Origin of the sequence: Helicobacter sp. 12S02634-8, from assembly GCF_002272865.1 — a bacterium.
In the GTDB taxonomy this organism is placed as follows: Bacteria; Campylobacterota; Campylobacteria; order Campylobacterales; family Helicobacteraceae; genus Helicobacter_J.
The window spans coordinates 115,344-173,014 of the sequence record NZ_MLAP01000002.1 but is presented as its reverse complement, the minus strand read 5'-3'; the positions used below and the strand labels follow the sequence as shown (position 1 = coordinate 173,014).

Below are 57,671 nucleotides of genomic sequence, written 5' to 3'. Positions count from 1 at the left end.
GGACTTGTGGGCTATACCTATAAAGAGCCTGATTTGATGAGTGTGAGTGGACCCATGGGGGTTCTCTCTGGCATGGGGGGCTTGCGTTTCAATCGTTGGCTTAAGAGCGATTTGGAGCTCTATTATGCTACAGATATGGGTAGAAATATCTATGATGGTGCGATACAAACGATCTATAACACTGGCAGGGTTGAAACGATCCCTGTCAAATCCCGTTCTAGCGATTATTATTGGGGCGTGGCATATCGCGTGGGGCTGAATATTTTAGCCAATGAAAGGGACGATATTTTGGGCTTATATACAGGCTTGGGGTATCGGTATTTGCATAATCAAATACACGGCATTGGTGCATACCTAAGAGAGCAGAGCTATTTGTATTGGCTCATTGGCCCTAGGTTGCGGATTCGTATCAATGAACACATCAGGCTCAAAGCCGATGGGGAGCTGCGTGTGCTGCTTACAGGACGTAATACAAGCCATATGACAGATATTGGGTATGATAACAATCTGCATTTCACGCAATCAGGTGGTATGGGCGCTAGAGTCGCCTTGGGGGCAGAGTTTTTTGTGAGTAAAAAGCTTGCTTTGTTTGTGCAAGGCACTTTTGATTATTGGGGTGTTGATGCTTCAGATAAACGCCGTGCGTGCAAGGTTAATGATTGCTCGCTTTTTGTTGAACCTGCGAATTCAACGATTGCCTATGGGGTTGAGGTCGGGCTTAGTTATTGAAATTTGATATGTCTTTTAATGCCCTGCGTTGCATAGGGCGATACCAAAGCACACATTTGCCCCTGCTTTTTCTAATGTATCGATAGCTTCAGCCATCGTTGTGCCTGTAGTGATGATATCATCGACCAAAAAGAAATCTTTAGAGCTATCACCTTTGAAGGTCAAATTTCTTGGGTTTTGCTGTCTGTATCGGAGGGATTTGCCCGCATAATGCACGATATTTTTTGCCTGCAATGCCCCATAAGTGGCTTTAAGGCCATAGCGGCAAAATGCTTTGAGTATGATGGCAGTATGTGAATAATAGCTTCTGGGGCAATCATCAATCCCTATGCCATAGAGCTTAGATTGCTTCCAGAGCGATGGGTTTGTGGGGCTGAAAAAATAATCGCTAGCTTTTTGAGAGAGCATTGCAAATATCCGACTCCCAAAGACATAATATTTGCTTTTGAGTAACATATCAATATCGCTATAGCGATAAAAGCTATAGATACTCACCCCTTTGATGACGCGTATTGAGGGCGTGATATTGATTTGAGAAAGACATTGGGGGCAGATGGGCTTGAGATAAAATCTCGCACAAAGGACACATTTCATTGATGGGTGGTGATGATTTGCTTGATTTGTGTATGGATTGCTGCTTTGTCTTGGCTAGCTGGGATTATATAGAGCTGGCAGCCTAAGTCTTTGGCTGTGGCCTTGAGTGCTTCTTGGACTTCTAGGAGATAGCTAATGCCTCTGGATTCAATGGTGTCGTGAGATTTTTGTGCAAGCCGAGAGGTGAGCGTGCTGAGGTCTGTTTGGAGCAAGATAACGACATCAGGGATTATGTGGTCTGTGGCAAATAAATTGAGTTCTTTGGCTTGCGGGATAGATGCTCCATAGGCAATGCCTGAGATGATACTTCGGTCTGAGATGATGAGCTTGTCTTGATGGGGGGCGATGACTTTTGCTGTGTGCTCAGCCCTATCGGCTAAAAATAGCAAAAACTCTGTTTTAGGGGCGAGGGTGTCTGTTTGATTGGTTTGGTGCAAGATGATTTGACGGATCTGTGCTCCTAAGGTGCTTCCACCTGGTTCTTTGGTAAAAATCGCTTCTGGATAGCTGTCTTTGAGTAATGCAATTTGCGTGGTTTTGCCTGAGGTGTCCACTCCCTCTAGTGCGATATACATACTTGTCCTTTGAGCTGGAGGATATAGTGATAGACTTTTTCTGGGATTAAATGCGTGACTTTGCCGTGGTGCTCTAAAATACTCCTTACAATAGAAGAGCTGATAAAGGCGTTTTTTAAAGTGGGCATAAAATAAATTGTATCGAGTTCATCATTGAGCGAGGCGTTGGCATAGCCCATTTGGAGTTCGTATTCAAAATCACTCACCACACGCAAACCTCTGATGATAAGCTTGGCTTGGTTTTCTCTGGCAAAATCAGCTAAAAGTGTCTGAAAGCACACACACCGAATATTGCCAATCCCCTCTGTGGCTAGCTCCATCATCTTTTGGCGGTCTTGGTGCGCAAACATCGGGCTTTTGGAGCTTGATTTGGCGATGGCTATGATCACTTGGTCAAAAAGCTCCACACTGCGTTTGATGATATCTAAATGTCCGTTGGTTACAGGGTCAAAGGTGCCAGGATAGATAGCAATTTTTTTCATCTCTTTTCTCCCCATCTAGTATAAAGATGATTAGGAATACCCAGTGCGTCCAGCCATTTGCCGATGAGAAAATCCTCCATAGAATCTAGCTCTTTAGTCTTGGCATAATACCCCAAAACAGGGGGTGCAATGATTGTATGCAGGCGAGAGAGCTTGAGCATATTTTCTAAAGCGATACTTGAAAATGGCAGTTCTCTTGGGGCGAGCAGAAGCTTTTTTTGCTCTTTGATCATCACGCTAGCACATCTTGATATCAGCTCATCACTGATCCCACAAGCAATTTTAGCTAGCATATTCATACTTGTTGGTATCACAGCCATCATATCGACCCCAAAGCTCCCTGAAGCGATATTTGCTCCAATCTCATCTTCATCAAACAAAGTGAATTTACGCCCTTGCGTGCTTGTATCTAGCAAAAAATCCATCTCTTCACCCATTTCTTTTTGGCTCACAAGCTTAGCGCTTTCTGAAATGATGACAAAAAGTTCAATTTCTTTGGGGATAGCTTGGATAAATTTAATGGCTAAACGCACGCCGCTTGCACCACTGATACCTACGATCATTTTCATAAAACTTCTCCTTTGCCTTTGTCGATGACTTTGACACGAATCATTTTTTTGCTCTCTGGGTTGATGGCGTGGATCGTTTGATTTTTAGAGCCATTTTCTTTGGCAATCAATGTGGTTTCTAGGTTGATATGCCCATCTTTGATGATACCTTTGAATAAATCGTTTTTATAGATGAGGATTTTAGCTTGGATTTTATCTGCGGTGATGATGGTGTTTGCAGGTATGTAGGATTTGGCACTGATTTGGTCGATTTGTGTGTCTTTGATGGGGAGTTGTGTGATTTTATCTAGGGGGATTTGGTCTTTGGTGGTGTTGGTGGTATCGATATTTTGGGATTTTTTGATTGCAGTTGTAGCGCGATAGACATCAATGGAAGCTTCGATTTGGTATTCTAGGGGGATTTTGAGCGCACTATTGTGGTAGATGGTGTTTAAAAGCAAGATACCAGTTTTTTTATTCAGATATTTGCTATCTAGGCTGTATGAAGAGATTTGATAGTCCTTGATAGCGATATTAGGGGGTGGGGTGAGTGTGATAGCTTTGATTTTGATGTGATAGGGTTGGTAGTGTTTTTGGTAGGCTTGCGCGAGGTAGTCTTTGATGGATTGGGTGTTTTCTGCTCCCCAAAGCCCATAGACAAGGAAAAAAGATAGGAAAAATCTTAGGAGCATTTCAGACCTTTTGGACAAAGGAGGCTAAAATATCTCTTTGTAGCCCCCCGAAGTTGATTTTGAGTTTGGCGTTTTTGCCCTTGCCCTCAATACTGATGATTCTACCTGAACCAAAGATTTTATGTGATATCAAATCTCCACTTTTGAACTCTCCCTCGCTCAAAGTTGCTGTTTTATTCCCCAAAAGCCCTGCTTCTTGGAGGAAACGCGATTTTTCTAGTTCTGTGCGCTTGCCTTTATAAAATCTCGAATCTACATAGGAAATATACAGCTCATCTTTAGCGCGCGTGAAGGCGACATAGCCAAGGCGACGTTCTTCTTCGATATCGCTCTCTTCACGGATCAAAGGAAAAAATCCTTCTTCAAAGCCTGTGATAAAGACATATTTGAACTCAAGCCCTTTAGCAGAATGCACGCTCATACACGATATGCTCCCTTGTATGGGGGTATCAGCATCAGAGCTCAAAGAGAGGTCATTGAGAAAGTCTTGCAGAGAGTTTGATGGGGATTGGATATAGTAATCTCGAAACATACCATAAAATTCTTCGATATTAGAGATTCTATCAATGGATTCATTGGAGTGATCCAAGCTTGTGGCTAAGTCAATTTCAGTGATAAAAATATCGATAAATTGCAGCATAGAAACATCTAAATATTCTCTAAGGGTAGAGATAGTGGAGAAGAAATCATTGAGTGCTTGATGGGTTTTATCTGTGAGCACTCCTGTGTATTTGCCAGATTGATGGGCTTGATATACTGAGAGGTTAGCACTTTGGGCGATTTGATAGATTTTTTCTTGCGTGGTTTTTCCAATCCCTCGCTTGGGTTTGTTGATGATACGAGATAGAGAAAAGTCATCGTTGGGATTGAGGATAAACCGCAGATAGCTCAAGATGTCTTTGATTTCAGCGCGTTCATAAAAACGCATTGCCCCGATGAGTTTATAGGGGATTTTAGCACGATTGAGGCCTTCTTCGATACTGCGTGAGAGGGCATTGAGCCTAAAGAGAATAGCGATTTCATCAGGACTCCCGCCATTTGCAAGTATTTTTTTGATTTCTGCAGAGATTTGATTGCTCTCTGTAGTTTCATCATATGCGTGCAGCAAAGTGATTTCTTTGCCCTCTCCTTTTGTGCTGACTAGCTCTTTACCCAGTCGGGAATAGTTGTGTGCGATGAGGGTATTAGCGATGGTGAGGATTTGCGTGCTTGAGCGATAGTTTTGCTCGAGTTTGATGATTTTTGTATTTTCAAAATTATCTTTGAATTCTAAAATATTGCTGATATCAGCCCCGCGCCAGCCGTAGATACTTTGGTCATCATCGCCCACGACACAGAGATTTTGATGGGCGCTGCAGAGCTTTTTGAGTAGTTGGTATTGCAGATAGTTGGTATCTTGATATTCATCGACCATAATATAGCAGTAGCGTTGGCTGATTTCTTGGGCTAGGCTTGGGTGCGTATCTAAGATCTCATAGCTGAGGGCTAAGAGGTCATCAAAATCAAGCATATTTTTTGATACTAAAAAATCTGTGTAGTCTTGATAGATTTGCGCTAAGAGCTTTTGGTGTCTGTCTGAGGCTGTGCTTAGGGCTTGGGCAGGGGAGATGATGGAGTTTTTCATCTGTGAGATTTGGGATTCGATATAGCCGATTGGGAGGCTTGTGGAGAGGGTTTTGAGGATTTTTTTCTTATCATCACTATCAATCAAGACAAAATCAACCCCACGCTCGAGATAATGGATATGGAATTTCAAAAATAGCAGTCCAAACTTATGGAAAGTGCATAATAATGGCGGGTGGGTGGTGTCGTTGCTGATGAGCTTTAATGCCCGCTCACGCATTTCAGACGCGGCTTTATTGGTAAAAGTGAGGGTCAAGGTCGCACTTGCAGGGATACCCACTACATCAATGAGATAAGCCAAACGCGTGGTGAGCGTCTTGGTCTTCCCACTCCCTGCCCCTGCAAGGATAAGCATAGGACCATCGATATGTTGTATGGCTTCTTGTTGGGCGGGATTGAGTTGTGATAGGATTTGTGTATTCACTGCTTGGGTGCTGCCTTTATCTTTTGGGTATCGATATCAAAGTCAAAATACTCTGACTTGAAATTGCTCGCAGCAATGGAATTATAATGGTTGGCTGCTGCTCTGAAATTGCCCACTTCTTGATAGAGCAAGCCCAGTGCATAGCGGCTTTCATAATTAGTCGGCGTATCCATTTTAGAGAGCTGCAAGAGGAGCACAGCATTTTCTGGATGCCCAGCACCCACCGCAGCAACAGCGCCCATAAATCTCGTATGTGCGTCATCTTCTTTGAGATTTTCAATCAAGGTATTATAGAGTGTGTAGGCTTTTTCAAATTTGTGCTGATAGATATTGATGAGTGCGATGGCTTGGATAATGCCATTGGGTATGTCTGTCTGGGAGATGAGCTTTTTGTCTAAAAGGCTCTCTTGGGTCTGCAGAGAGCCCGTGATAAAGCCGATATAGACATATAATTCTCTAGCAAATGCCGGACCATAATAGACGCTATTGAGGTCAAATCTATCAGATAAAAATAGATTATAGAGCTTGAGGGCTACTTGTTTGAGGTTGGTATCATAGTTGTGTGCGAGCTCAAGGAGAATATTGGATACGATATCTTTAGGATAGAGGGCTTTGAGCTCACTGAAGGCTTGGATAATCTGTGTTTTATCTTTGTTGTGGATACCATAGGCAGCTTTGAGGGCGTAATGGATAGGGTATTTTTGGGGAGATTGGTTGATCCAATCCATATCATCACTGATATTGTTGGTCAAATATCCGATAAAAGAGGATAAAAATTTCTTTTCTGTGGGCGAATCAAAAGGGATACTTTCAAAATCTTGGGATATTTGGTGCAGAATACGGCTAGTGTCTTGATGGATAAAATTAGCTGCCATAATGGCAAATAAACCCGAAGTGATGTCATAGGTATTGAGATGATAAGCACGCAAAAAATGCTCATAAGCCTTTTGAAAATCGCCCATTTGTGCATAGATTAGCCCGAGATTGTAGTGCAACACAGCGTGGTTGGGGTTGGACTTGGCTGAGTGGAGCAAGTCAGTGAGTGCGCCACGGATATTGTTTTTGCTGAGTTTGATGAGGGCTTTGGCAATGTTTTCATTGATAGCAGAGATCGTCCCCCCTTGGATTAAGATATTTTTGGCTTCTTGGATATTTCTGATATCTGAGAAAATCCCTCCCTCTCGAATGATACTGAGTGCCTTTTTAGCGTCAAAGACACGGAAAGGCGCATAATAAAAGATGATTTTATAAGGGATTTTTTCTTGCGTTTCAAAGTTTCTATTCCAAAACTCCTCTTGGGCGAGATTCACATCAAAGAGCGAACGATTCAGAGTGATTTTGATGGGATAGATTGTTAGGGCTTTTTGGAACTGGGTTTTGTCATTTGCGATAGCATCTAGCGTGTTGGCTGCTGCACTGAAGTTACCCATTTTTAGGTCGATGATTTGGAGAGCTAGGAGAGTTGGGAGATCCCTTGGGTGCGTGCTGAGGTATTGATAGAGATAGCTTTTGGCCTTGCTGTATTCGCCTATGCGTGCGTGCAAAAGTCCTAATGACTTGTAATCTTGGGGCGTGGCGGCTTCTTGGAGTTGGAGCAGGGCGTTGTAATTGTCATTGAAGATAAGAAAAATCTTTGAGGCAAGGCGATGGCTTGGTGCGCTAAAGCTATCTGAATTGGGGTTTAGCAGCGGGGAGAGTGCTTCAAAATAGTAGCCGTTGTAGTATTGGATCAGGGCATAAAGATATGAATAAAAAGGCTCGTGGGCAGAATCAGAGAGATGGGAGTTAGCGAGTTTGAGATAATGTGTATAGAGATCAGGGCGTTGGAGATAATACGCACTCACCATTGCATCGATAGCACTCAAGCTAGCATTTTCCCCTGAGGCGATTGAGCGTTCAAATGAAGTGATCGCATCGGCATAATTTTGTTCTTTGAATTTGATTACACCTAAGTTGAGATTGGCAATCGACTGGGAAAAAGAAGCGATATTGCGAAAGATATTGAGTGCTTCAGATCTATCCCCGCTGTGATAGAGCAAGTTGGCTTTTTTGATGAGATTATCAAGGCTTTTGTCATTGATAGAGGGGACTTTTGGCTCTAGCTTGGGTAAGGAGGGGAGTGTCCATTTGGGCGTGTCTGTATTGATAGGCTCTTTGGGTGTGGGCGGGGTTTGTGTGGGGGTTGGCGAAAAGATTGCGACTAGTAGCCAGATCAATAGCGCTAAAAGCACGATAGAAATAGCAGCAATCAGGGGAAAAAATATCTTTTTGTCTTGCTTGAGCTTATGGTAATAGGCAATGATGGTGCTTTGTAGAGATAAAAATATTTGATGTTCTAAAAGAGGTCGGAGCTTGGCATTGATTTTGTCTTTGAAGGAACTAGACTCTTGTTTGCTCGATGGGGTATCCGTGATGGAGCTGATAGTATTTGGGGTGTTTGGCTTTTGATTTGGCATAAAATCTCAATCAAAGATATTTCTGCAAGACCTGCGGAATGATAATATCGCCATCTTTTGTCTGATAATTTTCCATGATTGCTACAAGCGTGCGACCCACTGCTAAAGATGAGCCATTGAGTGTATGGACTAGTGAATTTTTTTTGCCATCTTTGAAACGAATCTTTGCGCGTCTGGCTTGGAAATCGCAAGTATTGGAGATAGAGCTGATTTCTCGATAGCAGTTTTGACCAGGAAGCCATACTTCTATATCCACGGTGTTGCTAGCAGAAAAGCCCATATCCCCACTGCATAACTGCATCAAGCGATGGGGCAAGCCCAACGCACTCAAAATCCCACTAGCAGTTTCAATCATTTTTTGCTGCATTTTTTGGCTTTCATCAGGGTGCGTGAGGGCTACAAGCTCGACTTTATCGAATTGGTGCTGCCGGATCATACCCCGCGTATCCCGCCCTGCGCTCCCTGCTTCTTTACGGAAGCAAGGGGTGTGTGCTGTGAGCAAGATAGGCAGGTCTTCAATGGGTATGATTGTGTCATTATAGAGATTAGTCAGAGTGATTTCTGAAGTAGAGATCAAATACAGCTCATGCCCCTTTGGCTTTTGCCCCAATGGGCTATCGATGTCTTCAAGATCCCCGCTTACCTTAAACATATCGTCTTCAAATTTAGGCAACTGACCTGTCCCTAAAAGCATATCTTTATTGACAATCACAGGCGTAGCGACCATCTCAAAGCCTGCTTGTTGGTTGTAATCAAGCATAAAATTGATGAGTGCAAAATTCAGCTTTGCGCCCATACCTCTGAGGACAGAAAATCGGCTTTTAGCAAGCTTGACGCCTGCTTCAAAGTCAATCCAGCCGTTTTTTTGCGCGAGTTCCCAGTGTTCTTTGGGCGTGAAGTCAAATGTTTTGGGTGTGAGGATTTTTTTGATCTCGACATTTTCTTTTTCATCTGCACCGATGGGGGTTGCGCTATCAGGGAGATTGGGGATAAGGAGCAAGATGGCATTGAGCTTTTCTTGGAGTGCGTCTGTTTCTTCTTTGAGCACAGAAGCTTTTTGTTTGTTGGCTTCGAGTGCGTCTTTGAGCTCTTGTGTAGGCTTGCCTTGGTTTTTATAATCTGCAAAGATCTTGGAAGTTTTGTTCTGATAGGCTTGGGAGGCCTCTAGCTCTTGTTTTTTTTCTTTATAGCACATGGCTATGTCTTTGAGGTTTGCCAACAAGGCTGGATCGAGGTTTCTGCTTTGGAGTTTTTGGCTTACGGAGCTAAAATCATTGAGCAAAATTTTTATATCTATCATGGGTCTGCCTTATTTTTCAAGAGAACTTCTTGGAATTTTATCAGAATTTATCTGAAGTGCAAGCATAATCTATTCCCCAAAAATTCTCCATTTCAAGCACTGGATAGTCCTTGTATGGGGGATTTTTTTATAAATTACTATGCAAATTATAAAAAGGCCTAGATGGCTGTATTTGCTTTTATGCTTTGTTTTTAGCCTTTAGACGTGGTGGAAAAAAGGGGGGGGCTTGATGAGAGAGTGGGGTTGATGATGGGGGGTTTTTTGAGAGGGGAGCTTTTTGAGAGAGGGAATCAATCCCCTCCCTTTCTTTTTTTAGATGAGAATTAGATGAGAAAATAAAAAAGCTTTTTTGATTTCAAAGTAAAAGTTTAGAATTTTTGTTATACAATGGAGTCCAAAAGATTCTATATAAAATCGGCTTATATTTAGGGTATTCAATGTTTGGTATGGGTATTTTTGAGATTTTAGTTATTTTGATTGTTGCAGTGATATTTTTAGGTCCTGAGAAGCTCCCCCAAGCGATGGTAGATGTTGTGAAGTTTTTCAAAGCAGTCAAAAAGACACTCAATGACGCCAAAGAAACCTTTGATAAAGAGCTCCAAATCAGTGAAATCAAAAAAGAAGCCCTAGAATACAAAAACCATTTTCAATCCCAAGTCGATGGTATCACCAAGGATATTCAGCTCAAAGAAATCGATGAAATGTTTGGAGAATACAAGCAAGAAGACTCACCCCAAGCACTCCTAGCCCCTGAACCTACTGCGACTCTAGCGACTGCCCCCACGCCCCCAGAGCCCAAAAAGCGAGGCCGCAAGCCCAAAGATCCCAACGCCCCTAAAGACCCTAACACACCTTTAAAAGCCAAAACTCAATCTAAAACCCCATCTCAAAAACCCAAAGTAGTTTCTAGCCCCAACAAAACTTCCCAAGATACCCCCTCTTACAAGCCTAAAGGCACGGGCTTTAAAAGAACATCAAAACCCCTTAAGGACGGCTAAGTATGTTTGAAGATTTGAAGCCCCATATTCAAGACTTGCGTAAAAGGCTGATGATTTCTGTCGCAACGCTTTTGGTGGCGTTTTTGGTGTGTTTTAGTTTTTGGACACATATTTTTGAGTGGATCAAAGCCCCCTTAAATGCGGCATTTAGCTCCCAGCAAGTCAAGGGAATGCTCGTGCAAATATCCCCAGCTGAGGGCGTTATTGTCGCTATGAAGGTGAGTTTTTTTGCTGCTTTGGCGATTTCTGTGCCGGTTATTTTTTGGCAGTTATGGCTTTTTGTCGCGCCGGGTTTGTATAAAAATGAAAAAAAAGTAGTTTTGCCTTTTGTGTTTTTTGGGACTTTTATGTTTGTCATTGGGGCGGGATTTGCCTATTATGTGGTGTTTCCTTTCACAATCAAGTATATTTTGATGTTTGGTAATGAGATGTTTGAGGCCAATATTTCAGCTTCAAGCTATGTGACTTTTTTCACGCGTTTGGTTATTGGTTTTGGTATCGCCTTTGAGCTGCCTGTGTTGGCGTATTTTTTAGCCAAAATAGGCTTGATTACAGATGCGACTTTGAAGCATTATTTCAAATATGCTATTGTGATTATTTTTATCCTAGCAGCCATCATCACCCCACCAGATGTGATTTCACAAGTTTTTATGGCCCTGCCTTTGATAGGGCTTTATCTCCTTTCTATTTTGATTGCTAAAATCGTCAATCCCGCACCCAAGCCATCAAAAGAATCATCACCAAAATCATCAGAAGAAAAGACGCAAGAATAAATGATTGCACAGGATTTTTTGCTCCAAAGCTATGATTATGCCTTGCCTAAAGCCCTCATTGCCTCTTATCCTGCGAGCCCCAAAGAGAGTGCGAAGCTTTTAGTGTATGATCGAACAAAAGACAGCCTTATTCATAGTGATTTTTATCATATTTTTGATTTTATTCCTCCCAAAGCCCTCATTGTCCTCAACGACACTAAAGTCATCAAAGCTAGGATTCATAGCAAAAAAGAGAGTGGCGGGAGTGTGGAGATTTTATTCCACCATCAAATTTCTGATGGCTTGTATCTTGTCCAGATGAAAGGCAAGGTGCAAGCTGGAATGGTTTTATCTCTCAAAAATGGCTATATGTGCCAGATCAAAGCCCTCCAAGAGGGGGGGTATCGCCATGTGATATTTCTCAAAGACAATAGGGCTTTAGGGCTTTCTGAGGTCTTAGAGATGTTAGAGCGATATGGGCAAATGCCTATCCCTCCTTATATCAAGCGCCCCTCTAGTGAGCTAGATAGCAGTGAATACCAAAGTGTGTTTGCCAAAAACTATGGCGCTATCGCTGCTCCCACGGCTTCTTTGCATTTTTCTACTACGGGCTTGGAGCGCTTGAAAAAGGAATTTCAGCATTGTTTTTTGACATTACATGTCGGGGCAGGGACTTTTGCAGGCGTGGAGGTAGCAGATATCAGAGAACATCAGATACACACAGAAACGCTTTGTATCCCGACCCAGACAATGCAAGCGCTTGATGGGGCTAGAGAGATTTTGTGTGTAGGGACTACAGCGCTTAGGAGCGTGGAATATTATAAGAGATTGCCCCCAAGGACAAAACAAGAAGATTTATTTGCCTTGTGCGATATTTTTCTCCATCTTGGTAATCCTGTCCTCCATACACAGCACCTTTTGACTAATTTTCATCTGCCAAAATCAACGTTGATTATGCTGGTAGCTTCGATGGTGGGTTTAGAAAAATGCAAAGAACTCTATGGGATTGCTATCAAAAATTCTTATCGATTTTATTCTTATGGCGATGGAATGCTGATTTTATGAATTTAGAGAAGTTGTCGCTAGAGTTTGGGCTTGATAGAGTCGCTCAAGAGAGATTGGTGCTGTATGGAGAGATGTTGCTTTTGTGGAACAAAACACATAATTTGAGTGGTATCAAAGATCTAGCAGGCTTTTATGAAAATATTTTAGACGCTATCTATCCTCTTAAATTTATCTGTGATTTTGATTCTTGCTTGGATATTGGCAGTGGGGCGGGTTTCCCTGCTTTGGCACTAGCGATTTGCAGACCTTTGAGTGCGTTTATCTTAGTCGAGCCGCGTTTAAAGCGAGCGGGGTTTTTACATCAAGTGGTTTTGAGTTTGGGGCTAGAGCATATCGTGGTTAAAAAGAGCCTGATTGAGCACTTAGAGCTTGCCCAAGACCAAAAAGTCGCATTGATCACTTCTAGGGCTGTGATGGGCTGTGGGGAGCTGATAGCAGAGGGCAGGAAGTTTTTAAAGAAAAATGGCTATTATTTATTTTATAAAGGCAGTCATCTGGACCAAGAGATTGCATTTGCCCCAGATGAGTGCGTTTATCGAGGGAATCGAGCTTATTTTTATAGGAAGGATAGATAATGCGATTGTTGATACCATTGGTGATTGTTGGTGTGGTGGTGTGGTATTTTTTCTTGAGAAAATCGCCCAAAAAGCCCAAGGGCAAGCAAGATGTGGAGATAATGGTGGAGTGCTGTGAATGCGGGACTTATATTTCTTCTCAAGAAGCTGTTTTGAGCGGGGGGAGGTATTTTTGTTCAAAAAAATGTTTATATCATGAGGGGCAGCAATGATTATTATCGGTCATTATGGGATCGCTTATCCGAAGTTTAGAAAAGTTTCTGATTTTACAGAGATTGCCAAGGTGGAAAATCATGCCATCGTATGGTTTGATGTGTGCGATGATAAGGGGTATGTCCTCTCCCATCATTGCCTCCAAAATCGCGTCAAATATGCCCTGAGAGTGGATAATGTTACAGATTTTGTCATCTATGCAGCCCTAAAGCCTGTGTATATTATCCTTGAGAAATCCCCAGAGCTCTATCAAAAGATTGCTGAGTGCTATTTGATGGATACTAAAATCCTCTATGTGATCCAAGAACAAGGCGAGATTGAGGAATTAGCAAAAATGGGTATTGATGGCGTGATTTTTAGACAGGTTTTAGAATAAACAAGCTACAATAACGCCTTTAAAAGTATTTTAAAATTTTGTTGATGGGGAGATGTCCGAGTGGTTGAAGGAGCACGCCTGGAACGCGTGTAAGGTGCAAGCCTTCGAGGGTTCGAATCCCTCTCTCTCCGCCAGTTTAAGCCAGTTTCACACTAGCTTTTGTTTTGCTCGCACACCATAGGTTTAGAGGAGTATGACTCTAGTATACCCTTAATTTTACCCACAAATAGCCGATTTTCAGACATTTCTATACAATGCCCCTTTTTCAAAAGTCACTGCTTAGGTCTTTTAGGCTCGGAGTGTTGTCTCTACAGTCAAAAGCTGTTTAACTAATTGATAATCAAGAGGCACATTTCTTGTTATATCGATGACTAAAACTTCATCCTTGTTGAACTGCTTTCTATGAATCCATAAAATGTTTGTTATGACTGTCTTTGGTATTAACAATAATCACAACTTCATAACCAAGGAATCTGAACGTATAACTCATTTTACCCAAATACTTATGCTCGCCTAAGACAGTCATTTGGTCTATATAGCCACCAGTATCTCTTCGATAGATTAGCGGCAAGAATAGATTGCAATCATCAGCAATATCTTCTTTTAGTATACCAAGAGCGATATCTTTATACTTGCCAAGAGGAATTGGATTTGATGCTACAGATGCTCGCTACCATAATGAGATAAAAAATTTATGCAGCATATCTATATTGCAATTTGCTGAAGCTAGCACTCGGCACTGGCTACCTTCAAGTTCTTTTGTGAAACCTTGTTTAGGCAGAATATGGTTTAAAATTTTATTTATGTAGCCATCTAATTTGCCAATTTTATTATCACATTTAGCACACATTAAAGGTTCTTTCACTCCATTTTGTTGACTAGTATCTCTATCCATACACCTGTTTTTAGTATCAATACCAATAAAAGTAGCTAACTAATTATTATTTTTCAACCACAAAAAACTTTTTCCTGTTCTTTAAATGTTGTGTAGGAAGATGTGATACAGAAGAGGTCTTGGAGGCCGAGGTAGATTTCTTCTTTGCCATCCATAATGTGATTGATGATGGTCGGCGATATTGATAAAATAAGTCAGGCGATTTTGGACGATTTGCTCCGCTTTGAGTCAGGAAGTGCTATTGGCACACCTATAGATGATGTTGCCAAGGTTTCAAGCTATGTTGCTGTGCTTAATCAGGGGCTCGAAAGAATCGAAGGAGGATTTCCACTCTCGCTTCGTCTTATTCGTGAAATTCACAAAACTTTGCTCAAAAATGCTTGTGGTAAAAACAAAACTCTAGGAGAATTCCGAATCAGCCAAAACTGGATTGGCGGGACTAGACCATCAAATGCACGGTTTGTTCCTACTCCCCCTGACAAAGTTATAGAGGTAATGGGTGATTTGGAAAAGTTCATGCATGAAGAGGATAAAATCCCCTTGCTGGTTAAAGCAGCCCTCATACATCAGCAATTTGAGACTATCCACCTTTTTTTGATGGCAATGGTCGTACTGGGCGTGTCCTTATAACGTTTTATCTATGTGATCGTGGATTTTTGAAATCGCTGTTTTTATATTTATCGCTATTTTTTAAGCAACATCGCGATTTATATTATAAAAAACTAAATGAAATCCGCAAAACTGGTGATTGGGAAGATTGGCTGAACTTCTTCCTTGAATGTGTGGCAGTAACAGCAACAGATGCTAAGAACACTTTGCTTAAAATTAAAAAGATATTTGAAGCTGACGATGACCGGGTTGCTAGCATTGGTCGTGCCCATGAATCTGCTGAAGCTGTTTTGGCAGAGTTTAAGCAAAAACCGCTTTTGACTATCACAGAAATAACCAAACAAATAGGTTTTGCTAAAACAACGGCAATCGGGGCTGTTAATTGCTTGATAAACCTTGGCATTATCAAAAATATCAGCGAAAAGAAATGGGGGCAAATTTACTCCTATGCAAAATACATAAACCCATCAATCCCCAATGAAGAATAAAGAGGAAGGTAAAATGGCACAAAATAATACGGCAGATTTGGGGTTTGAAAAGAAAATATGGGATATGGCTTGTATCTTACGCGGCAATATGGACGCGACGGAGTATAAGCACATTATTTTGGGGCTTATCTTCCTTAAATATATCTCTGATAAATTCGAAATCAGATACAAAGAGCTTGAAGCCGAGGGGGAGGGCTTTGAAGAAGATGTTGATGAATACAGAGCTGAAAATATATTTTTCGTGCCCCCTGAGGCCAGATGGGGTGTGATTGCAGAAAATGCCCACACACCAGAAGTTGGAAAAATCATTGATGGTGCGATGGAGGCTATTGAGCGAGAAAACAAAAAGTTAAAAGGTATTTTGCCCAAAACCTATGCGCGCCCTGAGGTGGATAAACGCCGTTTGGGCGAAGTTGTAGACTTATTTACCAATATCGCTATGGCAGAACATGGCGATACTAAGGATATTTTGGGTCGAGCTTATGAATATTGCCTAGCTAAATTTGCCGAACAAGAAGGAAAACTAGCAGGGGAGTTTTATACCCCAGCTTGCGTGGTGAAGACTCTTGTTGCAGTGTTGCAACCATATGCTGGTCGTATTTATGACCCAGCGTGTGGCAGTGGTGGTATGTTTGTTCAGTCTGCAAAGTTTGTGGAAGCACACCAAGGCAATATCAGCAACCTTTCTGTTTATGGGCAGGATTCTAATCCAACAACTTGGAAGCTATGCCAGATGAACCTTGCTATTCGGGGGATTGAGGCAGACCTTGGTAAAGCTGCAGCAGACACTTTTTTTAATGATCTCCACCCGATAATGAAGGCTGATTTTATTTTGGCAAATCCACCTTTTAACCTTTCAAACTGGGGTGTGGATAAGTTGAGTGGAGATGTGCGTTGGAAATATGGGCTACCACCAAGTGGGAATGCAAACTTTGCTTGGTTGCAGCACATGATCCACCATTTAAGCACCAATGGGCGATTGGGTATGGTGCTCACGAACGGGTCGCTGTCATCACAAAGTGGTGGTGAAGGAGATATTCGTAAAAAAATTATTGAAGATGATTTGGTCGAAGGTATTGTTGCCATGCCACCACAGCTTTTTTACACAACACAAATCTCTGTTTCTTTGTGGTTTTTGAATAAAAATAAAAAGCAAAAAGGCAAAACCTTGTTTATTGATGCACGCAATATGGGCACGATGATCAGCCGTCGCCTACGCGAAATGACAGATACTGATATTAAAAAGATTTCTGATACTTTTATGACTTTTCAAGAAGGCAAACTTGAGGATAAAAAGGGCTTTTGTGCAGTTGTCGATATGACTGAAATTGCAAAACAAGATTTTATTTTGATCCCATGGCGCTATGTTGGGCTGGCCCAACAAGAAGAGGACGCTGAACCATTTGCAGAAAAAATGGCAAGACTAACCAGCGAACTATCTGAAATGTTCAAACAAGGCCATATTTTTGAGGAAGAGATTAAAAAGCAGTTAGGAGCGATCGGGTATGAGATGACTACTGGGAAACTAAATAAATAAATTAAAATAGAGATATGTAATAGTGTTGTAGAAGATGAATAGCAAAAATAATGGAGTGATGGGTATGACTTCTTGCGGAAAATATATAGGAATTTGTTATGTGGAAAAATTGTTTCATTAGTGACTTAGGTGATGTTGTAGGTGGAGCAACTCCACCTACTAGCAATCCAAATAATTATGATGGTGATATTTCTTGGATAACCCCTAAAGATCTTTCTAATTATAATGAAAGATATATCACTAGGGGAGAAAGAAACATTACAGAACAAGGGTATAAAAACTGTTCAGCACAGATTTTGCCAAAAGGATCTGTTTTATTTTCATCGCGTGCACCTATTGGATATGTTGCAATCGCAGCAAATGAGATGTGCACTAATCAGGGCTTTAAAAGCATTATCCCTAATGAAAATACAGATACTTTGTTTTTGTATTATCTATTGATCTATAATCGCCCTCGAATCGAAAGTATGGGAAGTGGCACAACATTTAAAGAGGTTTCAGGTCTTGTGTGATGAAGAAAATACCTATTTCTATACCAGTAAAAATAGAAAAACAACGAGCGATTGCAAGGGTTTTAGGGAGTTTAGATGATAAGATTGAGTTGAATAATCGGATAAATGATAATTTAGCAGCTCAGGCTCAAGCGATTTTCAAAAGCTGGTTTATTGACTTTGAACCCTTTGGGGGCATTATGCCTGATGATTGGAAAGAGGGTGTTTTTAATGATGTTATATCTACGACACTAAGTGGAGATTGGGGAAAAGATACAATCATAGGAAATAACACCCAAGAGGTATATTGTATCCGTGGTGCAGACATTCCAGACATAAATATAGGCAATAAGGGTAAAATGCCTATTAGATATATTCTCCCTAAAAATTATATTTCTAAGCGATTGACTGCAGGAGATATTGTCGTTGAAATATCAGGAGGCAGTCCAACTCAATCAACTGGACGCTGTGCTATTATCACTCCATCGCTTCTTAAACGTTATGATTTGGGTATGGTTTGTACGAATTTCTGTAGGGCTGTTAAACCTTTGAATGGATATGGATCGTTTGTGTATTTTTATTGGAAATATCTGTATAATAAAAAGGTTATGTTTGTCTATGAAAACGGGACGACAGGTATAAAGAATTTTGATATTTCAGGTTTTCTTGAAACAGAACTGATTGTTATTCCTGCTAAAAAGATAATCGATCAATTTGAAAAAATTATAGAAACATACACATCTAAGATATTCTCAAATGGTTTAGAGAACGAAAAACTTGCCACCCTCCGCGATTCACTTCTTCCTAAGCTTATGAGTGGGGAGATTGAGGTGCCAGTAGCAGAAGAAATGATAAAGAAAGGAGCCCAATAGTGTCTTTTAGCGAACAAAGCTATGAAAATGCAATTATGCAGCTATTGGGCGAGTTGGACTATACCTGCCTTTATGGGCCAGACATTAAACGCGATTATAAAAATCCACTTTATATGAATATTTTGGTTGAGCAGTTGCCACTCATTAATACTAGTTTGGAGTATCAAGCGATTCAAGAAGCTTTGCATAAACTAACCCATATTGAACACGGAACATTGATTCAAAAAAACAAACATTTTATGAACTGGCTGCAAAACGGCATTGAGGTTAGTTATCAAAAAAATGGCAAAACAAAGCACGATATTGTGCAGTTGGTTGATTATCAAAACTTAAAAAACAATATGTTTCATGCCATCAACCAATGGACGATTGTTGAAAATGAAAATAAACGCCCTGATGTGGTTATTTTTGTGAATGGGTTGCCATTGGTTGTGATCGAGCTTAAAAGCTGTATGCGTGAAGAAACAGATTTTTCTGATGGATATCGTCAGATTAAAAACTATATGCACGAAATCCCTGTTTTGTTCCAATATAACGTTTTTTGTATCATCAGTGACCTTGTTGATTCAAAGGTTGGCACGATTACATCCGGAATAGATCGCTTTGTGGATTGGAAAACTATTGATGGAGGTTATGAAGAAACTCAATACGTTCGCTATGATGTGTTGTTTAAGGGTATGTTAGAGCAAGTGAGATTTTTGGATATCATCAAGAACTTTATTTTGTTTTCTAAAAACACACCTGAAGATATAAAAATTTTGGCCGCATATCATCAATATTATGCAGTAAAAAAAGCGATAGAATCTACCCAAAAAGCCATTGAAACAGACGGCAAAGCCGGTGTGTTTTGGCATACGCAAGGCAGTGGAAAATCCATTTCTATGGTATTTTATGCAGGACTTTTACAAAAAGCTCTTAAAAGTCCGACAATTGTTGTTATTACTGATAGAAACGATCTTGATGACCAGCTTTATACACAATTTTTAATATGCAAAGATTTTTTGCGCCAGACACCAAAACAAGCAACAAGCCGCGATAACTTAAAAGAGCTCTTAGATGGCAGACAGGCAAATGGTATTTTCTTTACCACGATACAAAAGTTTGAAGAAGCCGCTGAAGCTTTGAGTATGCGACGAAATATTATTGTAATGGCTGATGAAGCGCACCGTAGTCAATATGGGCTGATAGAACGAGTGAAAAAAGATGGAACGTTTGTGATTGGCGCTGCACGCACTATTCGTGATAACTTGCCCAATGCGACTTTTATTGGCTTTACAGGAACTCCTATTTCTTCCAAAGACCGCAATACACGCGAAGTTTTTGGTGAATATATCGATGTGTATGATATGACACAGGCTGTTGAAGATGGCGCTACTCGTCCAGTGTATTATGAAAGCCGTGTGATGAACCTTGGTCTTAAAGAGGATATATTGCGCCAGATTGATGCAGTGTATGAAATGTTGGCACTTCATGCCAGCGAGCAAGACATCGAGCGTAGCAAAAAGGAACTCGGTAGTATGGAAGCTATTTTGGCCGCACCAGAAACCATTGATACGCTTTGCAATGATATTTTAAAGCACTATGAAGACAGCCGAGAAAACCTTTTGATGGGAAAGGCAATGATCGTTGCTTATTCTCGCCCGATTGCGATGGATATTTATAAAAGGATTTTAGAGCTTCGCCCTAGCTGGATAAAAAAAGTTAAAGTTGTCATGACATCAGGTAATAACGATCCTGAAGAATGGCGTGGAGTTATTGGAAACAAGACTTATAAAAAAGAACTGGCACGCAAGTTCAAAGACAATAATGATCCGATGAAAATTGCCATTGTGGTTGATATGTGGCTGACTGGTTTTGATGTGCCAAGCTTATCGACAATGTATGTTTATAAACCAATGAGTGGGCATAATTTGATGCAGGCTATCGCTCGTGTAAACCGCGTATTCAGAGATAAAGAAGGCGGTTTAGTGGTTGATTATGTGGGTATTGCTCGCGCACTTAAAAGAGCAATGCATGATTACACCATCAGAGATCACAAAAATTATGGCGATATGGATATTGCAAAGACTGCCCTGCTGACATTTAGAGAAAAGTTAAAGATTTGTGCTGAACTATTGTATGGGTTTAATTTTGCTGCATTTGTGGATATTGATACAGATGATAAAACAAGGGCTGGGCTTATCCAAGGTGGAATTAACTTTGTTTTGGGCAAGGACGAAGCAATGCAAACCACATTTCGCAAAGAGGCTCTTTTATTAAAACAGGCTAGAAGCCTTTGTCAGAGCTTATTAGGAAGAGATGAGCGTATGGAATCTGCCTATTTTGAGGTCATATATGTTGCATTGAGTAGGATTTCAGGCGATCGTAAGCTGTCATTAAAAGAGATCAACGAGCAAATCAATGTTATGCTAACACAAAGTATCCGCAGCGAGGGTGTGATTAATCTATTTTCAGATAAAAGTGAAGAGTTTTCTTTGTTTGATCTGGCTTTTTTGGAAGAAGTAGCCAAGATGAAAGAGAAGAACTTGGCAGCTGAATTGTTACGCAAGTTAATTTCTGAACAAATTACTCTGTATAAACGGACAAACCTTGTTCGGGCCGAAAAATTCTCAGAAAGAATGCAGAAAATTATGAATGCATATCGTAATGGGCAGCTATTAAACGCTGAAGTTATAGAAGAGCTACGCAAAATGGCAACAGACATTGTAAAAGACCACGAAGAAGGAATGGTCTTGGGTTTAGGCAACGAGGAATATGCTCTTTATGATGCCATTGCCAAGCCAGAGGGAGTGAAAGACTTTTATAGCAACAAACAACTGAGCAAAATGACAAAAGAGCTTACCGAAAAACTACGCAAAAACCGCACCATCGACTGGCAGAAAAAAGAAAGCACCCGTGCTGGTATGCGATGTTTGGTTAAACGATTTCTTAAAAAATATAAATACCCATCTGAAAGCATAGAAGACGCCACAACTATCGTTATAGCCCAATGCGAAATATGGACTGATGAGGGAGAATAAGAATGGCTTTTGTAAAAGATATTGAAATTGATCTAACTGAGGATGGAATTGATTTACTTAATGGTAAATCGTATGCAGTTGCTTTAAAAAACGCAATTTTAGATGATACGCCCAGTAAGGAAGCATTTGTGATTGGCTTGCTGGGCGAATGGGGAAGCGGCAAATCGTCGATTGTACAAACGGCAGAAAGCTTAATAAATAAAGATAAAACCAAAAAAATAAAATTTATAACATATGATGCTTGGAAATATATAGATGATAATTTCAGGAGAACCTTCATACTTAGCATTGGAAAACAACTAGAGCTCTCAGACAGGGAGATAGAGACTTTAGAAGGAAAGCTCTATACTGATTCGACTGTTGAAAAAGCAACAAAACACCTTTCTTTAAAAAATATTACAATACTTTCCTTTGTAATAGCTGGATGCTTTTCTATTCTTCATTGGGGCTTTGGTATGGAATGGAGAGGAGCCGGAGCCTTTTCCTTGTTTGGAAGTTTGTCTATATCATTTATGGCGTTTTGTATGAGCGTTGTATCACAGTTATTTAACGAACATAAACAATCTCAGAGTGTTCCTTATTTATTCTCTCCTGAACAATTTGAAAAAGAATTCAAGCAAGTTTTATCTCATAAAAAAGCTAAAAAGTTTAAAAAAATAGTATTTATTATAGATAATATTGATAGATGTGATTCTGAAACAGCATACAGGTTACTAACAAATGTGAAAACATTTATGGTGAAACACGATAATATCATATTTGTTATTCCAGCCGATGATGAATCACTATGCCAACATTTTTGCTCAAGATTTAGTAGAAATATGAAGACTGCTGGCGAATTTTTGAGAAAAATATTTAATGTAGAGATAAAGATAAAACCCTTAGAAGAAATAGAATTATTTGATTTTACAGATAAAATAAATAAAAAGAATAACTTGGGTTTTTCCAAAGATGCTATAAACATAATTGCCAGTGAATATGCTTCCAACCCAAGAAGAATTATTCACTTTTTCAATAATATTAAAAGCGAATTAGATGTGTTAAGTACAAAATTGTCTGAGAAAGAAATAGATGATGTTAAAAATATTGTTTGTAAAATTTTAATTATTCGAGAGGAATGGCCAGATTACTATAAACTTATTTTAAATGATTCGAGACTTATAGCTGCCTCAGAATATTCACCTAGTGAAGATTTGTCACAGACTAAAAAACAAGAATTAAAATCATTGAATAATTTTCTAACACGTACACATACATTTAAATTTTATGGTAATGAGCAGTTGTTAGAAAAAGTTCTTTCCAATAATTCTGTATTTGATGGATTGTCTCAAGATATCCGCTCTGCTGTAAAAGAATTAGAAAAAGATAAAATACAGTCTTTTGTGAGTAGAAACCCTGAAAATCAGGAATCTCTCCTTAATTACATTATTGAACGATTGAAACTACATATAATACGCGAAACTTGGGCAACAGAAGTTCCAAATTTATTTAAAGCTATACTTTGGATAGATTCCGTATGTCCAATAACATTATCTATGAATTCTAGGTTAGAGAGAGAATTAAAAGGGAAGCTAAGTAACTTTATTGAATACTTGGAAGGTTCTGATGGAGCGTTTTATACTCTCCTCTCCTCTTATTTAAACAATTTGCAAAACCAGAATAAAAAATACTTTATACAAGAGCTATTGACGGAATATTTTGATAAAAAATTAACCAATGAAAATGTAGAAAAAGAAGAAGGTCTTAAAATAACTATTAATATGTTTGAGGCTATTATTACTGGGGCAGTAGATACATCTATTTTCTCTAAACATAAAAATACTTTCTTGTGTTGGTATAGTCTTTCAGATACGACTATATCTGCTGCAAAATTGAAAGATTTGTGCAATTTTATCTCTGATGACTTATTGCAATACATAATCGGAAAAATAGAAAAAGATAATAATATTTGTATAGGCGATTTCGTATATATTGTTTCAAACATAAAAACATCTTCCAATATTTATAATATGTTTTTCACCAAAGTGAATGAACTATATTCAGCTTATGCACACGAAAATGGTGATGAAATTTTAAGAAGCATAGATGCCACTCTGCCAATATTATATACCATGAATATTTCTTCTGACTTGGAGGCTCTTAAAATATATGTGAACAATATTTTCGTAGAATCATCAGCTGCATCCTTGATTGGTAATGATATTTCCGAGGAGAAGAATAGAGGAAAAGTTATTGAGTTTCTTGCGTGGCTATATAAATCGACAAACAATTCTATAGAGGCTACCCCTCATTTTGAAAAATTATTAACCTTATATCCTGATGAGAGAGATAATGTTTTAAGTAAATTGAAAGAAATAGGCGTAATCGAGAATATCGCACCTTTGGCAAAAATAGTATTGGGTCACAATATCTTCACAGCATCATATATCTACTGGATGGAAAAGCTTTCCACAAGCTATGAACAAGGAGGATATGTGGTTGGTGTTGATATATTAACAAAAGAGATAGAAAATATAATAAATAAAATATCTAGTAGTGATAATGAATCTGATCTTAAAAAATTAAATGCACTTTTAGAATATTTACTAAAAAACAGAGTGGAATCAAAAATAGCTATAATTGACACAGTAAAAGGAATGACAAAAGATACAGTTATTAAATTATCAGAGAAAATTCGTATGCTGTTCCTTGATAAAATATGTGAAGATATTGCTTCTTATGAAAATGATACGAATATACTTACATCTATCGCAACATATGGAAGTAAAGAAAATATAGAAACCTTGATGTCTGCAATCTTTAGAAAACTTGTTGAAAACAAAGAAGAAATGATCAGCATTTATAGCATTATCCCAGCCGAAAAAGTTAAACTGGCTGATAAAAGGAAAATGAAACCTTGGCTGGAGGAAGAAACTCCTGCTGTAGAGTAAATAGTAGATTTTCTAATACTTCTCATCCAAAATCCTCTTAATCCTAGTAATCTTATCTTTTGCTTGCCTATCATTTTTTAGAGCTAGGATGAAGGTTTGGAGGAAGTGTTCGAGGAGTTCGAGGTTTTTGGTGTCGGCTTTTTGGGGCGACCAACGGGGTTGCCGGAGGTTCCGTTTTTGAAGCAGTGCTGGGCTGGTGGCTTTTATGCATTGTGAAATATCCTTTCGCTGATACACGCTCTTATTACCGTGTAAGTCAAGTTTATTTCCCTGATACTGCGAATTAAATTCCCTATTATTTTTGGTGTTTATGGTATGGTCTGCTCTGCAAACGCAGTATTTACGCCATATCCGCAGAAACAACCATCTTTCCAAACCTTCAAATTTCCCTGTATATTCCCTGATAATTGGCATTTTACCTCATTGTTGTATGCTACAAATGACAAGGCGGTTGCTCGCCACCATAGCTAGTTTTGCCCCATTTCTTAAAAATCAATTCACATCAATCCTAGATAATTCCAATCAATCAAAACTCATAAAATAGGTAGTTTTAGGCGTATGGTTTTTTAATAAAAAATATAGGAAAATTGATTTTTAGTTGATTGGGACTAATTATCGTTAGGAAAAAATTAGGCAAAATCAAATAAAAAAGTCAAAGTATGAGGGAGTAAAACTCAATAGACTAAAAATAGCGATAGTGTGTATTTTGCTAGATTTACCCAAGAGAGCTCTCAAATCCCAAGCTTTAAGGGAATTTTATCAGCACCATACCACTAAACTGATCACCTTTATAAATCTCAGCTCTGAAAATCTTCCCTGCTTTATCGATGGAAAATTTTGGTATGCAGTCTTTGTGGTGGATTGTAATCCCTGTTTCATTGGGCTTGGGCGAGGGGTCGTTGGGGATTACATACCCGATAATATTCACACGATAGCCATCAATGGGAGGTATTTGGAAATTTTCTTTGACTTCAATGATACTAGGGATAGGGAAAGTCTTGTTTTCTCCATCGACTTGGATATCAATAGCACTCAAGGAATGATCAAACTCGATATATTCGGGCTTGATTTTTGTCATCAGTTTGTTGCCATATTTGAGCCAGATTTCATTGTTTTTCTCCAAAAGCCCGATGATTTTTGCTCGCGAATCCAAAGGGATTGTATCTAGGCGCACACCTTGGGGCATAGGAAAATAGCTCAGTGTCCCTCTCAGACCATACAAAGGCAAGATAATGCTTTGATCGATACGCACATCTAGGGATTTGTCATTGATGAGGCGATAGAGGGCAGTGGGCGTGAGCTCAAAGTCTTTTTGATAGGCGATACCGATTTGATTGAGCATTCCCTCAATAGCCAATAAATGGTAATAAACCCTTTGTTCTAAGGAGAGTTCTTTGCTCGCTTCATTAGCAAATGCAGGTTTATTGTTTTTGATAGCAAAATATGTGAGTGCTTTTTCCATTTCCTTATCCCCTTTGGCCGTGAAGGTATCGCGGATATGGTATTGATGGATAGGCTTGAGGAGCTTTTGATTGATATAGCCCGTGACTTGGGTTAAGATCCCAGCGAGATTGCCATAAGGCACATTATGTAAGCTCTCTTGGTCGATGATTGAGCAATTACCCCAGCGATTAGGCCCTAACAAGGGGCTTTGGTATATGGGGCGATAAAAGCCACTGCCATCGTGGAGATGGAGGATAGCGCTCACTTCAGGGGCTGTGATGATGTTTTTGATGTGCTGGATAATGGGATATTCAGGATCGCTAGTTGCAAGAGAGGCAAATTTGCGGTTCATATCATCATAAATACCTCGATGGTTTAAGAGCATACTATGCTTATTGAGCACGGGGACAACCCATACATTGCCATTGAGGATTTTATAATGCATCAAAAAAATATTGGTCGCATTAAAACCCCCGGGCTCATCTCCTTGTATCCCCCCTATCAGCAAGAGAGTGGGCGTATTTGGAAGTGTTTGGAGTTTGAGTAGATCAAAGTCGATGGGCGCTAAAGGCTTGGCAAAACTGAGGGCAAAAAGACCCATCATCATCAATATTTTTTTCAACAATAAATTCCCCTTGATAATTTGGGTGTCATTATACCAAAAGCAAGGGAACAAAATGTGCTTTTACTTTTGGTATAAAGTCTGCTTGAAAGGGGCGATAATGCTAGATAAAGATATGCTTTCGATTTTTAAAAAACATCTCAATGGAGCGTGTGCACACAATGGGACACCCATCGCTACAGATACAATGGATAAATCCAGAAAGATACGCAAATTTGGCGAGGATTTTAAGAGTGCTAATGAATTTATTGGGAGTTTGCAAGTTTTAGACAATGCTCTCAATCAGCTCCTCATACAAGCCCAAAAGCTTCTTGATATACACCAAAACACAGACCAAAATGCAAGCACAGACCCCAATATAGCAGATACAATCCAAGCAGCAGAGGCGATGGAGGGGCTTTGTGTGCAAGAGATGGGGCACAGGATTGAGAATTGCTCTTTTTTGGGCACAGCGCTATTTGATACGATTTTGAGCGTGCAGGCTAATGCTAGCACGATTGCTGTTGAAGTCTTGAGCCCTATGCCTTTGATATACAAAAAAAATTATGCAGAAGTTGTTGCTTATTTAGAAGATAAAAAATCTGAAGTAAGCCATGCGCTTGCTAGTATCCAAGCACAGATTACCCATCAAGATATTTTTGAAAAAGATTTTGCAAGCACTCCATATGCAAAATTTGACACTCAAGAGTTTTTAAAACATCTGAATTGAAACTTTTTAGGTAAAATGATGTCTTTATAGCTAGCCAAAAAGGTCATTAAATGCTTCGTTTTGCTCCCTCCCCCACAGGGGATATGCATATTGGCAATCTTCGGGCTGCCATTTTTAACTATATCATCGCCAAGCAAAAGGGCGAAAAATTTCTGATTCGCATTGAAGATACAGATTTTGCCAGAAATATAGAGGGCAAGGACAAAGAAATACTTGCGACCTTGAATCTCTTTGGGCTCATGGGCGATATGGTTGTCTATCAGAGCCATAATTTTGAGCGCCATCGCCATTTTGCCGACCATCTCCTCCAAAATAACAAGGCTTTTTATTGTTATTGCACAAAAGATTTTTTAGAGAAAAAAAAGCAAGAAGCCCTAGAGCAGCGGCTTCCCTTTCGTTATGATAATACTTGGGCAATGCTCCAAAAAGATGAAAATCCTCGCCCTGTCGTGCGCTTGAGAGGCTCTATGGAGGCAGTGTGCTTTGAAGATACTATCAAAGGCAAGTTAGTCTTTGAACCTCATGAGCTCGATAGCTTTGTGATTTTGCGTGAAGATGGAGTGCCTACTTATAATTTTGCTTGTGCGTGCGATGATATGATTTATGATATCAGCTTTATTGTGCGCGGTGAAGACCATGTCAGCAACACGCCCAAGCAGATTTTAGTCCAACAAGCCCTAGGATATACCCAGACATTAGGCTATGCCCATCTTCCGATTATTTTAGGCGAAAATGGCAAGAAAATGAGCAAGCGCGATACTTCTTCGAGCGTGCATTGGCTTTTGGAGCAAGGATTTTTACCCCAAGCAATCATCAACTATCTCATCTCCATGGGTAATAAAACCCCCACAGAAATTTTTACTCTCCAAGAAGCCACCGAGTGGTTTGATATCGCTAGTGTCGCAAAATCTCCTGTAAAATTTGACATCAAACGACTGCGTTATATCAATCGCGAGCATTTCAAAAAGCTCACTGAAGATGACTTCGCACTTTTATTAGGCACGCAAGATGTGCGTATAGGGGCATTAGCAAAGCTCCATTTAGAAGAAGCTAGCACACTCAATGAAATCCGCCAGAAGCTTGATTTGATTTTTGCCCCCAAAGATATTCATGCAAAATATGAGGGCGAGGACTTTCATACAGAGTGTTTGGAGCTTTTTTATGTCCTCAAAAGTATGGCAGAAGAGCCAATAGATACTTATGAATCCTTTAAAAATATAGCCATCAAAGAGAGCAACTTGAAAGGCAAGAGATTTTTCAAGCCATTGCGGATACTGCTTACAGGAGAGTCGCACGGGCTTGATTTGGGTGCGTTGTATCCTTATTTGAAATTTTATCTCAAAGACATTTTACGCATAAAAGGGGAGTGATGATTTTAAGTTCTATTTTAGAAGCACTAGGGAGTATTTTACATATTTTGATCACTCTATATACTTGGGTGGTGATCATATCTGCTTTGATCACTTGGGTGCGTCCTGATCCGTTCAATCCGATTGTTGTCTTGCTCACAAGACTCACAGAACCACTTTATTCACGGCTCAAAGCCAAGCTCCCTTTGGTGTTTAATGGGATTGATTTTACGCCTTTAGTGGTGATTGTTATCCTCCAGTTTCTGGATATGACTTTGGTAAAAATTTTACTTTCTTATGCTGCAAGACTGCAATGAAAAAAATTATTATTTTTATCTTTTTGCTCCATAGCTTGCTGATAGCCCAGCCCATCACTTTGGAGTTTTTGCAGAGTAAGCCTCAGGGCGTGGTGCGTGATTTTTATATTTGGCAGTTTATCTCCCTACCCACTACAACAATCCAAGAAGCCAAGCAAGCCTATGCGCTTGTCGCTTCTAAAACCCCAAGAATCCAAAAAGCGCTAGAAGCTAAAGGCGTCCCTACAGAAATGCCCCAAGATATTATGTGTAAAAATCTTAGCTTTGAAGCGCTCAAAGCCCAAGATGGCACATGCATTGTCTTTGGACTCAAGCTCTCAGATGTGCTGATGATTTCTGAAGCTGATACCCAGCTCATTATGGATAAAATCAAGCCCCTCAATCAAGCGCTCTATGAACAAATCAGTATTTTACGCAGTCCCCATATTTTAACCGCGCTCCTAGACACATCAGCTAAAAATTTTGGAACAATTTTTAATGGGCTCACCTACACCCAAAAGCTCGCCATTTTTAATGAACCCATCGACCCCAAAAAGCTCCAAGCTCTCGCTAATGAAAATAATGCCACTTTCAATAAAATGCTCCATACTATCATCTTAGATAGCCGTTTTGAAATGTTTAAAAAGTCTTTAGCACAAGCAGATATCACCCAATCAGATGCGAATACTTTTTTTCTCTTAGGTATCAATGAAGTGCTAGAAAAATCCGATAAAAAAGCTTTGGTGTATTTTGGACGCTCTCAAGCAGCAGCTATCGATCCTTTTATGCGCGATCGGGCTTTGTTTTGGCAGTATCTCATCAGCAAAAATAAGCTTTTTTTAAGAGAGCTTGCCCAAAGCCAATTTGTTGATATTTTTTCTATCTATGCCCATCAAAAACTAGGTGGCAAGCCTGCTTATACGATTGTATCGACTTTTGAGAATATCAGCTCCCAAGATCCAGATTTTGACTTTAAAGACCCTTTTGAGTGGCAGATTTTAAGGGATAATATTTTTGCTATCAGCGATACACAAGCTTATCAGCAAGTTTTGCATTATTTCCGATACCAAAAAACACTCCCCCATCTTGTGTATTTTCTCAATCGTGAGAGTAAATATAAAATCAATTATTTCATCACGCCCTATGAAGACCTGATTTCTTGGCACGATGATGATGAAAAATCAATGGTATATGCTATCGCTAGACAAGAGAGCCATTTGCTCCCTGCGCTCATCTCGCGCTCCTATGCTTTGGGCGTGATGCAAATCATGCCATTTAATGTAGCTCCCTTTGCTAAAGAAATGCATCTTGAGGGGATCACGCTCACAGATATGTTTGACCCACAAACTGCCTTGCGATTTGGCAATTATTATCTCAATCATCTCAAAGAAGAATTTCCCCACCCATTGTTTGTCGCTTATGCATACAATGGCGGGCCGGGGTTTTTAAGGCGGCTTTTGGCAAAAAATGAATTATTTCTAAAGGGGAGAAAATACGAGCCTTGGCTGAGTATGGAGCTTTTGCCTTATGAAGAATCGCGGTTTTATGGTATGAAGGTGATGGCAAATTATGTGATTTATCAGGAGTTGTTTGGGCATAAGGTCAATTTAGAAGAGCTCTTGAAAAAGACAATTATTTATACAAAGGACAAGAAATGATTGGCAAGTGTCTTTTCCCCGCAGCAGGCTATGGCACGAGATTTCTCCCAGCGACAAAGGCAATGCCTAAAGAAATGCTCCCTATCCTCAATAAACCTTTGATTCAATATGGTGTCGAAGAGGCCTTGCAAGCAGGCTGCCATACGATGGCAATTGTCACAGGTCGGGGCAAGCGCAGTATTGAAGATCATTTTGATATCAGCTATGAACTAGAACACCAAATCAAGGGTACAGACAAAGAAAGCTACCTCACAGAAATCCGTTCTTTGATACAAACTTGCACATTTTCTTATACACGTCAAAGCCAGATGAAGGGCTTGGGTCATGCTATTTTGAGTGGTGAAACTCTGATTGGGCAGGAGGCATTTGCTGTGATTTTGGCCGATGATTTGTGTGCAAATCCGATGGGTAAGGGCGTGCTATCTCAGATGATTGCGCTGTATGAAACATATCAATGCTCGATTGTAGCTATCGAAGAGGTGGATTCTTGTGATGTCGATAAATACGGGATTATAGAGGGTAAAGAGATCCAAAAGGGAGTGTATCAGGTTGCAAATATGGTCGAAAAGCCCAGTATCCAAGAAGCCCCGAGTAACTTAGCCCTTATCGGTCGGTATATTTTAACCCCAGATATTTTTGATATTTTGCGCCATACTTTACCGGGCAAAAAGGGCGAGATCCAGCTCACAGATGCCCTGCTCACTCAAGCGCAAGCAGGCAAGGTGCTTGCATATAGATTCCAAGGCAGGCGCTATGATTGTGGCAGTATTGATGGGTTTGTGCGTGCGACCAATGATTTTTACAGAGATTTCCACCCAAGAGAGCAATGATGTATGATATTTGGTTTTATTTGTTTTTTTGGGCGTTGGCCTTTTTGGGGGCTTTGTTTGTCATGGGCTGTGTGCTTGTGTATTTAGTGTTCCAGCCCTCGCCCCCACGCCCTGTGTCTGTCACTCTTGAAAATATCCAATCCTTGCTCTCTACGCTCAAAAAAGACCAAGAGTTTGAAGGGCTTTTAAAGGTTTTTTTGCAGCATTTCAAAAAGCTCCCTAGCGATACAGACCCCAAATATTGGCTAGAAATCATTGGCAAAATCGCATCATTGGAGTATTTTGACACCGATAGAGTAGCCCAGCTCTCTCAAGAGCTTCAAGAAGCTAACACAGAGATGGAGAGAGAGATTGTCGATACCATTGGTTTGGCGTTAAAAAATAGAAGAAAGAGGTAAAGATGGATTATTTAGAAATCACAGGTGGGCAGGCTTTAGCAGGTAAGGTCAAAATCTCAGGGGCAAAAAACGCAGCACTGCCTATTTTGGCTAGTGCTTTGTTGTGCGAGAATCTTTTGAAAATCTCTAATCTCCCTGATGTGGCTGATGTCAAGACTCTAGCAAAGCTTTTAGAGCATTTGGGCTCTGAGATTGAATGGACTTCGCCCAATGAAATGCTGATTTGTTCAAGCAGAATCATACACACCAAGGCTATTTATGATATCGTGCGTAAAATGCGGGCTTCAATACTTGTGTTGGGGCCTTTGCTTGCGCGTTTTGGGAAATGTGAGGTGAGTTTGCCAGGGGGTTGTGCTATCGGGGCAAGACCTGTAGATTTGCATATCAAAGCGATGGAAAAGATGGGCGCTGAGATCACTATCGAGGGGGGATATATCGTCGCTAGAGCTCCTAGGGGGCTTAAGGGCAGTGATATTATCTTTGATAAAATCACCGTTACAGGCACAGAAAATGTCTTGATGGCAGCAGCGCTTGCCAAAGGAGAAACTAAAATCATCAACGCAGCCAAAGAGCCCGAAGTGATCCAACTCTGTGAAGTCCTCAAACAAGCTGGCGTAGAGATTACAGGGATAGGCAGCAATGAACTTTGTGTGCGTGGGAGTGATGGGGTGTTGCTGCGGTCTGAGCCTATTTGCGTGATCCCTGATCGTATCGAAGCAGGGACTTATCTGTGCGCAGGGGCTATCACCAACTCGCATATCAGCCTCCAAGGCGTGATCCCCACGCATTTAGAAGCCATCTCTAGCAAGCTCCAAGAAATCGGTTTTCATATCCATACACAAGGGGATATGCTAGAGATATTCCCTGCAAACAAGCGCAAGGCTTTTGAAATCATCACGACAGAATACCCTGGTTTTCCTACAGATCTGCAAGCTCAGTTCATGGCACTAGCGACACAATGTGAGGGCAGCAGCACGATTGAAGAACGTTTGTTTGAAAACAGATTCATGCATGTAAGCGAGCTGCAGCGCTTGGGGGCTGATATTAGTTTGCGGGGTAATGTGGCTAAAATCACAGGCAGAGAGAAACTTTTTGGGGCTGATGTGATGGCTACAGATTTGCGTGCGTCTTCAGCCCTCGTGCTAGCAGGTCTTGTGGCCACAGGACAGACACAAATACACAGAATTTATCATCTTGATCGGGGTTATGAGCGTCTTGAGGAGAAATTTTGTGCTCTGGGTGCGCAAATCAAACGATTGAGAGAAAAATAAAATTTTTGTTGTAATTGTTTGACTATAATCTAACTTAGTTATAAAACACATATATAATACTAAGGAGTTTGAAATGTCTACAAGAAAAGAACACGACTTTATCGGTGATTTAGAGATTGACAATAATGTTTATTATGGAATCCAGACTTATCGAGCGATGGAAAATTTTCACATCACTAATGAAAAACTAGCCGATTTTCCTATATTTATCAACGCCCTTGCTCAAGTCAAAAAGGCCGCTGCTTTGGCAAATTTTGAACTAGGCTTGCTCGATAATACAATCAAAGACGCCATTTGCAAGGCGTGCGATAAGATACTCGCAGGAGAATATCACGATCAATTTGTTGTCGATATGATCCAAGGGGGTGCAGGGACTAGCACAAATATGAACGCCAATGAAGTGATTGCTAATATCGCTTTGGAGCTGATGGGGCATAAAAAGGGCGAATACCACTACTGCCACCCCAATGACCACGTCAATCTCTCTCAATCGACTAATGATGCCTATCCTACGGCTTTGCGTATTGCTTTGTATGAAAGATTGTGCGGTTTGACTGAATCAATGCGTGTGCTCAAGGATTCTTTTGCACTCAAGGCTGAGGAATTCAAAGATGTGCTAAAAATGGGGCGCACCCAGCTCCAAGACGCTGTGCCAATGACTTTAGGACAGGAGTTTAAGACCTTTGAATTGATGGTCAATAAAGACATCGAACGCGTCTTAGACGCTCGCAACTTAGTGCGTATCATCAATCTTGGAGGGACAGCGATCGGCACAGGTATCAACTCCCACCCTGATTATAAAAATATCGTAGAACAAAAAATCCAAGAAGTCACAGGACGCCCTTTTATCACGGCTACAGATCTGATAGAAGCCACTCAAAGCACAGGGGCGTATGTGCAGATCAGTGGTGTGCTCAAAAGAGTTTCTGTGAAGCTCTCTAAAATCTGCAATGACTTGCGTTTGCTTAGCTCAGGGCCTAGGGCAGGGCTCAATGAAATCAATCTGCCTAAAATGCAACCAGGTAGCTCGATCATGCCCGGTAAGGTCAATCCAGTGATTCCTGAAGTTGTCAATCAAGTTTGCTTTGCTGTGATTGGGCACGATATCACCGTGACAATGGCTGCTGAGGGGGGGCAGCTGCAGTTAAATGTATTTGAACCTGTGATTGCTTATAGTTTGTTTAATTCTATCGTAATGCTCAATCGAGCGATGGTTACTCTTGCGCATAAATGTGTCGATGGGATCACAGCTAATGTCGATGTGTGTAGGGATTTTGTATTCAATAGTATCGGTATTGTCACAGCCCTCAATCCTTATATCGGCTATGAAAACTCTGCGTCTATTGCTAAAGAATCTCTGACTACAGGCAAAAGCGTGTATGATATCGCACTTGAGCGTAAACTACTCACAAAAGAACAACTTGATGATATTTTCAAACCACAAAATATGATCAATCCACATATGTATAAAAGAAATAAAAATTAAATATTTTAGGTAGGTTGATGCAGAATATTAAAGCAATACTTTATCTTAGATTTTTGTATTATCAAAAAATGCTAGGGGTGGAGTATGCAGAAAATATCAATTTGCAGCCCACACAAGAGGCTTTGAAGCGAGGGGATTTGAAGCTTTCTGATACTTCTTTGTCTGATATGATCGCCCATTGCACGCTTTGTGAGCGCAGCAAGAGAGGGAGTCAGCCTATTTTTGGGCTTTTGCCATCAAAACCAAAGGTTATTTTTATCACACAACTCCCCCTTGTAGATACGCTCGGAGTATTTTTAGAAAACAAAAGCGCAAAAATGCTCCAAGATATCATCAAAAATGTATTTGCACTCCAAGCCCAAGAATATGCCCTTTTATCTTTGGTAAAATGCGATGGATCTTATCTGAAGGTATCTGATGAGGAGATGATGATTTGCAAGCAGTATGTCCAAGAACAAATCGCTTCTCAAGAGGCTAAAATCGTGATTTTGATGGGGGATAGTGTGTTGATGCATTTGTTGGGACTTGGGTTTGATACTTATAGCGGCAGGGTATTTACACAAGCAAATAAGCAGTTTCTAGCGACTTATTCTTTGGGGGAATTACTCAAAAATCCCTCTTTGAAAAAAGAAGCAATGCAGCATTTTTTACTCGCAAAAGGGGTGTTATGAAAAAACAATACTGGTTGGGTGCGTTCTTGATTCTTTGGGCTATGGGGGCTTTTGCTCGGAGTTATATCATCTCTCCTTTGCCCTTGCCTAAGCAAGAAGTTGTAGATATCACTACAGATGTGTGCGATGAAAAATGCCTAGAGAAGCTTTATAATGCAGGCAAGATATTTTCTTTTGTGGCTAAGTTTAAAAACGATACGCAAAACACGCAGTTGCGGGCAAATCTAGCTGTGGCATTATCTGAGATTGATGCGTTCATGCAAAGCTCTCATTACCTAGAAGCCAAAAGCTCGCAAATCAAAATCGCACTTTTAATCCCCAAAAAGATTGTCGGGCGCTATTCTGTTGCAAGTATCGATACGATTTTAGCCTATCTGATGACACGAGGCGGGGATTTTGATTTTAAAGTCTTTGATAGCGGCGATGAAGACTCCACTAACTTGAGTGAAACCTATCATAAAATCGAGCAAGAAAAATATGAATTTGTAATCGCTATCCTCACGCAAAAAGGCGTAGAGGACTTTATCCAAGGCACTTACATCAGCCTACCCACTTATATCCCCACTATCAACAAAAACCAGCTAAGCCAGACTGCCAAACTGCCGAGCAATCTGTATTTTGGCGGGATTGATTATTATGCGCAAATGCAAATCATAGCTACTTTAGCAGGAGATGAGGCTATCGTAGAATATGATGATGATAGCCCTGTGGGCGAGAGTTTGGGGAATATTTTAGACGGGCTTGATCCGCATATTATTTATAAAGATGTTGTTAGCTCTCAGCAGGCTGCGACTTTTGCTAGAAGCCTTAAGCTCCAAGAGGATTTTTTAGAAAATAGTGTTGTTGTGCTCAATACGCCCGTGGTTAAAAGCGGCTTATTGCTCTCTCAGCTCGCATTTTCAGACAAAAAGCCCGCAAAATTCCTCTCTACTCAAATCAATTATAATCCCTCAATTTTAATGCTAGTCCAGCCCAAAGATAGGCAAAATTTCTATGTCATCAGCGCGATTGGCAATACCAATCAAAAGCTCATTGAATATGGGGCTTTACTCAGCAGTGATTTGCGTTATGATTGGGTGAATTATTCTACAGCTATTGGTGTGGAGATGTTTTTTGATCTCAAAAATACCAAAATCAATAAATTTTTCTCAGAGCTCATCAACGCCAATCAAGTCCAATACATCAATACGCTTTATTATGCGCAAGGCTCGGTATTTCAAGAAGTCAAATAAGCTTATAATCAATCAGTCAATTAATAGGAAGTGATGGGAATCAAAGGGAATCGAGTGCAAGGGGAAGTGAGGCGCGGGGCAAAAACCCTTAAAAAAGAACCCCTTGAAAAGCCCCCCACCCTAAAAGGGCTTGAGTTTTTTAGTTTGAAAGTTTAGAGTCTTGGTTTGGAGTCTTGAGGGCTTTTGTGCCTGATTTTTGAAGTATTTTCAAGCAAATTCAAGCCCAAAGCCCAATGTGTGCTAAGCCCTTAAAAAGTGGGCTTAGGAGTCTTGTCTGTGACGGGGGGTAACACGGGGTAGATGATGGTAGGTTTGGTGCCTGTGAGGGATTGGAAAAAGGTTTCAATTTTTTTAGCTTCTTCATTGCTGATGTTGATCCCTAGCTGGATTGCTCCCATTTCTTTGATCGCATCTTTGACATCCCAATACTGGCCATTGTGGAAATAAGGCATTGTTTCAGCGATATTTCTTAAAGTTGGCACTTTGACTAAGCCATTAGCATCGCCCTTGAAGTTTCCTATGCTCGCAAATTGATAGGGCTTGACAACGCCAAAAGGCTGCATACTCCCGCCTAAGTTGATACCTGTGTGGCAAGCAATACAGCCTTTATCGATGAAAATATCAAGTCCCTCTTGTTCCTGCTTGCTTAAAGCCTTAGGATTCCCGCGCAAGAAATCATCATAGCGGCTAGGTGTCACCAATGTTTCTTCAAACATAGCTATGGTGTCTGCAATGAGTTTGAAATCGATTTTGACTTTGTTGCCATAGGCTTTTTTGAATTCATCGACATAAGCAGGGATTGAAGTGATTTTTTCGACCACAAGAGTAGGGGGTGCTGCCATTTCTACGGGGTTTTGGATCGGCCCTTGCGCTTGATCCCCTAGGTTGTGTGCTCTTCCGTCCCAAAATTGTGTCATATTGAATACAGAGTTATAAACAGTGGGGGAGTTGAGGTGTTGGGTGTTGGGCTGCCATTTTGCACCAATAGCAGTAGGGACGACATCTACCCCACCGAGTGCGAGATTGTGGCAAGTGTTGCATGAGATGAGATTTGAGCTTGAGATTCTAGGGTCAAAATAGAGTTTTTTACCCAGTTCAATTTGTGCTTTAGTCATCTTGGGGTTATAGCCTGTGGCTAAATCGCTTTCTTTGGCTTTTTTGAGCTGGTAGGCAGTGAGCGCATTTCCTGTGGGGATAGGCTCTAGTCCGGCAGCCTTAGCTTTTTGGATCAATTCTTGATTGGTAGCCCCCCAAGCACTGATAGCACAAAATGCAGCAATGCTTCCTAAGAGTGCGAGTTTGTTCATGTGTTTCTCCTGATTGTTTAGTTTGCGTGCGTATTATACTTCCAGATTCCTAAAAATAAGCCATAATATTTTCTAAGTAAAAATTTTTTTACTTAATCTCAAGAGTGCCTTGTCTTGTGTTGCCTATTTTGGGGATTTTGGGCTTGAATCGGGTGTTGTGATGGTGCTGTGATTTTGATGGGTAAAATGAGCGCGAGTGATTGTATGATTTGCAATATTTTATCATCAACGCAGTCAAGTATTGATACTTGATTCAGAGAGAATCAATGAAAGATTGAGTATAATTTTTATGGATTTTTATCCCCTAAAAGTCTTAGAAAGACCATAAAATGGGGGTTGATGGGGTGGGGGATTGCATAAAAATTCCTATAAATATGGGAAGATGGAAGGATTTGAGAGATGGGTTATACGCATTTGCATTTGCATACAGAATATTCTTTGCTTGATGGGGCAAACAAAATCAAAAATTTAGCCAAAAAAATCAAAGATTTAGGCATGCATAGTGTGAGTATGACAGACCACGGGAATATGTTTGGGGCGATTGATTTTTATCAGACAATGAAAGAAGCAGGTATCAAGCCCATTATTGGGATTGAAACTTATTTACACAATGCAGAAGTGCTCAATGATAAAAGCTCCAAACAACGTTTCCATCTTTGTTTGTATGCTAAGGATATGGAGGGCTATAAAAATCTGATGTATTTGAGCTCGATGGCTTTTATCGAGGGGTATTATTACTACCCAAGGATCAATAAAAAGATTTTACGCGAGCACTCTAAGGGCTTGATTTGCTCTTCTGCGTGCTTGCAAGGAGAGGTGAGCTGGCATCTCAATACCAATAATCCTAGAAATGTAAAATATGGCGCTCAAGGCTATGGAGTCGCTAAAGAAGTGGCTTTGGAGTATCAAGATATTTTTGGCGATGATTTTTATATCGAAATCATGCGCCACGGTATCACCGATCAAGCATTTATCGATGAGCAGCTCATCAGGCTGTCTTTAGAAACAGGTATCAAGCTCATAGCCACCAATGACACCCACTACACCAACCAAGAAGATGCAGAAGCCCAAGAGATAGCGATGTGTGTAGCGATGGGTAAGACGCTCAATGACCAAGAGCGACTCAGGCACTCTGTCAAGGAATTTTATATCAAATCCCCCCAAGAAATGGAAAGATTGTTTGCAGATATTCCCCAAGCCCTAGCAAACACACAAGAAATCGCCCAAAAATGCAACCTTGAAATCGACCTCAAAAGCGATAGCAATCCCCCCACGCCACCACGATTCAAATTCACACAAGAATACGCACAAGCTGAGGGGTTAGCCATCAGTGATGATGCGAGCTATTTTGCCCATAAAGCAAGGGAGGGGCTAGCTGAAAGACTCCAGATTATCCCTGAAAATCTCCATCAGACCTATAAAGATAGACTTGAAAGAGAGATAGAAGTCATCAATAGTATGCAGTTCCCTGGTTATATGCTGATTGTATGGGACTTTATCAGACACGCCAAAGAAAATGGTATCCCCGTAGGGCCAGGCAGAGGGAGTGCTGCAGGGAGCTTGGTGGCTTTTTGTTTAAAGATTACAAGTATTGATCCTTTAAAATATGACCTACTTTTTGAGCGATTTTTGAACCCTGAGCGGGTTTCAATGCCTGATATTGATACAGATTTTTGCCAGAGGCGACGCGGAGAGATCATTGAATATATGATTGAAAAATATGGCAAATACAATGTCGCCCAAGTCATTACCTTTGGTAAAATGCTCGCTAAAGGCGTGATCAGAGATGTTGCGCGCGTGCTGGATATGCCCTATAAAGAAGCTGATGCAATGGCCAAGCTGATTCCCAATAAGCTAGGTATCACATTGCAAGGCTATGAGGGGAAAGATGGCTGGGTAGATGGGGCGTGGGAGCTTGAGCCAAAGATTGCCCAACTCATAGAAGAAAATCCTTTAGCCAAGAAAGTTTGGGAGCATTCTTTGATGTTAGAGGGGCTCAATCGCAACGCAGGCAAACACGCCGCAGCTTTGGTTGTAGATAGTGAGCGGGAGTTGTGGTATAAAACCCCTTTGTATGTCAGTGAAAAAACAGGTGGTGCGATCCTTACGCAGTACTCGATGAAATATCTTGAACCTGTAGATTTGATTAAATTCGACTTCTTAGGACTCAAAACACTCACAGTTGTTGATGATGCGCTCAAACTCATTGCTAAAAGATATAAAAAAGAGTTAGATTTTTTGCAGATTGATACCGATGACCCCGCAGTTTATCGGACGATACAGAGTGGGAATACCATAGGGATATTCCAGATTGAATCAGGAATGTTCCAGCGACTCAATAAGCGCCTAAAGCCCTCAAGCTTTGAAGATATTATCGCAATCATTGCCCTAGGGCGCCCAGGCCCGATGGAATCAGGTATGGTTGATGATTTTGTCAGTCGTAAGCACGGCTTAGAGCCTATCACTTATGCGTTTTCTGAATTAGAGCCAATTTTAAAACCCACATATGGCACGATTGTCTATCAAGAACAAGTCATGCAGATTGTCCAAACCATTGGGGGCTTTTCTTTGGGCGAGGCTGATTTGATTCGTCGGGCAATGGGGAAAAAGGACGCACAAGCCATGAGTGATAATAAGGCAAAATTTGCCAATGGTGCTTTGAAGAAAGGATTTGATAAGCAAAAGGCTGAAGAGCTTTGGGAGCTGATTGTTAAATTTGCTGGTTATGGCTTCAATAAATCCCATTCAGCTGCTTATGCGATGGTGACATTTCAGACAGCTTATCTCAAGACTTATTATGAAGCTGAGTTTATGGCAGCAATGCTAACGAGTGAATCTGATAAAATCGATGCAGTAGCAAAATATATCGATGAGGTCAAAACTCTAGGTATCGAGCTCCTCCCTCCGCATGTGAATACTTCAGATTTGGACTTTGGCGTGGGGGATTTTATAGACAAAGAGGGCAGAGGGGTTAAAAAAATTATTTTTGGTTTGAGTGCGATCAAGGGGGCAGGCGAGGGGCCTTTAAGAAATATTATCGAAACTAGAGAGAGCAAGGGGGCATTTAAGAGTTTAGAGGATTTTATCTCTCGAGTGGATTTTAGCAAGCTGACTAAAAGGATTTTAGAGCCCCTCATTAAATCAGGCAGCCTTGATGGGCTGGGCTATAGCAGGGCAAGTATGCTCCAACATATTGATGTGATCTGTGAAGTAGGCAGGGCAAAAGACCATTTCAAAAAGACTTTAGAGGGGTCTTTGTTTGCTAGCAATCAAGAAGAAATGCAAGCAGTGCATTTAGATATCAAAGAAATCCCAGAATATGACGCAAAGACTCTGATTGATTATGAATATGAATGCCTAGGGTTTTATATTTCAGGGCACCCTCTTGATGCCTTCCAAAAAGAAATCAAAGCCATCAAGGGCGTGGCTAAGAGCACAGAATTGACAGAGCTAGAGATTGGGTCCAATGTCTTGCTTGTTGGTATGGTTTTGGGTATCCAAAAAAAGAATAGCAAAAAGGGCAAATCCTATGGCGTAGCAGATATTTTGGATCTTTATAGCAAGATTGATTTGATGCTTTTTGAAAAACATCTCCACGCACTCGAGGCATTTGACCTCTCTTGTCCTCTCGTATTTAAGTGCAAAGTCGAAGAAGACCGCGAAAAAGTGCAGTTTCGCTTGCTAGAGATCATGGGCTTAGAAGAGGCAAAGGAGCAAAAAGTCAAGCTCAAATATAAAACCCCCGAAGAAGACTTGGATCCCTCAGATGCAATCATTCCCCTTGATATCAATTCCAAAGACTTTAGTGATGCGACTTGCCCTTTGACTTTGGTATTAGAAAAGAACACTGATAGCGCCTTTTTTGCAAAGCTCAAGGCTGAAGCAGAGAAATTTACAGGCACAAGGGAGCTGCGAGTGGTGATAAAAGATACAGATTATCAATATATGTTTGTGAGTAATCTGAGGGTATGCAGCCAAATCAAAGAGAATTTTGGCAATTTAGAGTGGATTGATGCGTGATGCGACTCAATCAATTCATTTCCCACCACACTAAGTATTCCCGCAGAGAAGCCGATGGGCTCATCGCTCAAGGGCGCGTTAATGTCGAAAAGACAAAGGCAGACTTTCAGACCCAGCTCAAAGAGGGGCAGCGCGTTTTTATCGATGGCAGATATATCAAGCCCCAAAAAAGCGAGCTTTATACCGTGATTGTCTATCATAAGCCAAAAGGTGAAATTGTCAGTAAAAAAGATGACAGAAATCGGAGGGTGGTTTATGATTCTTTGGGGGAAAAGTATGCTTCTTTTGTCAGTGTGGGGAGGTTGGACTTTGCGTCTGAGGGGGTGCTTGTGCTGAGCGATAGCAAAAAGGTAGCCCAAAAATTGATGGAAAGTGCCCTAGAGCGCGAATATATCATCAAAATTGAGGGGAGAGTGAGTGCAGAGATGATTGAAGCGATGGAAAAAGGCATTTATCTTGAAGACGCAATTGCGGGCGCACACCCTAAAAGCAAAATCAAACAAATGGCCTTTGCTCCTTTTAGCAAATATGAAATCATCAAAAACGATAGCCACTTTTCTAAACTAAAAATATCCATCACAGAGGGCAAAAATAGAGAGTTGCGGCGATTTTTTGCGCATTTTAAAAGCCATGTGTTGGATTTACGTAGGATTCGTTATGGGTGGATTTGTCTAAATGCCTTGCCTGTGGGGAAAATGAGGTTTTTAAACAAGGAAGAATACAAGGTCTTGCATCAATTCATGCTAGAGGGCTGAATAGTTTACTATAAGCAAAAAATTTGTATAATCTCCCGCTAAAGTCATCAATAAAAGGTAAGAATATGAAGAAATTAGTTTTTGTGTCATTGATATTGGGTGTATTGTTTTATGGTTGCAGTGATCCGACCAAAATCAATGAGAGCGATACACAAGAGGTGCGGACACTGAAGACAAATTGTGCTGCAGGGGATTTGGAGAGTTGTGCGAACTTGGGCGTGAAATATGCTTTGGGTCAAGAGGTCAAAAAGGATATGAGCGGGGCTAAAAGCTTGTTTGAAAAGTCTTGCCAAGGGGGCAATCCAACTGGCTGCTATAATCTGGGCGTGATCGATCGGGATAACAAAAGCTATAAAAAAGCAATGCAAAATTTTGAAACATCTTGTGAAAAAGGCTTTGGACAATCTTGCTATAGTATTGGCGTGATGTATAAAAATGCTGAGGGGGTCGATCAGGATCTTGACCACGCAGCGAGTATGTTTTCTCAAGCTTGCAGTCTGAATAATGTCTATGGCTGTAATGATGGCTGTGCGTATTATAAAGATGATGCACAAGGGGATCGTGCCTTGCCATTGTGTCAGAAGGCTTGCGAGCTTGGCAATGGAGCAGGGTGCTTTAATGCAAGCGATTTGTATTTCAACAAATATCAAGATATCCAAAATACAATTGCATATGCAAAAAGAGCCTGTGATTTGGGCGTCGCACAATCTTGCTCTAATGTCGGATTTTTGTATGCAGAGGGCAAGCAAACCCATCAAGATATCAACGCAGCATTGACATATTTTGACAAGGGGTGCAAGCTAGGCGCGCAAGATGCTTGCTCGAACTATCAAAATATCCAAGCACATCTACAAACTAAACAAACCAATCAAAAATCCCACCAAAAAACAGATAAAAAATCAAACGCAAAAGCCCAGCACAATCCATCAAAATAAATTCTCTTAAAATAGCCATTGTGCTAAAGGCTAAATGAACTCAAAAAAAGGGGAGGGTTCAAAGAGATTTGAGGGATTTAGAGGGGTTATTGCCCCTTGCAAGTTTGTTGCGTGAGTTGGCTAGCTCAGTGAGTTGGCTGCGTAAGCATAAAGGCGTGGGGGTCGTTTGTTATCCCCCCCCCCCTTTTTTTTGCAAATTGGCTGTATGGGGTAGCTGCGTGGTTGGCTTAGCAAATTGGTTGCATGAGTTGGCTTATGGCTTTCTTATGATTTTCTTATGGCTTGTGTGGAGGCTTATTTGTGCCTTATTTTTTTTGGGGGAGCTTGACAAGTGTTTGCTATGGGCTTGGATTTAAGGTTGTTTTATTATGGGTAGTTATAAAATAGATTGAATTTTTTAAAAAGGCACTCCAATGACACAACCCCAAAGTCCCCAAAAAGCCTTTAGCAGTTATTTTAATGGCTTGGTGCTTGTCGCAGTCATCTCATTTTCTGCTTTGTATTTTGCGCGTATGGATCTGATGGTGTCTTTGCACCTCTCGCCCTTGCTTATAGGCGTGATTATAGGCACTTTGGCTTCTTCTATCTTCAAACACTCAAAAAGTTTCACACAAAATGGAGTGAATTTTAGTGCTAAAAAGCTTTTGCGTTTAGGCATTATCCTCTATGGATTCAATGTTACTTTGAACGAAATCACAAGCTTAGGGGCTGCTCCTGTGGTGATTGCTTTTGTTGTTGTGGCAGTGATTTTTACTCTAGGGACTTATATCGGTATGAAAATGGGGCTTGATAGGGATACTTCAATGCTGGTGAGTTGTGGGAGTGCTGTGTGTGGAGCTGCTGCAGTGCTTGCGCTCGAATCTGCGATCAAATCAGAGCCTTATAAAGGGGTCATTGCTGTAGGGACTGTTGTGATTTTTGGGATCATTGCTATGTTTTTATACCCCATACTCTATCATATCGGTGTGATTCCCTTGCTTCCTATCAACGAGGGGATATATATCGGGGCGACCTTGCATGAAGTCGCTAATGTCGCAGGTGCAGCAAGTGCGATCTCTCCTGAAGCAGAGAGCGTGGCTGTCACGATTAAAATGATTCGTGTGATTTTGCTTGTGCCTTTGTTGTTGGTCGTGTCTTATGTGGTATCACACGATTCCCATATGGGTGGGCGTAAGCGGCTTCAAGTGCCTTGGTTTGCCTTTGGTTTTTTAGCTGTGGTTTTGTTCCACTCGTATATGTCTAGGATTTTTGGGGATTGGATTGCAGCAGATACTTTAGAGTCTGTAGTTGCTGCACTCAGGTATGTTTGCAATGTTTGTTTGGTGTTTGCGATGGTAGCCCTTGGCTTGCAAGTGGATTTAAACAAGTTCATCAGTTCTGGGGGCAAGGCATTTACACTAGCATTGATATTATTTGCTATTCTAGCAGGGGGTGGATTTTTGTTGGTTAAATTTTTTATTTGAAGGAGATTTTATGGTAAAGATCGATCGTGCTCAGTTTGAGAGTGAGATAAAAACAGGTGCAGTTGTTGTGGATTTTGGTGCTGATTGGTGTCCTGATTGCCGCAGGATAGAGCCCATTATGAACGCTTTGGCTAAAGAATATGAGGGCAAAGTGAAGATTTTCAAAGTCAATATTGATGAACAAGAAGCGCTCAAAGATGAGCTAGGAGTGCGCAGAATCCCTACTTTGATGTTTTTCAAAAATGGCAAAGAGCTCGGTGAGCGACTTGTGGAGCCTGATAACAGACTTCCGATAGAAACTGAACTCAAAAAGATTCTATGAAGCGAGTCTTGAACTTTGCATTTAAGTTTTGATGGCTTTTGATGTGATAATGGATATTTTTGTAGCAAAACTTTAGGCTTTGGGCGTGGAGCATCAGAATTGGACTTGTATCGTTATTGTTTGATTTTGATGCCAGATAGCCCCTAGCTACTCTGTCTTCTACTCCATAGAGAGAATCCCCGATGATTTGATGACCGATATGACTCAGATGGACTCTGATTTGATGGGTGCGCCCTGTGAGTGGGGTCACTTGCAGTAGCGTGGCATTGCGTGCTTTGTCGTAATGGATCGGTGTGATTTGGGTGATGGAGGGCTTGCCTTGAGCAGATACTTTGCAGCGGATACCTAAGTCTGTGTATTTATCAGATTTGCTGGGTATGCAGATGGGTAGGTTGATTTCTTGAGGGGAGCGTATATGCCCTTTTACAAGGGCAATGTATTGCTTATGAACTTTTTGTTTGGCAAAAAGCTCTTTGAGTGGGGCTTCGTGCTGCTTGCTTTTGCTGATGACTACAAGCCCGCTTGTTTCATAATCAAGCCGATGGACAGGGTTTGCTTCTTTGCCAAAATCTGATTTGATACCATCAATCAGACTCAAATGCAAAAAATATCCCTTGGGGTGGATAAGCATTTTTGGGGGCTTGTCATAGACAGCAAAATATGGCGTGATCCATAGCGGGCTTTGTGCGATACTTTGGGGCTTGAAATAAGTGAGTGTGGCCTCACCGACTATGGTTTGGGATTTATGGACGGGGGTATTGTTTTGGAGCAAACGTTGTTTGTCTAGATGTTTTTGGGCTTCTTTTTGGGAGCAATTGAGCGTTTCCATCACAAACAAAAAAGCCTTTTTGGGCGCAGACAGAAAAAATTTTTTAGTTACAAAGGGCATTTTGTGATGGTTTTTAAGACCATGAGCGGGGAGTTATCGGGCTCTCTTTGGAGATAGAAACTAATATCCACAGCGTCATTGGTTTGATAAAATTCCTTGCAAAAAAACAACATTGCCTTTTGTTTCCAAGACGTTGAGCTTAGCTCTAATTGCTGGTGGAGAGATTTGAAAGTCTTAGTGGCTGTGACTTTGAGCTGATGGCATGAAAAGCTTGGTTGGGGGTTGCCTTGACCATAGGGCTCAAAATGTTCTAAGATTTCAAGCAACTCTGTGTCAATATCAGCTAAATCCAAGACCCCTAGAATCTCTTCTGTGCTGATTTGGGAGATTTTAGGCATTGGAGTGTTTTGTAAGCTAGCAAAAAATGGCTCAAGATTTTCTTTCTCTAGCTCCAATCCCACTGCTTGCGCATGCCCTCCAAATCGTGTGAGAAATCCTGCTTGCATTTTGATAGCTTCTATCAGATTGGTATCGCCATAACTCCTTGCACTCCCTTTGAACGTGTTGTCTTTTTGACTCAGCACAATTGCAGGTCTTTGATAGAGTGCACTCAAGTTGGCCGCGACAATCCCTAGCACGCCCTCATGCCAGTGTGTCCCATGGGCTATGACGCAGTTTTCTCCTATCAGAAGGGACTTTTGGGCTGATTGTAAAATCTCTTGTGTGGTATTTTTGCGTGCTTGATTGAGTGTGCTTAAGGTTTGATAATGGGCTTGGGCTTGGGCTAGGTCTGTGCTTAGCAAGAACTTTGCTGCTATGTCTCCATCACGCATACGACCTGCACTATTGATGAGTGGAGCGATGGAAAAGGCAATATCTTGAGCGGTGATATGGGTTGATTTCAGATGGCTTTTGAGTATGGTGTTTGCAGGGGCGTTGGAGGTAATGAATTGCTTGAGTCCAGCTTTGACAAGGAGTTTATTGACTGCTTTGAGGGGCATCATATCAGCGATAGTAGCGATACTGACAAGATCAAGCAAGCCTATAAGCTGGATCGATAGCCCCATTTCTAGCTTGATAGCATTGCATAGATACCAAGCCAAGCTTGCTCCACAGATTTCTTTTTGAGGGAAAGGGCAGTCTGTTTGTTGGGGATTGATGATAGCATCAGCAGTAGGGAGGGCGTCTTTGATGGTGTGGTGGTCGGTGATGATGAGCGTGATACCATTTTGTTTGCAATATTCTCCTGTTTCAAACGCACTGATACCATTATCAACGGTGATGATGAGATCAGCAGGATTTTTTTCTACAATCAAGGGATTGATTCCATAGCCATCACTGAAGCGATTGGGAATGATATAGCGAGCATTTTGGTAGCTGATGAGATGGAAAAATTTTTCCATAATCACACAAGAGGTGACCCCATCGACATCATAATCCCCCACGACTAATATGTTTTGATTGTTTTGGATTGCTGCTGCAATCAATCGAGCGGCCTTTTGGGCGTCTTTGAGCTGATGGGGGTGGGGGAGCTGCTTGATGGAGGTGAAGGGATCATCAGCAAATCTATTTGTGAGTATTTTTGTGATTTCGGCTTTTTTTAGGGGATTCATCGCGCTTGGAATTCCAAAGATTTTTTGACAAATTCTAAGATAATGGGGTTGGGATTTTGGAGTCTTGAGGTGAATTCAGGGTGGAATTGCACGCCGATAAAAAACGGGTGCGTTTCAAGCTCTATAGCCTCTATCAGCCCATTTGAAGACTCTCCGCTGATAATCATTCCGTGTGATTCTAGCAGTTCTTTGTATTTGGGGTTGGCTTCATAGCGGTGCCGGTGCCGTTCTTTGATAGTGGGCGCATTGTTGTAAGCGTGGGCTAGTTTGGTCTTTGGCTTGATAGCGCACAGATATTCGCCCAGTCGCATGGTCCCACCCATTGGGGATTGGTGTGTGCGGATTTGTTCTTTGCCTTGCTGATCGATAAAATCTTCGATGAGGTAGATAATGGGGTTGGGAGTATCAGGACAGAATTCTGTCGAGTTAGCATCTTGTAAGCCCAAGACATTTTGGGCAAATTCAATGATAGATAGCTGCATACCCAGACAGATACCTAAAAAAGGGATTTTATTTTGACGTGCATAGCTAATGGCTTTTATCTTTCCTTGCACACCCCGCTCACCAAACCCACCAGGAATCAAAATCCCATCCACATCTTCAAGGCTTGAGAGCGTTTGCTCAGAGAGATTTTCGCTATCTATCCATTTGATATGCACGCGCGTATCTGTGTTAGCACCTGCGTGTGTGAGGGCTTCTGTGAGGGATTTATAGGATTCTTTGAGGCTCAAATATTTACCGACAAAGCCAATGGTGATAGAGTCTTTGGGGGAAATGATTTTTTTGACTAGCATATCCCATTGATCCATTTTGGGCTGGAGTTCTTTGAGCTTGAAACGTCGAGCAATGGGCGTGAGAATATCTTCTTTGAGGAAATTCAGGGGGCATTTGTAGATACTTTCAGCATCTTCAGCAACAATCACGCTATCATCATCGACATCACAACTTAACGCAAGCTTTCTTTTGAGCTCCTTGCTTAAGGGTTTTTCGCAGCGAGCTAGAATAATTTGTGGGGAAATGCCAATGCGTCTGAGTTCTTGGACAGAATGCTGCGTGGGCTTGGTCTTAAGCTCTCCGGCTGCCTTGATAAGGGGGATTAAGGTCACATGGATACTGATGACAAGATCGCCCCCGAGCTCGTGTTTCATCTGCCGCATTGCTTCTAAATAAGGCATACCCTCCATATCCCCCACAGTGCCCCCTAGCTCTACGACCAAAAAGTCGCTGCCTACTCCTGCGAGGTGGATTCTGCTTTTGATTTCATCGACGATATGTGGGACAATTTGGATTGTTTTGCCTAGATATTTGCCGTGGCGTTCGTTTTCGATTACAGAGAGGTAGATTTGCCCTGTTGTGAAGTTGTTTTGCTTGGAAAAATCTTTATTCAAGAATCTCTCATAATGCCCGATGTCTAGGTCTGTTTCTGCTCCATCAAAAGTCACAAACACTTCCCCGTGCTCTAAAGGACTCATTGTGCCCGGATCTACATTGATATAGGGATCGATTTTTAAAATAGACACCTGATAGCCTGAATGCTTGAGTAATGTCGCAATCGAAGAAGAAGAAATGCCTTTCCCCAGAGAGCTCAACACACCCCCTGTAACAAAAATATATTTTGTTTGTTCCATCATTTTTCCCCTAGTTTTTTTGTAATCTTAATCAATTTGGGGTTAAAAGTGATTTAATTTCGATTAGATTTATGCTTTTAATGTAAAATTTATATTGGTTCAAAAAGATGGCGAAAAATGGTAAAAAATGGATAGTAGATGCTATATTTAATCGGATTGATTTTCATATGTTTGTATTTCCTGCCAAGTATCGTGCTTGCATATCTGCAGAGTAAGCATATCCAAACAAGGCTAGGGGAGAGCCCTGTCATTTTATCGGCAAAAGACTATAGTGAAGCAGGCAAATATGCCCTTGCTAAGCTAAGGGTTTCTATGATCTCTAGTTTGATAGAGCTTGTGGCTTTTTTGTTTTGGATTTTTATTGGGTTTTGGTTCTTGGAGGGAGTGGTAGCGAGGTGGCATTTGCCAGAAAATATCTCATCATTGTTGTTTATTTTGATATTTTTGAGCGTGGGATTTGTGGTTTCTTTGCCGATGGGGTTTTATACTTCGATGGTGCTTGATAAGAGGTTTGGCTTTTCTAAAAATACCTTTGGATTATTTGTAAAAGACACACTCAAGGCATTTGTGATGTTGATTGTGATCGGGGGGATTATTGTATTTTTACTGCTTGAAGTGATGGAAAATTTTGTCTATTGGTATTTAGGGGGCTTTGGACTGATATTTATTTTTGCTATTTTGGCTAATGTGTTTTATCCCATACTCATTGCTCCAATTTTCAATAAATTCACCCCGTTAGAAGATGAGTGCTTGCGAGAGAAAATCGAATCGATGATGCAAAAAGTAGGCTTTAGGAGCAATGGGATTTTTGTGATGGACGCAAGCAAGCGCGATGGCAGGCTCAATGCGTATTTTGGAGGGTTGGGGGACTCTAAACGCGTGGTGTTGTTTGATACTTTGCTCCAAAAGGTTTCTTCTGAGGGGCTTTTGGCTATTTTAGGCCATGAATTGGGGCATTTCAAACATCGAGATATTTTGAAAAATATTTTGATTGTAGGGATTTTATTGTTTGTGATTTTTTGCATTGCAGGGAATCTGCCCCAAGAGATTTTTACAGCAATGGGCGTGCGGGAAGCGCCGGCGACTACGATTGCGTTTTTGGTCTTGATTGTGCCTGTGGTATCGTTTCTAGCAATGCCTATTATTGGCTATTTTAGCCGCAAGGCTGAATATCGTGCTGATAGCTTTGGCGCAGAGCTGACAAGCAAATATTCTTTGGCTGAGGCTTTGATCCGTATTGTCAATGAAAACAAGGCTTTCCCTTGCTCCCACCCTGCGTATATATTTTTTTATTACACCCACCCTCCGCTCCTCAAAAGGCTCGAAGCCCTTGACTACCACCATAGGCAAGTAGGTTGAATATCTTAGAAGCCTTGAGTTATGCCAAAAGGGAGCTTTTGCATTGTTGCTTTGATCCCCATATCCGTCCAGCACTTGAAGCAGAGCTGCTTTTGGGCTATGTGCTTGATACCACTAGAGAGTGGCTGCATACTTGGGGGGAGCATACCATCGAAGAGGCAGATTGGGAAATGCTCAAGGCTTGTGTGTCTAGGCGCTTGCAAGGTGAGCCTATCGAATACATCATCAAAAGTGCGAGTTTTTATGGCAGGGAATTTTATGTCGATGAACGGGTCTTGATCCCTCGGCCTGAAACAGAGATTTTGGTCGAAAAAGTCCATGCCCTAATTCAAGAAAAAAATATCCAAACAATTGGCGAGATCGGCACAGGGAGTGGTGTGATTTCTATTATTTTGGGACTTTTGTGCCCTGAGCTGCGTATCATTGCTACAGATATTTCTCCTACTGCCCTCCAAGTAGCCCAGATCAACCTAGAAAACCACGCTAATAGTGCTAATCAACTCAGAGTGCGCGTGGGGTTTGTGTGTGCAAATTTGTTTGAGGGGATTTCAGAAGTCCCTAAGGTCTTAGTTTCTAATCCACCTTATATAGCTAAGGGCTATCCTTTGGGTAAAAATATCCTTTATGAGCCGCATAATGCGTTGTTTGGTGGCGATGTTGGAGATGAGATTTTGCGCTTGATTATTGATTTTGGGTCTTTGGTGGGGGTGGAATTTTTGGCTTGTGAGATCGGCTGGGATCAGAAGGAAGCTTTAGAGATATATCTGAGAGCTCATGGCTATGAAGGTGTGTTTTATAGGGATTTGAGTGGATTTTACAGAGGTTTTATCGCTTATTTGCTATAGCCCCTTTTTAAGGGCTATGGGGTGTTTTAGACATAAAACATCAGTTTAGCTAAAATCACGATACAAAAGCCAAGTGTCACTGCCACAGGGTGGATAAATTTGCCTATGGGACTGGGCTTTTTGAGAATAAATTTATAAGTGAGTGAGGTGATAACCATCAGCACAATGATAGTAGCAAGGGCGATTTTTATCATCAAGAGTTTTTGAAAGTTAGAACTAAAAAAGCCCATATTTTTGCCTATGTAGTTACTCACCATCATTCCCCCTGTGATGATAAGCCCTAGCACGCATATGGGCATAATTTTTGTGCCTCTAGCAGCAATCCCTGCAGCGGCCTTTTTTGCGATTTCACTCCCAAACATTTTGCCAATATTGGGAAATATAAACACATCAAAAAATAGATAACCTAAAAAAATAATCGCACAAATTAGATGGATAATTAAAATCAGAGGATAGATTGTTTGCATTTTTTTCCTTTAGAATCAAACTTGAATATAAAGCTCCGAAGTGTATCAGAAAAATAATCGATATAAGAAAATGTATAGAAATGTGGCTCCAGATGTAGGATTCGAACCTACGACCAAGCGGTTAACAGCCGCCTACTCTACCGCTGAGCTAATCTGGAATACAGAATATGTGAGCTTCAAGAGGTGGAATTATAAGTTATTTTGGTTGATAAGTCAAGCTGATTTAAGAAGTTTGTGTTCACAAACGTGCATCGACCTTGCAGTCAAAAAATCCCTTGAGGTCATAAATCACACTATTTTGGGTCAAAAGCTCTGCGGGTTTTAGGGTTTTAAAGCTTGCATGGCCTACAGCAAGGAGCAGGGCATTGTATTTTTGTGTTTCTTCCCATTGATTGGGGTTTTGCAAGCTATGGGGGTCTAAGAGCTCAAAGCCATATTCCTTCAATACAGCCTCTTTAGAGGCGATGGGGTCATACACATAGACTTCACAGCCAAAATCCATCAATGCCCTTTGGACTTGGGCGACTTTAGAGTTGCGGATATCAGGGCAATTTTCTTTAAAAGTAACGCCTAAAATCAAGATTTTTGCTCCTAGGGCAGAGATATGTTTTTTTGCAAGGAGTTTGATCATTTTTTGAGCGATGAAATCGGGCATGAAATCGTTGATATATCTCCCTGCTGCGATGACTTTAGGGTGGTAGCCCAAAGATGTGGCGATATGGGTTAGGTAATAAGGATCTACACCGATACAATGCCCCCCTACAAGCCCAGGTGTGAAATGGAGAAAATTCCACTTTGTGCTCGCGGCCTTGATGACTTCGTGTGTATCGATTTGGAGTCTTTCAAAGATCAGTGCAAGTTCGTTCATGAAAGCGATATTGAGATCTCTTTGCGCGTTTTCGATGGCTTTAGCTGCTTCAGCGACCTTGATAGAGGGGGCGAGATAAGTCCCAGCAGGGATAATGGAGGCATAGAGGGCGTTGATGGTTTTTGCTGCTTCTTGCGTGCTGCCTGCAGTGATTTTGATGATATTTGTGAGTGTGTTTTTGCGATCTCCGGGGTTGATGCGTTCAGGAGAGTAACCGATGAAAAAATCTTGATTGTAACGGAGCTTGCTGTATTTTTGCAAGATAGGCAAGCAGTCGTTTTCGGTGCAAGTGGGGTAGGTAGTGGATTCATAGATGATGATATCGCCTTGTTTTAAGACCTCACCTACCATCTTTGAAGCAGCAAGCAGTGCTGATATATCAGGGGTTTTATAAGTATCAATGGGCGTGGGGACAGCGATGATATAGATATTAGCTTGCCCTAAGGAGGCAGGATCGTTGCTAAAATGCAATAAATGGGCTTTGGCAAACGCATCTGATGGAGTTTGGTGGTTGGAGTCGGTATGGTTTGAGAGCTCTTGGATACGCAAAGGGTTGGTATCAAAGCCTATGGTGGGGTAGCGCTTACCAAATTCGATAGCCAAAGGCAGCCCCACATAGCCCAGCCCGATGATAGCGATGATCTTGTCTTGTAATATCGCTTGGGTTGTGTCTTGTGTGTTGGTTGTGTTGTGCATTGTTGTGTCTTTCAAGTGATATGTTTGCAGATATATTGGATTGTTTCTGTGTCTAAATAGGGATTGATAGGAAGACTTAAAATCTGTTCAGATACCATCTCAGAGATGTGAAAATCCCCTTTTTGGTGCCCTAGATACGCAAAGCATTGCTGGAGATGGAGGGGTTTGGGATAGTGGATAGCATAGGGGATATGGGCGTTTTTCAGGGCTTTTTCTAGTTGGGGTCTTTGCGGGGAGAGGATACAATATTGTGCATAGATACTTTCTCTATCAGCAGGGATAAAAGGCGTGGTGATGGATTTATCTTGGAGGTGGGTATCATAGAGCTTAGCAGCTGATTGGCGCCTTGTGATTTGGAGGGGGTAGTGCTTGAGTTTGACTCGCAAAATAGCAGCTTGCAAGGTATCAAGCCTCGCGCCTAGCCCGATGTAGTGATGTTCATAACGTTGTGTTTGCCCGTGTGTCCTAAGGGCTTTGATTTTTAAGGCAATCTCTTTGTCATCACAAAACACCGCACCCCCATCACCATAGCACCCCAAGGGCTTTGCAGGGAAAAAGCTCGTTGTCCCTATGGCGCTTAAATGGGGGCTTTTACTCCCAGCATAGCTAGCCCCAAAGCTTTGTGCGCCATCTTCAATCACGATGAGTTGGTGCGCTGAGGCTATGGCATTGATTGTGGATAAATCTGCGGGCATACCAAACAGACTCACAGGGATAATGGCCTTTGTTTTGGGCGTGATAGCCCTTTTGATACCCTCAGGGTCGATCAGAAAAGTGCGTGGGCAAATATCGACAAAAACGGGCTTTGCACCTAAGAGTGCGATCATTTCAGCTGCTGCAATGAAGCTAAAAGATGTTGTGATGACCTCATCACCTCTTTTAATCCCCGCACCTAAAAGTGCGAGCAATATCGCAGAAGTCCCACTCGAGCAAGTGATAGCATATCGTGCGCCAATGAAATGGGCGAGCTCTTCTTCAAGCGCTTCGATTTCTTCGCCCATAATAAATTGAGCTTTTTCTATGACTTTTCTGATGGCTTCTTCGAGCGCGTTTTGATATTCGAGATGCCCTTGTTTTAGATGGGCAAAATCAATCTTTTTCAATCAATATCCCACCATCAACCAAGCTATATTGTGTGCCATCATAGCTATCAAAAGCCCTATTGTTAGTATCAAAAATCATTTTATTGCCCGCTTTATCCACCCAGCCAATCTGCCTAGCGCTCACACCAGCAACAAGCGCAAAGGGCTTGACATCTTCTCTCACCACAGCCCCCGCAGCCACAAAGGCGTATTCTCCGATACTCACACCGCAGACAATCGTGGCATTTGCCCCGATGGTGCAGCCCTTTTTTAAAAGTGTTGTTTTGTATTCACTTTTTTTGATGATGAAAGCCCGCGGGTTATAGACATTAGTGAATACAGCTGAAGGGCCAATGAATACATCATCTTCGCATTTTACGCCCTCATAAAGACTCACATTGTTTTGGATTTTGCAGCCATTGCCAATACTGACACGGGGTCCAATCGAGCAGTTTTGTCCAATCGAGCAGTTTGTTCCGATGGATACTTGCTCTAAGATATGACAAAAATGCCAGATTTTACTTCCATCACCGATACAAACTCTTGTGTCGATATAGCTAGAGGGGTGGATAAAATATCGATTCATAATGCCCTCTGGCATAAGGGGTGATAATCCCCTATGAGCCCTATGGGCTGCGTGTTTCTTAGGTCGTGTATGATCTGGATACAAGTGCGGGCGTCTTCTAATCCAAAGCCCCTGCCAGCTAAAATTTCTTCATAGCTTTTGGTATGCAAATCTGTGAAGCCATCAGAAAATTCAACTTTGTGGTTATCAACAATCATTGAGCGATAGGTCTTTTTGTCTTTAGTATCTTGGGGGAGGTGGTGGGGATTGATCGAGAGAAACCATCGGATTCTAGCGTGTTTGAGCTCAAGATACCCTCCCATACAATCGGGCCGACAAACATGCACAGCACTGGCCTTTGGTGCACCAAAGATAAAGCAGAGCATATCAAAGAAATGCACGCCGATATTTGTAGCAATCCCACCACTTTTGGCGATATCGCCTTTCCAAGATACATAATACCATTTGCCCCTGCTAGTCAGATAAGTGAGTGTGATGTCATAGACTTTGTGTGGGTTGTTTTGCAGGTCTTTTTGGACTTGGTCTTTGAGCTTTTGGATACTAGGGTGGAGGCGGAGTTGGAGGATATTATAGACTTGTGTGTTGGTTTCTGCTTGTATCTGGCTTAAACCATCGATATTCCAAGGGTTGAGGACAAGAGGTTTTTCACAAATTGCGTGTGCGCCATTTTTGAGTGCGAATCGGATATGGCTGTCGTGGAGGTAGTTGGGCGAACAGATGGTGATGTAGTCTAGGGCTTGGTTTTTTCTGGAGAGTTTGTTGATATGGCGATCAAATCTCTCAAATTCTGTGAAAAAATCTGCGTCAGGAAAATAAGTATCCAAAATACCTACAGAATCCCTAGGGTCTAAGGCGCATAAAAGCGTATTGCCCGTGTCTTTGATGGCTTTGAGGTGTCTTGGGGCGATGAAGCCACCCACCCCGATGATTCCAAAAGAGCTCATAATACCTCCAGAATTTTTTTGACGATTTTATCCCCTGCTTGCCCATTGCCATAGAGATGGGGTGGTGGGGATTTTGCAAACAAATAAGGCATATTACCAAAAGATTCAATAATTTTTTCTTTTTGTGCGCCGACTAAGTAGGCACACCGATGTTCTAAAAGCTCCTCCCACTCGCTCTCATCACGCAAAACAAAACAAGGCTTAGCAAAAAAATAAGCTTCTTTTTGCAAGCCCCCACTATCGGTGAATACGGCTTGCGTGCGTTGGAGCAAATAGAGAGTTTCTAGGTAGCTTAGAGGTGGAGTGAAGCAGATATGGGGGAATTTGAGCCCTTGGTGCTTGAGGGCTTGTTCTGTGCGTGGGTGGAGCGGGCATAGGACTTGGGTGTGTTTGGCGATGGTGTTGAGTGCTTCAAAAATTGCTTGGAGTCTTTGGGGGTCATCAGTATTGTTAGCCCTGTGGATACTTGCAAGGATAAAGTTTGCTTGCAAGGGGAGTTGAGGGGCTTTAGCATAGGGGGCATAATAGAGCGCATTATCTTGCATGATATCCCCGCAATCATAAATCTGACTTTGGGGCAGGAGGGATTCATTTTTGAGATTTTCGCACGCACGCACAGAGGGGCAAAACAGCAGTGTTGAGAGCTTATCTGTGGCAATGCGATTGCACTCTTCGGGCATTTGGAGATTCTTGGAGCGCACGCCTGCTTCGATATGGATCAGCGGGATTGTTGCATGAAATCCAGCGAGTGCGCCAGCGAGCGTGGAGTTGGTATCGCCATAGATGAGGATCGCATCGGGTTTGCTTGCAACAATGATGGGTTGTAAGCCTTGATAGATGTGAGCTAGCATTGCAAAGCGGGCTTTGCGCGAGTTTTGGGAGGTGCTATGGTGTTTGATGGGCTGGGTGAGCTTGATAGTTGGGGCTTTGAGCTTGAGCTCTTGGAAAAATACTGCGTCCATTGCATGGTCATAATGCTGGTTTGTGTGGGCGATGATTTCTTGGATATTGGGGTAGTTTTGGAATACGCGTTGCAAGCAAGCTGCTTTGATAAATTGCGGTCTAGCCCCTAGGATTGTGAGGATTTTCATTGGTTGTTAGGGCTTGTTTGTGGGGGTGTTGTTGGGCTTGTTTTGGGTTTGTCTTTGGCTTTGAAATGTTTAGCCACAGCGACAAACTCGCTAATTCCTTTATCCCAGAGCATTCTAGCAATGAGGAGGAAAATGATGGGTGCGCGTGCGTTGTGTGCGTTTGTGTTGTGCTTTTTAGGGGAAAAATATTCAAGGTTGATACCTTCGCTTTGGAGGAGTGTGCTTTTTGCAAGAGGGATAATACCTCGATTGCAGAATTCTTGTCTGTCATCAGCATTGAGAAACCAAACAGCTTGGGTGTGTCTAAGGGCGAAGCGATACATTTGGGTCACTAGAGTGCGTAAAAGCCTTTTTTTAAAGCTATTACCGATGAATACATAGCCCAAGCCTGTGATGATATTGATAGTGGGGATTTTGAGTGTTTGAGAGGCTAGGGAGGCGTAAATGACAGCTTTGATGGTGTAGTTGAAGCAAAGGGAGGGTTTGAGGGTATGGAGGATTTTTCTGATTTTAATGAGGGTTTTGAGGTCTTTGAGGGGATTGAGCCCTTTGGAGTCGAGCGTGATGGGGTGGATAGAAAAGCCCTCTTGTTCTAAAAGAGCGCTATAGGTATCTTGGGGGCAGAGGATATGGATTGCAAAGCCTTGATTTT

Annotated in this window: 51 protein-coding genes, 2 tRNA genes and 1 pseudogene (2 of these 54 cut by a window edge); 32 read left to right on the top strand and 22 right to left on the bottom strand. The window is 41.3% G+C overall.

Going from position 1 to position 57,671, the window contains the following annotated elements:
* Nucleotides 1-729, top strand: partial view of a hypothetical protein gene (locus BKH46_RS02235; RefSeq protein WP_095225202.1) — the 3' portion only. Its footprint begins 102 nt before the window's first position; only the last 729 of its 831 coding nucleotides appear in the window; its start codon lies beyond the left edge, outside the window; the stop codon is at nt 727-729.
* 15 nt (nt 730-744) lie between these two features.
* On the opposite strand, the gene BKH46_RS02230 is transcribed toward BKH46_RS02235, so the two are convergent.
* From BKH46_RS02230 to serS, 8 genes are read right to left on the bottom strand one after another with little or no spacing between them, the layout of a single operon-like run.
* Nucleotides 745-1,323, bottom strand: a complete 579-nt coding sequence (locus tag BKH46_RS02230) for a phosphoribosyltransferase family protein (protein WP_095225201.1) — start codon at nt 1,321-1,323, stop codon at nt 745-747.
* Nucleotides 1,320-1,898 (bottom strand): dTMP kinase, encoded by a 579-nt coding sequence (gene tmk / locus BKH46_RS02225; RefSeq protein WP_095225200.1) that lies wholly within the window; start codon nt 1,896-1,898, stop codon nt 1,320-1,322. The genes BKH46_RS02230 and tmk overlap by 4 nt, the downstream gene beginning before the upstream one ends.
* The gene (gene coaD, locus BKH46_RS02220) at nt 1,883-2,395 is read right to left on the bottom strand and encodes a pantetheine-phosphate adenylyltransferase (protein ID WP_172402537.1); all 513 of its coding nucleotides are present in this window, start codon (nt 2,393-2,395) and stop codon (nt 1,883-1,885) included. Before coaD ends, tmk begins: the two co-directional genes overlap by 16 nt.
* A complete protein-coding gene (locus tag BKH46_RS02215) occupies nt 2,377-2,949 on the bottom strand; it encodes a UbiX family flavin prenyltransferase (RefSeq protein ID WP_095225198.1) in 573 nt (190 codons plus the stop codon). The genes coaD and BKH46_RS02215 overlap by 19 nt, the downstream gene beginning before the upstream one ends.
* A complete protein-coding gene (gene flgA, locus BKH46_RS02210; RefSeq protein WP_095225197.1) occupies nt 2,946-3,620 on the bottom strand; it encodes a flagellar basal body P-ring formation chaperone FlgA in 675 nt (224 codons plus the stop codon). The genes BKH46_RS02215 and flgA overlap by 4 nt, the downstream gene beginning before the upstream one ends.
* A 1-nt stretch (nt 3,621) precedes the next feature.
* A complete protein-coding gene (locus tag BKH46_RS02205) occupies nt 3,622-5,667 on the bottom strand; it encodes a UvrD-helicase domain-containing protein (protein ID WP_095225196.1) in 2,046 nt (681 codons plus the stop codon).
* A complete protein-coding gene (locus BKH46_RS02200; RefSeq protein ID WP_095225195.1) occupies nt 5,664-8,123 on the bottom strand; it encodes a tetratricopeptide repeat protein in 2,460 nt (819 codons plus the stop codon). Before BKH46_RS02200 ends, BKH46_RS02205 begins: the two co-directional genes overlap by 4 nt.
* 10 nt (nt 8,124-8,133) lie before the next feature.
* Nucleotides 8,134-9,423 carry a serine--tRNA ligase gene (gene serS / locus BKH46_RS02195; protein ID WP_095225194.1) on the bottom strand — a complete coding sequence of 430 codons (1,290 nt, stop codon included), beginning with the start codon at nt 9,421-9,423 and terminating at the stop codon, nt 8,134-8,136.
* A 437-nt stretch (nt 9,424-9,860) separates the two neighbouring features.
* Here serS and tatB point away from each other — a divergent pair.
* From tatB to BKH46_RS02160, 7 genes and pseudogenes are all read left to right on the top strand, one after another.
* A pseudogene (tatB, locus tag BKH46_RS09735) lies at nt 9,861-10,124 on the top strand (Sec-independent protein translocase protein TatB); the annotation flags it as partial.
* A 299-nt stretch (nt 10,125-10,423) separates the two neighbouring features.
* Complete coding sequence (gene tatC, locus BKH46_RS02185) at nt 10,424-11,194, top strand: twin-arginine translocase subunit TatC (RefSeq protein WP_095225192.1); 771 nt, start codon at nt 10,424-10,426, stop codon at nt 11,192-11,194.
* Complete coding sequence (gene queA, locus BKH46_RS02180; RefSeq protein ID WP_095225191.1) at nt 11,195-12,238, top strand: tRNA preQ1(34) S-adenosylmethionine ribosyltransferase-isomerase QueA; 1,044 nt, start codon at nt 11,195-11,197, stop codon at nt 12,236-12,238. It abuts the gene before it with no gap.
* Nucleotides 12,235-12,813: a 16S rRNA (guanine(527)-N(7))-methyltransferase RsmG gene (gene rsmG, locus BKH46_RS02175; protein WP_095225190.1), complete on the top strand. Its 579-nt coding sequence runs from the start codon at nt 12,235-12,237 to the stop codon at nt 12,811-12,813. Before queA ends, rsmG begins: the two co-directional genes overlap by 4 nt.
* On the top strand, nt 12,813-13,025 hold the full coding sequence (locus BKH46_RS02170) for a PP0621 family protein (protein WP_095225189.1): 213 nt from the start codon (nt 12,813-12,815) through the stop codon (nt 13,023-13,025). Before rsmG ends, BKH46_RS02170 begins: the two co-directional genes overlap by 1 nt.
* Nucleotides 13,022-13,402 carry a hypothetical protein gene (locus tag BKH46_RS02165; RefSeq protein ID WP_095225188.1) on the top strand — a complete coding sequence of 127 codons (381 nt, stop codon included), beginning with the start codon at nt 13,022-13,024 and terminating at the stop codon, nt 13,400-13,402. Before BKH46_RS02170 ends, BKH46_RS02165 begins: the two co-directional genes overlap by 4 nt.
* Nucleotides 13,403-13,448: 46 nt before the next feature.
* Nucleotides 13,449-13,536: transfer RNA gene (locus BKH46_RS02160), tRNA-Ser, on the top strand.
* A 536-nt stretch (nt 13,537-14,072) separates the two neighbouring features.
* Here the strand turns inward: BKH46_RS02160 and BKH46_RS02155 are convergent.
* Nucleotides 14,073-14,297: a hypothetical protein gene (locus tag BKH46_RS02155; protein WP_143428900.1), complete on the bottom strand. Its 225-nt coding sequence runs from the start codon at nt 14,295-14,297 to the stop codon at nt 14,073-14,075.
* Nucleotides 14,298-14,462: 165 nt separating this feature from the next.
* Here BKH46_RS02155 and BKH46_RS02150 point away from each other — a divergent pair, with 165 nt between their 5' ends.
* From BKH46_RS02150 to BKH46_RS02125, 7 genes are all read left to right on the top strand, one after another.
* The gene (locus BKH46_RS02150) at nt 14,463-14,927 is read left to right on the top strand and encodes a Fic family protein (protein ID WP_095225186.1); all 465 of its coding nucleotides are present in this window, start codon (nt 14,463-14,465) and stop codon (nt 14,925-14,927) included.
* Between the two features lie 26 nt (nt 14,928-14,953).
* On the top strand, nt 14,954-15,394 hold the full coding sequence (locus tag BKH46_RS02145) for a hypothetical protein (RefSeq protein ID WP_095225185.1): 441 nt from the start codon (nt 14,954-14,956) through the stop codon (nt 15,392-15,394).
* Between the two features lie 13 nt (nt 15,395-15,407).
* On the top strand, nt 15,408-16,931 hold the full coding sequence (locus BKH46_RS02140; RefSeq protein ID WP_095225184.1) for a class I SAM-dependent DNA methyltransferase: 1,524 nt from the start codon (nt 15,408-15,410) through the stop codon (nt 16,929-16,931).
* 98 nt (nt 16,932-17,029) lie between these two features.
* Complete coding sequence (locus BKH46_RS09645) at nt 17,030-17,443, top strand: restriction endonuclease subunit S (RefSeq protein ID WP_216358691.1); 414 nt, start codon at nt 17,030-17,032, stop codon at nt 17,441-17,443.
* Nucleotides 17,443-18,294 (top strand): restriction endonuclease subunit S, encoded by an 852-nt coding sequence (locus BKH46_RS02135; protein ID WP_216358690.1) that lies wholly within the window; start codon nt 17,443-17,445, stop codon nt 18,292-18,294. Before BKH46_RS09645 ends, BKH46_RS02135 begins: the two co-directional genes overlap by 1 nt.
* Nucleotides 18,294-21,314, top strand: coding sequence for a type I restriction endonuclease subunit R (locus BKH46_RS02130; RefSeq protein WP_095225183.1), 3,021 nt, complete (start codon nt 18,294-18,296; stop codon nt 21,312-21,314). The genes BKH46_RS02135 and BKH46_RS02130 overlap by 1 nt, the downstream gene beginning before the upstream one ends.
* A gap of 2 nt (nt 21,315-21,316) precedes the next feature.
* Nucleotides 21,317-24,244 carry a P-loop NTPase fold protein gene (locus tag BKH46_RS02125; RefSeq protein WP_095225182.1) on the top strand — a complete coding sequence of 976 codons (2,928 nt, stop codon included), beginning with the start codon at nt 21,317-21,319 and terminating at the stop codon, nt 24,242-24,244.
* Between the two features lie 745 nt (nt 24,245-24,989).
* Here the strand turns inward: BKH46_RS02125 and BKH46_RS02115 are convergent.
* On the bottom strand, nt 24,990-26,309 hold the full coding sequence (locus BKH46_RS02115; protein ID WP_172402536.1) for a M99 family carboxypeptidase catalytic domain-containing protein: 1,320 nt from the start codon (nt 26,307-26,309) through the stop codon (nt 24,990-24,992).
* 100 nt (nt 26,310-26,409) lie between these two features.
* Here BKH46_RS02115 and BKH46_RS02110 point away from each other — a divergent pair, with 100 nt between their 5' ends.
* From BKH46_RS02110 to BKH46_RS02065, 10 genes are all read left to right on the top strand, one after another.
* Nucleotides 26,410-27,018, top strand: coding sequence for a flagellar FLiS export co-chaperone (locus BKH46_RS02110; RefSeq protein WP_172402535.1), 609 nt, complete (start codon nt 26,410-26,412; stop codon nt 27,016-27,018).
* A 50-nt stretch (nt 27,019-27,068) separates the two neighbouring features.
* Nucleotides 27,069-28,388, top strand: a complete 1,320-nt coding sequence (gene gltX / locus BKH46_RS02105; protein WP_095225179.1) for a glutamate--tRNA ligase — start codon at nt 27,069-27,071, stop codon at nt 28,386-28,388.
* A complete protein-coding gene (locus BKH46_RS02100) occupies nt 28,388-28,684 on the top strand; it encodes a YggT family protein (RefSeq protein WP_095225178.1) in 297 nt (98 codons plus the stop codon). The genes gltX and BKH46_RS02100 overlap by 1 nt, the downstream gene beginning before the upstream one ends.
* A complete protein-coding gene (locus tag BKH46_RS02095) occupies nt 28,681-30,321 on the top strand; it encodes a lytic transglycosylase domain-containing protein (RefSeq protein ID WP_095225177.1) in 1,641 nt (546 codons plus the stop codon). Before BKH46_RS02100 ends, BKH46_RS02095 begins: the two co-directional genes overlap by 4 nt.
* On the top strand, nt 30,318-31,151 hold the full coding sequence (galU, locus tag BKH46_RS02090) for a UTP--glucose-1-phosphate uridylyltransferase GalU (RefSeq protein WP_095225176.1): 834 nt from the start codon (nt 30,318-30,320) through the stop codon (nt 31,149-31,151). The genes BKH46_RS02095 and galU overlap by 4 nt, the downstream gene beginning before the upstream one ends.
* Nucleotides 31,148-31,549 (top strand): hypothetical protein, encoded by a 402-nt coding sequence (locus BKH46_RS02085; RefSeq protein ID WP_095225175.1) that lies wholly within the window; start codon nt 31,148-31,150, stop codon nt 31,547-31,549. The genes galU and BKH46_RS02085 overlap by 4 nt, the downstream gene beginning before the upstream one ends.
* A 2-nt stretch (nt 31,550-31,551) precedes the next feature.
* Nucleotides 31,552-32,820, top strand: a complete 1,269-nt coding sequence (gene murA / locus BKH46_RS02080; protein WP_095225174.1) for a UDP-N-acetylglucosamine 1-carboxyvinyltransferase — start codon at nt 31,552-31,554, stop codon at nt 32,818-32,820.
* A 73-nt stretch (nt 32,821-32,893) separates the two neighbouring features.
* The gene (aspA, locus tag BKH46_RS02075; protein WP_095225173.1) at nt 32,894-34,306 is read left to right on the top strand and encodes an aspartate ammonia-lyase; all 1,413 of its coding nucleotides are present in this window, start codon (nt 32,894-32,896) and stop codon (nt 34,304-34,306) included.
* 17 nt (nt 34,307-34,323) lie between these two features.
* Nucleotides 34,324-34,977 (top strand): uracil-DNA glycosylase family protein, encoded by a 654-nt coding sequence (locus BKH46_RS02070; protein ID WP_095225172.1) that lies wholly within the window; start codon nt 34,324-34,326, stop codon nt 34,975-34,977.
* The gene (locus BKH46_RS02065) at nt 34,974-36,209 is read left to right on the top strand and encodes a hypothetical protein (protein ID WP_095225171.1); all 1,236 of its coding nucleotides are present in this window, start codon (nt 34,974-34,976) and stop codon (nt 36,207-36,209) included. The genes BKH46_RS02070 and BKH46_RS02065 overlap by 4 nt, the downstream gene beginning before the upstream one ends.
* Nucleotides 36,210-36,457: 248 nt before the next feature.
* On the opposite strand, the gene BKH46_RS02060 is transcribed toward BKH46_RS02065, so the two are convergent.
* Nucleotides 36,458-37,516 carry a cytochrome-c peroxidase gene (locus BKH46_RS02060; RefSeq protein WP_095225170.1) on the bottom strand — a complete coding sequence of 353 codons (1,059 nt, stop codon included), beginning with the start codon at nt 37,514-37,516 and terminating at the stop codon, nt 36,458-36,460.
* 399 nt (nt 37,517-37,915) lie between these two features.
* Between BKH46_RS02060 and dnaE the strand changes: the two genes are divergently transcribed.
* The 5 genes from dnaE (at nt 37,916) to BKH46_RS02030 (ending at nt 45,011) form a co-directional block, all read left to right on the top strand.
* Nucleotides 37,916-41,536 (top strand): DNA polymerase III subunit alpha, encoded by a 3,621-nt coding sequence (dnaE, locus tag BKH46_RS02055; RefSeq protein WP_095225169.1) that lies wholly within the window; start codon nt 37,916-37,918, stop codon nt 41,534-41,536.
* Nucleotides 41,536-42,291 carry a pseudouridine synthase gene (locus BKH46_RS02050; protein WP_095225253.1) on the top strand — a complete coding sequence of 252 codons (756 nt, stop codon included), beginning with the start codon at nt 41,536-41,538 and terminating at the stop codon, nt 42,289-42,291. The genes dnaE and BKH46_RS02050 overlap by 1 nt, the downstream gene beginning before the upstream one ends.
* A 65-nt stretch (nt 42,292-42,356) precedes the next feature.
* Nucleotides 42,357-43,226 carry a tetratricopeptide repeat protein gene (locus BKH46_RS02045; RefSeq protein ID WP_095225168.1) on the top strand — a complete coding sequence of 290 codons (870 nt, stop codon included), beginning with the start codon at nt 42,357-42,359 and terminating at the stop codon, nt 43,224-43,226.
* Nucleotides 43,227-43,639: 413 nt separating this feature from the next.
* Entirely contained in the window at nt 43,640-44,689 is a 1,050-nt protein-coding gene (locus BKH46_RS02035; RefSeq protein ID WP_095225166.1) for a putative sulfate exporter family transporter, read from the top strand.
* 10 nt (nt 44,690-44,699) lie between these two features.
* Entirely contained in the window at nt 44,700-45,011 is a 312-nt protein-coding gene (locus BKH46_RS02030; protein ID WP_095225165.1) for a thioredoxin family protein, read from the top strand.
* Here BKH46_RS02030 and BKH46_RS02025 read toward each other — a convergent pair.
* From BKH46_RS02025 to pyrG, 3 genes are read right to left on the bottom strand one after another with little or no spacing between them, the layout of a single operon-like run.
* Nucleotides 44,995-45,840: an RluA family pseudouridine synthase gene (locus BKH46_RS02025; protein WP_253248272.1), complete on the bottom strand. Its 846-nt coding sequence runs from the start codon at nt 45,838-45,840 to the stop codon at nt 44,995-44,997. The genes BKH46_RS02030 and BKH46_RS02025 overlap by 17 nt on opposite strands.
* A 47-nt stretch (nt 45,841-45,887) precedes the next feature.
* Nucleotides 45,888-47,453, bottom strand: a complete 1,566-nt coding sequence (recJ, locus tag BKH46_RS02020) for a single-stranded-DNA-specific exonuclease RecJ (protein WP_095225163.1) — start codon at nt 47,451-47,453, stop codon at nt 45,888-45,890.
* Entirely contained in the window at nt 47,450-49,081 is a 1,632-nt protein-coding gene (gene pyrG / locus BKH46_RS02015; RefSeq protein ID WP_095225252.1) for a CTP synthase (glutamine hydrolyzing), read from the bottom strand. Before pyrG ends, recJ begins: the two co-directional genes overlap by 4 nt.
* 138 nt (nt 49,082-49,219) lie before the next feature.
* On the opposite strand from pyrG, the gene BKH46_RS02010 reads away from it, so the two are divergent.
* The gene (locus BKH46_RS02010) at nt 49,220-50,440 is read left to right on the top strand and encodes a M48 family metallopeptidase (RefSeq protein ID WP_095225162.1); all 1,221 of its coding nucleotides are present in this window, start codon (nt 49,220-49,222) and stop codon (nt 50,438-50,440) included.
* On the top strand, nt 50,437-51,285 hold the full coding sequence (gene prmC / locus BKH46_RS02005; protein ID WP_095225161.1) for a peptide chain release factor N(5)-glutamine methyltransferase: 849 nt from the start codon (nt 50,437-50,439) through the stop codon (nt 51,283-51,285). The genes BKH46_RS02010 and prmC overlap by 4 nt, the downstream gene beginning before the upstream one ends.
* A gap of 26 nt (nt 51,286-51,311) precedes the next feature.
* On the opposite strand, the gene BKH46_RS02000 is transcribed toward prmC, so the two are convergent.
* From BKH46_RS02000 to BKH46_RS01965, 8 genes are all read right to left on the bottom strand, one after another.
* Entirely contained in the window at nt 51,312-51,752 is a 441-nt protein-coding gene (locus BKH46_RS02000) for a copper resistance protein CopD (RefSeq protein WP_095225160.1), read from the bottom strand.
* A gap of 83 nt (nt 51,753-51,835) precedes the next feature.
* Nucleotides 51,836-51,910, bottom strand: a tRNA-Asn gene (locus tag BKH46_RS01995).
* 80 nt (nt 51,911-51,990) lie between these two features.
* Nucleotides 51,991-53,316, bottom strand: coding sequence for a nucleotide sugar dehydrogenase (locus BKH46_RS01990; RefSeq protein WP_095225159.1), 1,326 nt, complete (start codon nt 53,314-53,316; stop codon nt 51,991-51,993).
* 11 nt (nt 53,317-53,327) lie between these two features.
* Nucleotides 53,328-54,419 carry a DegT/DnrJ/EryC1/StrS family aminotransferase gene (locus BKH46_RS01985; RefSeq protein ID WP_095225158.1) on the bottom strand — a complete coding sequence of 364 codons (1,092 nt, stop codon included), beginning with the start codon at nt 54,417-54,419 and terminating at the stop codon, nt 53,328-53,330.
* Nucleotides 54,406-54,984: an acyltransferase gene (locus BKH46_RS01980; RefSeq protein ID WP_095225157.1), complete on the bottom strand. Its 579-nt coding sequence runs from the start codon at nt 54,982-54,984 to the stop codon at nt 54,406-54,408. The genes BKH46_RS01985 and BKH46_RS01980 overlap by 14 nt, the downstream gene beginning before the upstream one ends.
* On the bottom strand, nt 54,981-55,928 hold the full coding sequence (locus tag BKH46_RS01975; RefSeq protein WP_095225156.1) for a Gfo/Idh/MocA family oxidoreductase: 948 nt from the start codon (nt 55,926-55,928) through the stop codon (nt 54,981-54,983). The genes BKH46_RS01980 and BKH46_RS01975 overlap by 4 nt, the downstream gene beginning before the upstream one ends.
* Nucleotides 55,925-57,019 (bottom strand): UDP-N-acetylglucosamine 2-epimerase (non-hydrolyzing), encoded by a 1,095-nt coding sequence (wecB, locus tag BKH46_RS01970; RefSeq protein WP_095225155.1) that lies wholly within the window; start codon nt 57,017-57,019, stop codon nt 55,925-55,927. Before wecB ends, BKH46_RS01975 begins: the two co-directional genes overlap by 4 nt.
* A protein-coding gene (locus BKH46_RS01965) for a glycosyltransferase (protein ID WP_172402534.1) crosses the window boundary here: on the bottom strand, nt 57,016-57,671 show its 3' portion. The gene runs 571 nt beyond the window's last position; only the last 656 of its 1,227 coding nucleotides appear in the window; its start codon lies beyond the right edge, outside the window; it ends in the stop codon at nt 57,016-57,018. Before BKH46_RS01965 ends, wecB begins: the two co-directional genes overlap by 4 nt.

Excerpts from the sequence above, each read along its gene's own strand:
- BKH46_RS01980 (WP_095225157.1), bottom strand. The coding sequence starts at position 54,984 with ATGAATCGATATTTTATCCACCCCTCTAGCTATATCGACACAAGAGTT.
- aspA (WP_095225173.1), top strand. The coding sequence starts at position 32,894 with ATGTCTACAAGAAAAGAACACGACTTTATCGGTGATTTAGAGATTGAC.
- pyrG (WP_095225252.1), bottom strand. The coding sequence starts at position 49,081 with ATGGAACAAACAAAATATATTTTTGTTACAGGGGGTGTGTTGAGCTCT.
- BKH46_RS02215 (WP_095225198.1), bottom strand. The coding sequence starts at position 2,949 with ATGAAAATGATCGTAGGTATCAGTGGTGCAAGCGGCGTGCGTTTAGCC.
- BKH46_RS09645 (WP_216358691.1), top strand. The coding sequence starts at position 17,030 with ATGTGGAAAAATTGTTTCATTAGTGACTTAGGTGATGTTGTAGGTGGA.
- BKH46_RS02170 (WP_095225189.1), top strand. The coding sequence starts at position 12,813 with ATGCGATTGTTGATACCATTGGTGATTGTTGGTGTGGTGGTGTGGTAT.
- flgA (WP_095225197.1), bottom strand. The coding sequence starts at position 3,620 with ATGCTCCTAAGATTTTTCCTATCTTTTTTCCTTGTCTATGGGCTTTGG.
- BKH46_RS02230 (WP_095225201.1), bottom strand. The coding sequence starts at position 1,323 with ATGAAATGTGTCCTTTGTGCGAGATTTTATCTCAAGCCCATCTGCCCC.
- gltX (WP_095225179.1), top strand. The coding sequence starts at position 27,069 with ATGCTTCGTTTTGCTCCCTCCCCCACAGGGGATATGCATATTGGCAAT.
- tmk (WP_095225200.1), bottom strand. The coding sequence starts at position 1,898 with ATGTATATCGCACTAGAGGGAGTGGACACCTCAGGCAAAACCACGCAA.
- BKH46_RS02165 (WP_095225188.1), top strand. The coding sequence starts at position 13,022 with ATGATTATTATCGGTCATTATGGGATCGCTTATCCGAAGTTTAGAAAA.
- galU (WP_095225176.1), top strand. The coding sequence starts at position 30,318 with ATGATTGGCAAGTGTCTTTTCCCCGCAGCAGGCTATGGCACGAGATTT.
- BKH46_RS02135 (WP_216358690.1), top strand. The coding sequence starts at position 17,443 with ATGAAGAAAATACCTATTTCTATACCAGTAAAAATAGAAAAACAACGA.
- queA (WP_095225191.1), top strand. The coding sequence starts at position 11,195 with ATGATTGCACAGGATTTTTTGCTCCAAAGCTATGATTATGCCTTGCCT.
- BKH46_RS01990 (WP_095225159.1), bottom strand. The coding sequence starts at position 53,316 with ATGCACAACACAACCAACACACAAGACACAACCCAAGCGATATTACAA.
- wecB (WP_095225155.1), bottom strand. The coding sequence starts at position 57,019 with ATGAAAATCCTCACAATCCTAGGGGCTAGACCGCAATTTATCAAAGCA.
- BKH46_RS02065 (WP_095225171.1), top strand. The coding sequence starts at position 34,974 with ATGAAAAAACAATACTGGTTGGGTGCGTTCTTGATTCTTTGGGCTATG.
- BKH46_RS02045 (WP_095225168.1), top strand. The coding sequence starts at position 42,357 with ATGAAGAAATTAGTTTTTGTGTCATTGATATTGGGTGTATTGTTTTAT.
- BKH46_RS02155 (WP_143428900.1), bottom strand. The coding sequence starts at position 14,297 with ATGGATAGAGATACTAGTCAACAAAATGGAGTGAAAGAACCTTTAATG.
- BKH46_RS02030 (WP_095225165.1), top strand. The coding sequence starts at position 44,700 with ATGGTAAAGATCGATCGTGCTCAGTTTGAGAGTGAGATAAAAACAGGT.
- BKH46_RS02200 (WP_095225195.1), bottom strand. The coding sequence starts at position 8,123 with ATGCCAAATCAAAAGCCAAACACCCCAAATACTATCAGCTCCATCACG.
- BKH46_RS02140 (WP_095225184.1), top strand. The coding sequence starts at position 15,408 with ATGGCACAAAATAATACGGCAGATTTGGGGTTTGAAAAGAAAATATGG.
- BKH46_RS01975 (WP_095225156.1), bottom strand. The coding sequence starts at position 55,928 with ATGAGCTCTTTTGGAATCATCGGGGTGGGTGGCTTCATCGCCCCAAGA.
- BKH46_RS02025 (WP_253248272.1), bottom strand. The coding sequence starts at position 45,840 with ATGGAAACGCTCAATTGCTCCCAAAAAGAAGCCCAAAAACATCTAGAC.
- recJ (WP_095225163.1), bottom strand. The coding sequence starts at position 47,453 with ATGAATCCCCTAAAAAAAGCCGAAATCACAAAAATACTCACAAATAGA.
- rsmG (WP_095225190.1), top strand. The coding sequence starts at position 12,235 with ATGAATTTAGAGAAGTTGTCGCTAGAGTTTGGGCTTGATAGAGTCGCT.
- BKH46_RS02095 (WP_095225177.1), top strand. The coding sequence starts at position 28,681 with ATGAAAAAAATTATTATTTTTATCTTTTTGCTCCATAGCTTGCTGATA.
- BKH46_RS02125 (WP_095225182.1), top strand. The coding sequence starts at position 21,317 with ATGGCTTTTGTAAAAGATATTGAAATTGATCTAACTGAGGATGGAATT.
- tatC (WP_095225192.1), top strand. The coding sequence starts at position 10,424 with ATGTTTGAAGATTTGAAGCCCCATATTCAAGACTTGCGTAAAAGGCTG.
- murA (WP_095225174.1), top strand. The coding sequence starts at position 31,552 with ATGGATTATTTAGAAATCACAGGTGGGCAGGCTTTAGCAGGTAAGGTC.
- BKH46_RS02070 (WP_095225172.1), top strand. The coding sequence starts at position 34,324 with ATGCAGAATATTAAAGCAATACTTTATCTTAGATTTTTGTATTATCAA.
- BKH46_RS02010 (WP_095225162.1), top strand. The coding sequence starts at position 49,220 with ATGCTATATTTAATCGGATTGATTTTCATATGTTTGTATTTCCTGCCA.
- serS (WP_095225194.1), bottom strand. The coding sequence starts at position 9,423 with ATGATAGATATAAAAATTTTGCTCAATGATTTTAGCTCCGTAAGCCAA.
- dnaE (WP_095225169.1), top strand. The coding sequence starts at position 37,916 with ATGGGTTATACGCATTTGCATTTGCATACAGAATATTCTTTGCTTGAT.
- BKH46_RS02150 (WP_095225186.1), top strand. The coding sequence starts at position 14,463 with ATGATGGTCGGCGATATTGATAAAATAAGTCAGGCGATTTTGGACGAT.
- BKH46_RS02035 (WP_095225166.1), top strand. The coding sequence starts at position 43,640 with ATGACACAACCCCAAAGTCCCCAAAAAGCCTTTAGCAGTTATTTTAAT.
- BKH46_RS02085 (WP_095225175.1), top strand. The coding sequence starts at position 31,148 with ATGATGTATGATATTTGGTTTTATTTGTTTTTTTGGGCGTTGGCCTTT.
- BKH46_RS02100 (WP_095225178.1), top strand. The coding sequence starts at position 28,388 with ATGATTTTAAGTTCTATTTTAGAAGCACTAGGGAGTATTTTACATATT.
- BKH46_RS02110 (WP_172402535.1), top strand. The coding sequence starts at position 26,410 with ATGCTAGATAAAGATATGCTTTCGATTTTTAAAAAACATCTCAATGGA.
- BKH46_RS02050 (WP_095225253.1), top strand. The coding sequence starts at position 41,536 with ATGCGACTCAATCAATTCATTTCCCACCACACTAAGTATTCCCGCAGA.
- BKH46_RS02060 (WP_095225170.1), bottom strand. The coding sequence starts at position 37,516 with ATGAACAAACTCGCACTCTTAGGAAGCATTGCTGCATTTTGTGCTATC.
- BKH46_RS02000 (WP_095225160.1), bottom strand. The coding sequence starts at position 51,752 with ATGCAAACAATCTATCCTCTGATTTTAATTATCCATCTAATTTGTGCG.
- coaD (WP_172402537.1), bottom strand. The coding sequence starts at position 2,395 with ATGGGGAGAAAAGAGATGAAAAAAATTGCTATCTATCCTGGCACCTTT.